This is a genomic window from Pseudomonas sp. G(2018), assembly GCF_005502415.1.
Taxonomy (GTDB): Bacteria; Pseudomonadota; Gammaproteobacteria; order Pseudomonadales; family Pseudomonadaceae; genus Aquipseudomonas.
The window spans coordinates 55,908-100,820 of the sequence record NZ_SCOO01000022.1 but is presented as its reverse complement, the minus strand read 5'-3'; the positions used below and the strand labels follow the sequence as shown (position 1 = coordinate 100,820).

The following is a 44,913-nucleotide window of genomic DNA, read 5'->3' as shown; positions in this document are numbered from 1 at the left end:
GCCCTTGAGCGTGCAGATTCCCCGATGCTGACCCGCGATTCCCGAGACCCCGCCACCCGCCCCCGCCTGCTGCTCAGCTTGCTGGCGATTGCCTTGTTGTGGCCCGGCATCCGCTTCAGCGAACTGGATCTGGGGGTGCTGCTGGCGACCGACAGCCAGAGCGAAATGGGCCGTTTCGTCTCGACCTTCTGGCCACCGGCCTATGGCGAAGAATTCCTCCAGCTGTTGTGGCAAGCCACCTTGCAAACCCTGGCCATCGCCACGGCCGGCATGACCCTGGCATTGCTGCTGGCGGTGCCCGCGAGCCTGCTGGCCAGTCGTGCCCTGTCGCTGTCGGCGGCCTCCCGCGCCGGCCGCCCAAGTTACCTGGGCCGTCTGCTGCGCTGGCCGGTGCGCGGCTTGCTGATTTTCCTGCGCAGCGTGCCGGAAATCGTCTGGGCCTTGCTGTTCGTGCGCGCCGTCGGCCTGGGTCCGACCGCCGGGGTCCTGGCCATCGCCATCACCTACAGCGGCATGCTGGGCAAGGTCTACGCGGAGATTTTCGAGTCGGTGGACCAGCGTCCGGCCCACGCGTTGCTGCAAGCGGGCAGCGGTCGGCTCGCCTCGTTTTGCTACGGCATCCTGCCCAATGTCGCGGCGGAGCTGCTGTCGTACACGGTGTACCGCTGGGAATGCGCCATCCGCGCCTCGGTGGTGATGGGCTTCGTCGGAGCCGGCGGCCTGGGCCAGCAAATGGACCTGTCGCTGCGCATGTTCGCCGGCGGTGAAGTGGCCAGTCTGTTGCTGACCTTCCTGGTGCTGGTGCTGCTGGCCGATCAACTCAGCCGCCTGTTGCGCTGGAGACTGGAATGAATCGCCTGATCAATCTGACCTTGCTGCTGTGCATCGGCGTCGCGGTGGTTGCCTCATTCAGCTATCTGGGCATCGACCTCGGTGCGCTGGGTGGCAGTGACAACATCAAGCAGATGGGCGCCTATGCGCAGCGCTTTCTCAACCCGGACCTGAGCCCGGCCCACCTGCAGGCCATCGGTCATGGCGCGCTGGAAACCCTCGCCATGTCCGCCCTCGGCACGTTGCTCGCGGCGGTGTTCGGGCTGATCCTGGCGCTGCCGGCGGCGGGTCGGTTCGGCTGGCCGTTCAAGAGCGTATCGCGCCTGGTACTCAACGCCCTGCGGGCGATTCCGGAACTGGTCTGGGCCGCGCTGATGGTGTTGGCCGCCGGCCTGGGCCCGAACGCCGGCACCCTGGCGCTGGCCCTGCACACCACCGGTGTACTTGGCCGCTTGTTTGCCGAAGCGCTGGAGAACACCCCGCCGCAACCCGCCGAAGCAATCCGTCTGCAAGGCAGCAATGCCGTGTGGGCATTCTGTTACGGCACCCTGCCCAACCTGTTGCCCCAGCTGCTGGCCTACATCCTTTACCGCTGGGAAAACAATATCCGCATGGCCAGCGTGCTCGGCTTCGTCGGTGCCGGCGGCCTGGGGCAGATGTTGTATGTCAGCCTCAGTCTGTTCCAGGAGGCCCAGGCCAGCACCGTGATTCTGGCCATGCTGTTGCTGGTACTCGCCGTCGACTCGCTGAGCAGCTGGAGTCGCCAGCGCTGGGTCAAGGCCTGACCTTCAGGCTTCACTGATCTGGTTGACGCTGGTGATCTGCCGGTTCCAGATCATCTCGTAATGGGCGCTCTGGACAATCGACAGAACCGCCCTTGGGGTCATCAATGCCCAGCAATGGCTGCCTGCCCTGCGAACGGAGTGATAACGCAGCCCCGGACACCCGGCCTTCCGGATGGCTTTTCCGAAGTGATGGGAGTTGGTGTAATCGTCAGGGTCGTAGATCGGATCGATTATCGAAATGACCGTCGCATCTTTCATCGCCTTGTCCACGAAAGCACAGGACAGCCCCCGAAAAACAAAGCGCTCATAGTTGAGGCTGCGCACGTTGGACCAGTACCGCGTTTGATGATGCTGCACCTCGGCCAGCGCCGTTTCCAGGGTGTCGGCCAGGTACAACACGCCAAAGCTGCCATCGCTGAATCGCGACCCCGCCGGGTTGACGTGGGTAAAGGGCGCGGTGGCATACGAGCAGCCGGGAATACCGAATGGAATCTCACTGCGGGCGATCAGTTCAAGTTGCCCGACCTCGTTTTTCAACCGCGGATTGGTCAGCGCCTGAATCTCATACAACACGTCGAATTCGTCGGCATCGGCCACGTCATCAAACATCGCAATCGGCGGAAACTTCGAATTGACCAGCCGATAGGCTTGCAACGACTCACCGGCAAACACCGGCAGCCGGTTGAGCCTCACCATTGCGCGCCCCGCAGCGCGTCGATCCGCCGAAACGTCTCGTACAGCGAAATCATGTCCCCTTGGGCCATGATCTCCAGCGGGGTCCGTCCGTTGAAAAACTCGTTGTCGTTGGCCATCGACGCAAACCCGTAGACGTTTTCCGGGTTATCAAAAATCAGGCGCAAGGTGGCGTGGATGTTCAGCACAAAACTGATGCGTTGCATCTGGTCCGCGTCCAGGGCCACGGCCCAGTCGGGATCGCGCTGCCTGGCGCGGGTGTAGGTACTGCGGGAAATGCGCAGGATGCGGCAGGCCTGCTCGCTGGAGGCCGCCCATTTTTCGAGGATGCTGACAGCGGCGCGCAGCCCGGTCACACATTGGTTCTTGGTAAACCCCTGCTGCGCCTGAAGGGCAACTGGCATGTCCAACATCTCCTTACTAATCCATAGACTCAAACATAGTTATTTTGAATCTATAGATCAACCACGCTTCGACCAGTGGTACAGGCCTTATTTCGCCCCCATGCCATGCTGACTACCAAGGATCGCTTCGCGCCCCTCGGCTGAGGTAATGAAGATGAAACACAAATTCGCGGCTGCCCTCGCCCTTTGCGTTTGCGCCCTCTTCAACGTGGCTTCAGCCGATGACAGCGTCCGCCCTTTCAAGATCGCCATTGAAGAAAAGGTCCTGGTCGACCTGCGCCAGCGCATCGCGGCCACCCGCTGGCCGGACAAGGAAACCGTCGGCGATGCATCCCAGGGTGCGCCACTGGCACAGTTGCAACCCCTGATGCGCTATTGGGGCACTGATTACGACTGGCGCAAGGCCGAAGCGCAACTCAACGCCCTGCCGCAATTCGTCACGACCATTGATGGCGTCGACATCCATTTCATCTGGGTGCGCTCGCCGACGCCCAATGCGCTGCCGATGATCATGACCCACGGCTGGCCGGGCTCGGTGTTCGAATTCATCCAGGTCATCGGTCCACTCTCCAACCCGCTCGCCCACGGCGGCAAGGCGAGTGATGCCTTCGACCTGGTGATTCCCTCCATTCCCGGCTACGGCTTTTCCGGCAAACCCGGCGGCACCGGCTGGGACCCGGATCGCATTGCGCAGGTCTGGGCGCAGCTGATGCAGCGCCTCGGTTACCCGCAGTACGTCGCTCAAGGCGGCGACTGGGGCGGGCCCATCACCGGTGCCATGGCGCGCCAGGCGCCAGCGGGGTTGCGTGGCATTCATTTGAATTTGCCGGCGACGATACCGCCTGAAGCGGGTGCGGCGCTGGCGGTGGCGGCTCCGGCACCGGCGAGTTTTGATCCGCAGGAACGCGCGACCTACGAGGCCGTGGCCACCCTGATCAAACAGGGCAACCTGGCGTACAGCGCGATGATGGCTGCCCGACCGCAGACAATTGGCTACGGCGTGGCGGACTCCCCGGTCGCCCTCGCCGCGTTTCTGCTGGTGCATCCGGGTTTCTCGCAATGGACCTATGGCACTGACGCGCAACAATTGCCATCCCGGGATCAGGTGCTGGACGACATCAGCCTCTACTGGCTGACCAACAGCGGCGCTTCGTCCGCCCGGTTGTACTGGGAAAACAAAGGCCGCAGCCCACTGTCCTCCAGCGCCCAGAAAACCAGCGAAATCTCATTGCCGGTGGCGATCACGGTGTTTCCGGGCGACGTCTACTGCCCACCGGAAAGCTGGGCCCGACGCGCCTACAAAAACCTGATCTACTTTCGCCAGGCAGAAAAGGGAGGCCATTTCGCAGCCTGGGAACAACCGCAACTGTTCACCGAGGAATTGCGCACGGCGTTTCGGTCGTTGCGTTGAGCGAATTCACATCCTGTAGGAGGAAATGGCTGTCTACTCGGACACCACCACCTGATTACGCCCCCGGGCCTTGGCCCGATACAGCGCCTTGTCGGCGTTGCTCATCAAACTGTGCAGGTCCTTTTCACTGGAATCCATGGACGCCACCCCGACGCTGGCCGTGATGCAGTGCACCGGCCCGGTCATCAGCCCGGCAATGGAATGCACCAGTTTCTCGGCGATGTTCTGCGCGGCTTCAAGGGACGTGTCCGGCAGCAACACGGCAAACTCCTCCCCGCCCAACCGGCCATAAACATCGGTTTCGCGAAATGACCGGCAGATGACCACGCCCATCTGCCGCAGCACTTGATCGCCGACCTGATGCCCATAGGTGTCGTTGATGTGTTTGAAATGGTCCATGTCGAGCATCACCGCACACAGCGGCAACTGGTAGTTCTGGCAATGGTTATAGAGCCGCTGGGCATGCTCGAAAAACGCCCGGCGATTTTTCAGGCCCGTCAGTTCATCGGTCTGTGCGGCGCGGGTGGAAATGCTGTGCGCCAGCTCCATTTCACGGGTTAACCGGAAAGCCGTTTCCAGGGCATCGGAGAGCTTGCGCGTCGCGCTGCACACAAAGGAGGCGAACACCAGAACGGCCAGGCCCATGCCGACCTGAAGGGTCGTCGACTGCAACAACAGCCAAAAGGTACAGGGCAACAACACCAGCGCGATGGACACCACCGTCATGTAGCGATAGGCCGAATAACAGGAGACCGCACTGACCGACATGCCGACGGTAAACAACATCACCAGCGCCTGGGCCAACAGGTCGTCGGCCGGCATGACGGCCAGCGCGCCACCGCCCCAGATACTGGCGGACAGCACCAAGGTGAGCAGATAGATGCGCTCCCAGCGTTGCGGCGTGCGCGCCGCTTCCGGGCTCTGGAAATACACCACGAACATCGTGATGCGCACTAGCGTCGAGGCCGTCAGCAGGGCAACCCACCAGGCAACGACGACATGATCAAAACGCTCCCAGCACAGCCAGCAAAGCATGACCATTGCCAGGAAACTACCGAAAACTGCTGAAACCGATTGCCGAAACAGCTGTTGCAATCGGTCTGTACGCACCTGCTGGGCGATGAAGCGTTCCTGCTCTTGCCGAAATCCAAGGCCATCCATTGTGTTCGCCTGATAATGCTGCGGTGACGTTAACCATTGTGGCACATCGCTCAGGGGCGACGGCAAATTGTGGGAGCGAGCCGGCTCCCACAGGAGTGCGTTTGATGACCGGTTATATCCCCTTACATAAACCCCAGGCAATAAGCGTCTACCTGCCAGGGGCTTGCAGTTATCGGATAGCGCAGCGTGACGCCACTGAGCATCATCGCCGCGTCAAAATCAAACGGTAACTTGCAGATGCGCGCCAACCTCCTGATTCCTCTAGTGTTTCTTACTGTCTTGACTGGCTGCACAACAATGCCCGCTCCCGAGACACGACACACCGGATTCCTCGAAGACTACAGCCACCTTTCGAAAGATCCGAAATGGCCCGATAGCGAATACTGGGTCAAACCGACACTGGATATAAAAAAGGACTACCAAAAGCGCATCTACCTTGAACCGCCGCGCTTTTACTACGTGGGCAAAGACATTGAACTGGTCACGGAACAGCCCACCGATACCGCCACGATGTTGAAGTATCTGCACCAGGCCATCCTCCTTGAATTGCTGACCAGCGGCTACGATGTCATCGCCCGCCCCGAACCCAATACCCTTCGATTGCGCACGGCGATCACCGGCACCGAGCGCACCCCAAGGGATCTGTCCATACCGGAATACCTGCCGGTGGGATTCATTGTTGGCGGCGTCATGCAACTGACCGGCACACGGGATGAGAGCTTGCGGATCTTTTTTGAAAGTGAACTCAGAGATGGCAAGACCGGAGAGTTGTTAGCGCAATCCGTCAGTGCCACGACGGGAAATGAAATTTCGCCTTCCGATAAAACCAAAATCGAAGACGCCTTCCCGGCCCTTGATGCCTGGGCCAGGCAATTGCGCGAACGCGCGGACCAGGCATTTGCCGCCAACTGAGACCTTGGCGCCACTTCAAGACGATGGACTGTCTTGAGTCGCCGATTGAACAAGACCCGATCCGTGGCCCATCAAAATCGTTCCTATACTCTGCGCGAGCCCCTTTAACAGAGGATGTCCATGAACTACGCCTTCAAGTTGAAAAATGGTGCGACGGCTGTGTTCGATCCGCAGAGCGCAACGTTGTCCATTACGACACCCCATGGCGATGTTCAGAACTCCCCGCTGGCGCGAGCCGAGGCGCGATTGCTGGAATTGCTCCTGATGGAGCCCGGTGTCACCAAAACCCGTGACGAGATCATTGAATACACCTGGAATGATCGCATCGTCGCCTCAGGTAGCCTGAATCAAGCGGTTTTTTCCCTTAGAAACATACTCAATGACAGTCGGGACCATGAGATCCTGATGACCATTCCTCGACGAGGCTATTGCTTCAATCGCAACTATGTCATCAGTGAAACAGCCGACTCGCATTTGCCCTTGGATCAACCAGAGTCGCCAGTTGTACCCTCCCCCGAAGAACATGATCCAACGCATCGGGCTGAGCATCCCTTACCTGGGACAAAACCGAACACGTTGAGCAACGCTACAAAAATCTTGCTGGCGGGTTATGCCCTGACCTTCTTGATGTGCGCGTTCACCCTCTCCCGCTTCGACTTCGCCTTCGACACGCCGACGATCGAGGTCTCCAGCACCCGGCAGAACCAGATAACCCTGCATGCACTGGGCGACAGTGTTGCTGACGCCCAATCGCTCAGGGACAGTTCCGCCAGGCAAGCTCAAACATTGCCACCACACCTCAGTGGAGAAGTCTGGATCAATCACGTCAAATCCAGTTATTCCATCTCCTGCATTCGCTCCGACCTGAGTACGGCCAACCTGCAGTCAGACAGTGAACAAAAAGAACTCGCACCGTTGATTCGGCAATGCCTGGAAGCGGCCCTATGACGTTGCCGAAGCCATCAATCATCCAGTGGATAGCACTTTGCATCATCAACCTGCTCTGTCTGGTTGCACTGGCCTGGTCGCCGTCGCCCTATAAAGAAAATGCCAGTTACCACACCACAACCCGATTGTGGCTCGCCGACCATAGCCAGCTCAACACAGAGGAATACCTCACCCTCGGGCACGGCCGATTTACCCACTCGGTACTGGAAAGCATGAACGGAAAAATTCGCAATGCCACCCTTTCAGCAGAAACTACACGGGCGAGCAAAAACCGCATTCAAGTGAAAATCATCCACGTCAAACTCAGCCAGGATGACGAGTTATTTGCGATCGACAAAACCCCTGACCTGTTCTTCAAACGCCAGTATGTTTTTCAAGAAGGCGCGATTCTCAACTATCAGTTTCTTCCCTCTGCCAATGACCAATCGTTGTGTTTTTACATTCATGAACTCAAGCGTTTGCGCTGCTTGAATCATTAAAGACAAGCGACAAATAACAATCATTGACTTGTATTAAAACGCCCCCCTCCAGAATCCTTGAGGCCATTTATTTCTGGAGACGGACGTGTTTTACCTTCCGCTGAACAAGCTACCCCTCAAGCATAAAATCGCGCTCGCCATACTTGCTTACACCAGTGGTCTGTCCTTGGGATGGATATTGGACTGCTGATCCCGCTTACAACCATTTTTCGATAAACAAAAGGAACAGTCATTCATGGCCAACCCATGGTTGCGCATCTTGCTGGTCGATGAGGATCATTCCACGCGGATGAATATCGAAAAGAATCTCGCCAGTCTCGGCTATCACCGGGTCGCGCCACTAAGCTCGCTGCGTGAACTGTTAATGATCATCGACAGCGCGCTCTGCACATTTGATCTTTTGATCATCAACGAAGCGATATTAAAGCGCGCAGGCCCGATACTGGATCAGGGTATCCGCGGCTACCCAGACATCCGGCATTCACTTATTTATCAGCGCGCGAGCCTGCACTTCTCGCCCTTCGTGGATTATTCGACATCAGCGATGAACTTTACCTTGTCCGGTCCTCCGGACAGGGACGCCATCAGCCAGATCATGGCCTTCATTGATAAGCCGGCCAACATCAGTACCGCGCTCAAGACCCCCGCGTGACCTTGGAAATACCAATTTTTGACTGTGATTAATGCCACGGCCCTTGAAAACTTCACACGCTGACCATTTGGAAAACCTGCTTAAGGAAGCACCTCCATGCTGCTCAAAAACATTGCAATCATTTCGTTCGCCTCTTTGCTTTCTTTCAAGGCAATGGCGGACGACAAAGGACTCTATGTGGGTGCCGGCGTCTCCAGCATCGAGACCGATAAAAAGACCCTGAGCGATGAAGAGACGGGATACAAGGTTTATACGGGTTATCGCATGAATGATTTCTTTGCCTTCGAAGGTGCAGTCGTCGACTTGGGAAACTTCAAAAACGAGAATATTAAGTTCGAAGGCAAGTCGGCGCAGATCGCGACCCATATCGGCTTCCCCATTGGACAACGCGTTCGTTTGTTTGGCAGCGTCGGCGCTCATGCCTGGGATGCTGACGGGAACGCCACAGATGATGATACCGGGGTTGATCTGACTTATGGGGCCGGGGTCGAGCTGGATGTATTCCGTAATGTCGGACTGCGCGCCGAATACGAGGTATTGGAAGTTGGGAAAATCGAATTGAACCAGACAACCGCGTCGGCTTACTTTCGCTGGTAAATCACCTGCCGGGAGCGGTCCGATTGATCGCTCCTTAAATTCCAGGCAATCTTTCAATCGCTTTAATGTTGAATTTCATGACCCCTGTAAAACCGGTTAAACCCCTTGACGCCTGCCCTATTCCAGAAAGACAGAAGATCGCGATTAAAGCCATCGAATACATTCATGAAAACCTGAACGTTTCACTCAACATGAACACATTGGTAGAACAACTTGAAACTACCAATCGCACCTTGCACCTGGGTTTTTTCGAGGCATTCGGCATTTCGCCGATTGCCTACGCCAAGAACCTGAGACTGGCGAATGCCCGACGGGATCTGATCAAGAAAACCTGGCCAACCGTCACCGAAATCGCCATGCACTGGAATTTCCAGCACCTGGGTCGATTCTCCAGGGATTATCAGCAAGCCTACGGGGAGCCGCCGTCGGAGACGATCCGGCGCAATGTTGAGAAGCGGTAAGCATCATTCAACGACGGCACCATTCCCCTCGCAGACCGCTAAGAGATTGCGCCTATCATCGACCAATACTCGCGCTATTAGCTGACTTGCCTTTACGGGTCTACCTTTATTTAGCGTCGGCGTAGTCTGGCCGGCACAGACCTGATGTGAAGATAAGAATGAGTCGGAAACTGACCAGGCGTAGTGAGGGTCGTCACCACAACGATCAACGGATCGAAATGCGGGTCCGGCAACCTGAGTCATTGATTTCGCTCGATTCTATTCCATGGCCCGCACCGGGCCGGATAGTGAATGAACTCGACCGAGGGTAGCTCACACATGGCAAATGAATCGAAATGCCCGTTCAACCACGCCGCCGGTGGTGGCACAAGGAACCGCGATTGGTGGCCGAACCAACTCAACCTGAACATCCTGCACCAGCACTCGCCCCTGTCCGACCCCATGGGCAAGGACTTCAACTATGCCGAAGCCTATAAAAAGCTGGATTTTGCGGCCGTCAAAAGAGACCTGACCGCACTGATGACCGACTCGCAGGAATGGTGGCCCGCCGACTTCGGCCACTACGGTCCGCTGTTCATCCGCATGGCCTGGCACGCCGCCGGCACCTACCGCACCGGTGACGGCCGCGGTGGCGCAGGCTCCGGCCAGCAACGCTTCGCCCCCCTCAACAGCTGGCCGGACAACGTCAGCCTCGACAAAGCCCGCCGGTTGCTGTGGCCGATAAAGCAGAAGTACGGCCGCAACATTTCCTGGGCCGACCTGATCGTGCTCACCGGCAACGTCGCGCTGGAATCCATGGGCTTCAAGACCTTTGGCTTCTCCGGTGGCCGTCCGGACGTCTGGGAACCGGACGAGGACGTGTACTGGGGCTCGGAAGACAAATGGCTGGGCGGCGACGTCCGTTACGACAAAGCACAAAAACCCGTGCAGGCACCCGGCGATGTTCCACTGGTTGCCGAACCCGGGCGAAACGAGGACAGCCGTACCGATCAGGGACGTCATCTGGAAACCCCGTTGGCCGCCGTGCAGATGGGCCTGATCTATGTGAACCCGGAAGGTCCGGAGGGTAATCCCGATCCGGTCGCCGCCGGTCTGGACATCCGCGAAACCTTCGGCCGCATGGCGATGAATGACGAAGAAACCGTGGCGCTGATCGCCGGCGGTCACGCCTTCGGTAAAACCCATGGCGCCGGTCCTGCCGATAACGTCGGGGCCGAACCGGAAGCCGCCGGCCTGGAGCAACAAGGCCTGGGCTGGAAAAGCAGCTTTGGCAGCGGTAAGGGTCCCGACACCATCACCAGCGGGTTGGAGGTGACCTGGACCACAACGCCCACAAAATGGAGCAACAACTTTCTGGAGAACGTTTTCGGCTTCGACTGGGAACTGTCGAAAAGCCCGGCCGGTGCCCATCAGTGGGTACCGAAAAACGGTGCGGGTGCCGGCATTATTCCGGACGCCTTCGATCCGTCCAAACGCCGTAACCCAACCATGCTGACCACCGACCTGGCCCTGCGCTTCGACCCGATCTACGAGCCGATCGCCCGGCGCTTCCTGCAAAACCCGGATCAACTGGCCGACGCCTTTGCCCGCGCCTGGTACAAACTGATCCACCGTGACATGGGGCCACTCTCGCGCTATCTCGGCCCGGAAATGCCCAACGAAGAACTGCTGTGGCAAGACCCGATTCCCGCGGTTGATCACCCGCTGGTCAACGACAGCGACGTCGCCGCACTCAAGAGCAAGATCCTTGCCTCGGGCCTGAGCGTTTCGCAGCTTGTGTCGACAGCCTGGGCGGCGGCTTCCAGCTTCCGTGGCTCCGACAAACGCGGTGGTGCCAACGGTGGGCGCTTGCGCCTGGAGCCACAAAAATCCTGGCCAGCCAACCAGCCTGATCAACTGGCCAAGGTGCTGGCAAAACTCGAAGCCATCCAGAAGGAGTTCAACGCCGGCGGCAAGAAAATCTCGCTGGCGGACCTGATCGTGCTGGCCGGGTGTGCCGGCGTCGAGCAAGCCGCGAAAAATGCCGGGCAAACCGTCACGGTGCCATTCACGCCAGGGCGGACGGACGCGAGCCAGGAACAGACGGATGTCGAGTCTTTCGGCTTCCTCGAACCCATCGCCGACGGCTTCCGCAACTACCTGAAAACCCGTTACAAAGTATCGGCAGAACACTTGTTGATCGACAAGGCGCAATTACTGACGCTGACTGCGCCAGAAATGACCGCGCTCATCGGCGGCTTGCGCGTACTCGACACCAACGTCGGCCAAACCGCCCACGGTGTCTTCACCACCCGGAAGGGAACGTTGACCAACGACTTCTTCACCAACCTGCTGGACATGGGCGTGGAATGGAAACCCACCTCGGATAGCAATGAAGAATTCGAAGGCCGCGACCGCAAGACCGGCCAACCGAAATGGACTGCAACCCGTGTAGACCTGGTGTTCGGCGCCAACGCGCAACTGCGGGCCCTGGCGGAGTTCTATGCCAGCGCCGACAACAAGGAGAAGTTCGTGAAGGACTTTGTGGCGGCGTGGACCAAGGTGATGAATCTTGATCGCTTTGATTTGAAGTGACGTAACAGGCAAGACCCTTGGCCACCTCGGTATTCAATGCCGGGGTGGCCGTTTTATTTGCTGGTTTCTACAGAGGATCAATCTGATCCAGCACCCGATTGGCCGTGATCTCCGCCAACATGATGCTGTTGGAAATGCGATCCTGAGTGTATGCGGTTCCTGCACACGTCTGGCGACCTGCATTGCCAGGCTATCTGTCGGCACCAAATCCCAGCCGACACCGGGCAGTAACATGCCCCCGCCCCGGTGGCCTGGGCGCCAGGTTGCTCCGCCTGCCGATAGACATTGATCTGCGCCGTGATATCCAGGTAGTCGACCCCGGCCTTGATACACGCCTGCATCAACGCGGCCGCCGTCTGGGCGAACGGCCCAGCGAAGTTCAGCAGCACCGCGATGCCCTCCAGCGCATTCGCTGCCGGTCATCAGGGTTGAACACGCGATAAGGAACGTCCAGCTGCGCGGCGAGCGATTGCAGTTTTTTGGTATTGCGCCCGAGGCGCCGTTGTCGACAGCACCACTTTGCAGCGCCGCCGCATAAGCCGCGTAGATTTCGGCCTTACTGCTCGCCACAAAGCCGACATACACCGCCCGCCCCTCCACCACGCCTTCGCGCAACCAGAAAAACATGCGTCCATGGGCACCGAAACCTTTCAGATCAGGATGCCCCGGCGGTCCGTCCTTGCCGTCGTAATCGAGCCGTGCGGTGATGCCCAGCGGGGTCGGTGCAGCGGCGACCTACTTCGTCATGTCCATCGACCTGCCAGCAGTCGGCCAGGTTCACCCCTGCGCAAGTGGCGAACCTTACCTGGCGGTGAGCCTGACACTTGATCCGGTTGTCCTGACGACGCTACTCGCCGACTTGCCCAAACCGCTCGGACAGCATGGACAGAAAACCGGTTTTTCGGTGACCGCTGTCACGCCCGAACTGATGGATGCCTGGGTGCGCCTGCTGCGCTTGATGAACAAGCCCGAAGAAATCGCGGCCCTCGCGCCGGTCTACGAGCGAGAAATTCTGTACCGCGTCCTGCAAGCCCCCCACGGCTGGATGCCGACATCAAGAGCGGTAAGAAATTTGCCAACCACGGCCTACAGCGCTGCCGGAGTGCCGGTGCAATACGACGAGGCGGCCGACTTCCAGACCTTCCGCATCGGTCTGTTCGGACTCGAAAAGCTGCACAATATCGAGCGCACGGTCAGCACCCTCGAACAGGCACTGGATGAGGTGATGGTTAACCAGGTTCTGTACGAAAAGTCGGTGCGGGTAGAATCGCCGCCATGATTGGCTGGAGCCCCGCATGGCAAGGCGCTACGAACTCCCGATGCGGCATGGGAGTTGATCAAGGATCTGGTTTCCCCGGAACAGAAGATGGGGCGAGCGCGCAGTGATGATCGACTGGTACTCAATGGCATCTTCTGGATCCTGTGCTCCGGGGCGGCCTGGCGTGACTTGCCGGAACGACTCGGCCTGTGGTCGACGGTGTACAGCGTTTTCGCGACTGGCGAGACGACGGCACGTTCGAGCAAGTGCTTGAGCGTCTGCATGTTCGGCTGAGTCAGGAAGGACTGATAGATCTGGACACCTGGATGATCGACTCCACCGTGGTACTTGCAACCCGAACCTCCTCAGGCGCCGGAAGCACGACACTTCGAGCATCTCGGCGCACCGCCTGGGGGGGCACACCATAACCTCGCATAAAAGCTTCGCGCATGTGTCGACGATCGCGAAACCCGGTTTCCCTCGCGATCATTTCTAGAGAGTGGCGGCCTTGCTCGATCATTAACCGCGCAGCCTCCAGCCGCAGACCTTCGATGGCCTTCGCTGGCGATTGCCCGGTTTCCGCGGTGAACACTCGGGTGAATTGGCGCGGGCTCAAGTGTGCGGTCTCTGCCAACTCCTCTACGCTGAGCGGCCGCGTCAGGTTTTGACGCACATAGTTCAGCACGTTCTGGATGCGATCCGACTTAGGGGCCAAGTCAAGCATCTCTGAATGTTGCGATTGCCCACCCGAACGGCGCTGGTGCATCACTAAATTGTGCGCAACCGAACGCGCTACGTCTGCCCCAATGTCCTTTTCTACCATACCCAAGGCGAGGTCGAGTCCCGCGGTCATGCCGGCAGAGGTCCAGATTGGTCCATCGATAATGTAGATGCGGTCATCGTCGACATCGATGTTCGGATAACGCTTTTGCATTTCTTGGGCGAAAAACCAGTGGGTCGTGGCGCGGCGCCCGGCGAGCAGACCTGCCTCGGCCAAAACGAAGCTACCGGTGCAAACGCCAGCGGTGCGCCGTGCCTGACTACCGGCCTGTCGCACGAAGTCCAACACGGCCTCCACAGGCTCCACGGTCAGTGGATCGCTGACCCCGACGATGATCCACGTGTCAGCCAGTCTGGGCGCCTCCATTGGGCGCGTATCAACTGCGAGCCCCAGCGACGAGCGCACCAGGCCACCAGCCGGCGAGAAAATCTCTATCGAGTAGAAAGGGCTCTTCACAACGAAATTAGCGTATTCGAACACCGTCTGCGTCGCCAATGAAAGCATCTGGAACCCATCCGTCAGCAGATAGCCGATGCGATGCATACACTTTTCCTCCGATGTCCTAAAAGACGACCATAAACGTCATTTAGGTCGCCGTCAAATCGATGCAATATCAACTTCAGGTTCACTCTCCTTCGGAGATCCAACATGGCTCACGCACATCCCGGCACCGCACTCATCACCGGAGCATCATTCGGTATCGGTGCGACCTACGCAGGCCGTCTGGCACGTCGCGGCTACGACTTGTTCCTCATGGCCCGCAATCGCGAACGTCTTAATGCCCTGGCTGGCGTTGAAACCAAGCTGATAGAAGACGTGAACAAATCTCTACTTGTCAAAACTAGCTTAGGCGTATTCGCAAACAAATCTAAAGTGTTTTAGGGCTTTGAATTCGTGTGGAAGATTTGACTCAGAGTTTCCACGGATTCAAATGTAGGGGCACGCCTGCATCTGCAAGTTAACTATTTAGCTATATCGGGTTTACGCCATTGCCCGATTACACTCGCAAATAAATGGCACACATCCAATTGATATGGTATTCCAATGATCAATCAAATCGAAAACGTACTTTACACCGGAAAAACTCACACCACCGGAGGGCGTGCTGGCGAGTCGCACAGTGACGATGGTCGTTTGAACATAAAATTGTCGACTCCAGGATCCTCCGGCGCTGGCACCAACCCCGAGCAGTTGCTAGCTGCTGGTTGGTCATCGTGCTTCATCGAGGCCATTGGAAAAGCCGCTGTCACGCTGAAAGTACCGCGCCCCACGAATGTGACCGTTGATACCGAAGTGGATCTCGGCATCAACGGCAACGCATATTTCCTACAAGCACGCCTCAATGTCAGCATCCCCGGCGTAGATCCCGAAGTTGCACGCTCGCTGGTCGATACCGCGCACTCTACCTGCCCCTATTCGAAGGCGACTCGCGGCAATATTGATGTTGAAATCAACTTGGTCTAACTCCGGCTTATAACTCAGTTTACCGTCTGAATTGTTGCGCCGGAGCCGTGGCATCACTGAATATTCTTTCGATAGAAGTGGTGCGCTCAACCCAGCATGTGACGATCCCAATGTGCGGGGAACTTTGAATCTCTAATGAAGTTCTCTTGCCTACAAATAGAGGTGCTTACTGATGAAAACTTTTCTGGTTACAGGCGCTACCGGCGCAACAGGTTCTCCGACTGTCAAATTCCTGTTGGAGAAAGGTCATCGAGTAAATGCGTTTGTTCACAGCGAAGATGCGCGCACCCAAAAGCTTCGAGATCAGGGTGCTAATGTCTTTGTAGGAGATCTGCTAAACCTCAAGCACGTTCGCACGGCAATGGAAGGCGTTGATGGGGCATACTTTTGCTATCCATTAACCGGGGGATTAGTTGAAGCGGCAGTGATATTTTCCCAAGCGGCAAGAGAACAAGGGGTAAAGCACATTGTAAATTTGTCCCAAAAGCAATCACGTCCCGATGCGCGCAGTCCGGCCACCCTAAATCACTGGATGTCCGAGCAAGTGTTTATTTGGACTGGGATCCCCACCACTCATCTGCGTATTACCTTCTTTGCCGAGTGGATGCTCTACATTGCGCCGCTGATTCGGTTTGGCCGGTATGTCACGCCATTCGACCCTGACAGCCGATTTGCTCCCTTGGCTGCAAGTGATATCGGACGCATCGTTACAGGTATCCTGACCAATCCTGAAGGGCATGGCCATCAAACTTATGAACTGCATGGGCCAGAAGAATACAGCCACCAGGAACTAGCCGGCCTCCTGAGTACTGTACTAGGCAAGGAGGTGCGCTTTGAACAGATCCCGGTTGAGGACTTCGTCCGCCTGCTGGGTCTGGACCACGATCGCTCCTATCTTTCGCATTTCAGTGCAGTAAAGATTGACCAACGTGAAAGGCGCTTGGAAGGTTTAGACAGCATCGGTACCGCTATCATCGGCCAGCCCCTGCTGACCCCTGCGCAGTTTATCGAACTGCAGCGTAATCTGCTGACTTAAACCCATCTCAGCATGGAGCATGATAACTGACGGCTCCATGCCGACCATTTTCAACTATGACAAGGTATTGGTGAGTTGGCATCCAGATACCCAGAATGTTCTGAATTTGCGCAGCTTTACTAGGTTTTGTACGAAAGTAATACCGTAGGCATCGAACCGTGAAGACCAGCGTGACCATCGCGGCAAAGCTTTTGGCCAACTTGTCGTAGCGGGGCCGATTCGCCGGGCATCACCAAGACGCCCATGCACAACAAGGAATACTACGAAATACTGGGCACCCTCCATCCGCTGGGGCGTATGGGTGAAGCGAGCGAAGTCGCCAGCGCCATCGCGTTCCTGGATTCGGCAGAGTTCATCACAGGAGAGATCCTGCACGTCGACGGTGGCCAGAGCGCCGGTCGGTAACGGGCGCTGACGGAGTCCTTTGCAGCTATCGCGAAGGACTCTGAATGACACACCACTCCAAAGGAGGGGCGCGCAACAGGTCGGATGCAGGCATAACGGGGGGCTTCAGAAAGCACGCGTTATCGTTGACGTCCATCGCGGGCAAGCCTTGCTTCTACAGTGGGGCGCGTTCAACAAATAGGTCGAGTTCTTCGCGGTATGGGCACCCTCCTCGCTACCGGGGAAACTCATCTCGATAACACACCGGCGAACTGGAGCCCTGGAAGCGATCAAGCTCATCTTCCAGCCATTGGGCAAGTACGACGGCATGGTTTTGCAGTGGATCATCCGCCGTGAACACCAGCGTCAAACACTCTGATTGACCGTACTGCAAAAGCGCCCACCAATGCGTCGGCTGGGCGGCCAGCTCCCCGCGATAGGCGGAAGTGAACCCGGCAAAATTCAGCTGCCCGGACATGAACGCCTGGTGTAAATCCGCCGAGGGCGCGACGTTGGGGAGCCAGGCATCGAACGGCATAGGCTCCTTGGGGCAATCTTTCGGCCATTGACGGTCCACCAGAATCCGCCGCCCGTCTTCAGGCACGGCAGGGTCGCAGGTACGTTTGCACTGAATCATGATCAATCACCCCCTCCACTCTCGCGGACTGACCCCGGTTTTACGGCGAAATGCCCGGGCCAATGCCGACGGGCTTTCGTAGCCGACTTCTTCGGCAATCAACGCAATCGGCTTGCCTTCGCGCAAGCGCTTTTGCGCCAGGCTGATGCGCCAGCTCACCAGGTAGTCCACCGGTGCCTGGCCGACCACACGCTTGAAGTGTTCGGCGAAGCTGGCCCGGGACATGTTGGCCAGCACCGACAGCTCAGCCACGCTCCAGGCCTTGCCCGGCGCTTCGTGCATCTGGCTCAAGGGCCGCGCCAGACGCGGGTCAGCCAGCCCGGCCATCATGCCCGGCTGTTGATTGCGCGTGCTGAGGATGTAGCGCAGCAACTGAATCACCACTAGTTCGAACAAACGGTCCATTACCGCTTCACGACCACAGGTGCCATCGAACGCCTCGTTGAACAGCCATTCCAGCGTGGCGGCCAGGGTCGGGATTTCATCGAGCTTGAGTACCAGGTACTCCGGCAACGCCGCCGCCAGGGCATTGCCCGAGCCGCCATCAAAATTCAGCGACGCGCACACCAACTGCGTGCCGGAGGCTTCGGTGGCGAACAAGCGATGACGGTAGGGTCGCGGGAAAAAGATCAGTGTCGGTTCGGTGAGGCGCAGCTCGCGCTCATCGGCCAGTTTCAACACGACTTCGCCGGCCTGCAGCAAATGCACATGACCGCATGCCTGGCTGCCGTCGAAGGCCGTCGTGCCGCAAAACGTACCGCTGTGAAAGGTGCCGGCGTTGACGCCGAAATGCGCGAGCAAGGTGGACAAGCGATCCATGGGCGGGCTCCCGAGGGCAGTTCTGGACGATCTGTCGCATATCGTCGACGATTCGCATCCAATAAACCAGCACCAATCACTAGCATGGACTCCGTACCCAGCGCCTGTCGCGCTTCACATCACGGAGATTCAACATGACCCGCATTGCCCCCGTCAGCCTTGAACACACCGCCGACGCCACCCGCCCCTTGCTGGAAGGCGTGCAAAAGAAAATCGGTTTCCTGCCCAACGTATTCCGGGTACTGGCCCATGCCCCCGCGGTGCTGGCCTCGTACCTGCAAAACTCGGCGGCACTGGGCAAGACGTCCCTGAGCGCCACCGAGAAAGAGGCGATCTTCCTCGCCACCTCGCAGGTCAACGGCTGCGATTACTGCCTGGCGGCGCACACGCTGTTTGCTGGCAAGGCCGGGCTGTCCAGCCAGGAAATCCGCAGCGCCCGTGAAGGCCGACTCGACGCCTATGCCCTGCTCGCCCGGCAGATCACTGAAAGCCGTGGCCACCTGAGCAGCGAACAGATTACCGTCGCCCGCGCCGCCGGAATCAATGACGCGAAGATCATCGAAGTGATTGCCCACGTGGCTTCGCAGACGCTGACCAACTACCTGAACAACGTCGCCCTGACCGATATTGACTTTCCGGCCATCGACGCCTGATCAACCCCTGTTGCAGAGGATCAATCCATGAACACCGCAACCCTGTACACCACCGACACCTGCCCGTATTGCCGCAGCGCCAAATCCCTGCTGGCCAGCAAAGGCATCGCGATGCAAGAGATCAACATTCAACGCGAGCCCGGCAAACTCGAAGAAATGCTCGAGCGCAGCGGACGACGCACCGTGCCGCAGATTTTCTTCGGCGACACGCACATCGGCGGCTTCGACGACCTGGCCAAGCTGGATCGCCAGGGTGGGTTGATGTCGATGTTGGCCTGAACCGAATGCGCCTCCCACAGGGGCTTTTTATGGAACACAAAATGGGGGATCAACCTCGAACACCTGTGGGAGCGCGCGGTGTTAGTCATCCTCATGCAACTTGATCCCCCGCGCATGCAGCAGGTGCGGCACTATCAGTACCAGCAACGTCAGGGCCAGGAAAAACGCCGAGATCGGCTGCGTGAGAAAGATCATCCAGTCGCCCTCGCTGATGGACAGGGCATTACGCAATTGCTTCTCGGCCATCGGCCCCAGCAGCATGCCCACGATCACCGGCGCGACCGGAAAGTCAAAACGCCGCATCAACACGCCGGCCCAGCCAATCCCCAGCATCAACAGCAAGTCAAAGGAAGAATGGCGCATGCCATACACGCCGATGGTGGCGAACACCAGAATCCCGGCGTTCAGGTATGGCCGGGGGATTTGCAGCAGCTTGACCCACAGCCCCACCAGCGGCAGGTTCAGCACCAGCAGGATGAGGTTGCCGATGTACAGCGAGGCGACCAACGTCCAGACCAGCTCGGCGGAGGTTTCAAACAGCAGCGGCCCCGGTTGCAGGTTGTAGTTCTGGAACGCCGCCAACAGAATCGCCGCCGTGGCGGACGTCGGTATGCCCAGGGTCAGCAGCGGCACCAACGACCCGGTCGCACTCGCATTGTTGGCCGCTTCCGGCCCGGCAACACCTTCGATGGCGCCTTCGCCTTTATTGGCGGAAAACTCTTTCGGAAATTTGCTGAGCTTGCGTTCGGTGGAATAGGACAAAAACGTCGGGATTTCCGCACCACCGGCCGGGATCGAACCGAACGGAAAGCCGATCAGCGTGCCGCGCAACCAGGCGGGCACCGAGCGCTTCCAGTCGGCGCGGGTCATCCATAACGAGGTCAGGCGATGCCGGCCCTCCGCTTGCTCCTGCTGATACAACAAGCTGTACAGCGCCTCCCCTACTGCAAACAAACCGACCGCCACCAGCACCACTTCGATGCCATCCACCAGTTCGGGAACGCCCAGGGTGTAGCGGGCAATGCCCGACGTCGAGTCCAGGCCGATCATGCCGATGGTCAGCCCAATCCCCAATGACGCGAAACCCCGCAACATGGAAGCGCCGAGTACCGCCGATACCGTGGTGAAAGACAGTACGAGGATCGCGAAGTATTCCGCCGGCCCGAAGTTGAGCGCCAGCCGGGCCACGACCGGGGCGAACAAGGTCAGCAAAATCGTCGCGATGGTCCCGGCCACGAAAGAGCCAATGGCAGCCGTGGCCAACGCCGGCCCTGCCCGGCCATTGCGCGCCATGCGGTTGCCTTCCAGGGCCGTGACCATGGAAGACGATTCGCCGGGCGTGTTAAGCAGAATCGAGGTGGTGGAACCGCCGAACTGTGCGCCGTAATAGATACCGGCAAACATGATCAACGCCCCGGTGGGATCGACCTTGGCGGTAATCGGAAGCAGCAAGGCCACTGTCAGTGCCGGTCCGATGCCGGGCAAAACACCGATGGCGGTGCCCAGCAGGCAGCCGATAAATCCCCACATCAGATTGATCGGCGTCAGCGCCGCGCTAAAACCCATCAACAAACTTGAAAGAATGTCCACGCAGTCGATCTCCTTGGCGCTGGATCAAATCCAGGCATTGACCAGCGGCGGCAGGGAAACCCCCAGCCCAGCGTTGAACAGCCAGTAGATCGGCAGGGTCAGGGCAATGCCAATGGCCAGGTCCCGCAGCGGATGACGACTGCCAAACCCCCGGGCCGAACAGGCAAACAGCAAGGCGGCGGCCAGCACAAAGCCGATCAGGTTGATCAGCAACGCCACGCCCAGCAACCCGACCGTCACCCAGGCCGCGCCGGTTTTACCGCCGGGAATCACGCCGTTACGGCTGTCCAGCTCGCGAAAACCGCCGGTGAGCGCCTGATAACTCAGCAACAGCCCCACCACGGCGAGAAACCCGGCGACGAGGTAGGGATAGACGTAGGCCGGCAGAATCACGAAACCCATCTCGGGCGGAAAGCGGTAGGCCCCCACCGCCAACACGGCGCTGAGGGCAATCAGGCCAAGGCCTATCGCCAGTTGCGTCGGCACGATTGCGCGCAGCCCGGTCATTCTTTAAGCAGTCCGACCTGGACCAGCATCGCGTGCAACCGCACGTGCTCTTCATCGATGAATTTGCCGAACTCATCACCGGTCACAACGTTTGCCGTCCATGCGTTGGTCTGAATGTTCTCTTGCCAGACTTTGCTTTTGCTGGCGGCCAGGACCGCATCTGTCACTTCCTTGCGCTGCTCGGGTGTGAGGTTGGCGGCGCCGTAGACACCGCGCCAGTTGCCGATGACCACGTCGTAGCCGCTTTCCTTGAGGGTTGGAGCATCGATCCCGGGAACACGCTCGGGCGCACCGATGGCAAGGACGCGGATCTGCCCGTTCTTGATGTATTGACCCAGTTCGGCGTAGCCCCCGGTGAGCACCTTGATCTGCCCGCCCAGGGTCTGGGCCACAATTTCACCCCCGCCGCCGGTGGCGATGTAATTGACCTTGTTGACCGGAACATCCAGCTTGCCAGCCAGCTCGGCGATACCGATATGGTCGATCGACCCCTTGGAACCACCGCCCCAGGTGACACTGGTTGGCTTGCTCTTGAAATCCTTGATCAGGTCGTCGAGGGTCTTGTAGGGCGAATCCTTGCGCACGGCAATCACGTTGTATTCCGTGAATAGCCGGGCAATCGGCGTCACGTCCTTCAGGGTGATTTGCGGTTTGTTCTGTTCGATGCCCGCGACCATGATCGCGCCGACCACCAGCAGCGCATTGGGATCGCCCTTGGTGCTGTTGGCGAACTGCGCCAACCCCAGGGTTCCGCCTGCACCACCCTTGTTTTCAAAGGTGGTGGATTTGGCCGCGTTGGCCTCGATCAGTGCCTTGCCCAGCACCCGCGCGGTCTGGTCATAACCGCCACCCACGGAACCGGGGGCCATGAACTTGACGGTGTCCAGCGCAAGCGCGGGGGCGGTGAGTGCGGCAGCGGTCATGCCGACTGCCAGGTAACGACTGAAACGGCGCAACAATGCGGACATGGTGTATCTCCCTGGATTGTTTTTATAGGTGCCGTCAGCCCGTCGATCAGGGGGTCAGTCCCGTTCAATGAACATTGGCCTGCGCATAAGCGTAGGACATGGTTGCGTTTATTGAAGTTCTTTCAAACGAAGGCCCGTCGGCCCCCGCGAGGCCTGCGTCACAGGTGGAAACATTCCTTTGGTCCGGGTGTTTCAGGCTGTGAAATGCGCCGACTATCCTGAAAAACATCGGCGAACAAGCTGTCGGGCATCCATCAACGACTTGAACAGGAGAACGTGTCATGAACGTCATGCTCAAGGGCTTTGGCGCGACATTGCTGCTGGTTGCCACAGCGGCATTCGCCCATCACGGCTGGAGCGAGTACGACTCCAGCAATCCGTTGAATCTGACGGGCACCATCGAAGCATCCGGATACTCCCATCCCCACGGTTTCGTGAACCTGAAAACGGCGGACAAGACCTGGAACGTGGTACTCGCACCCCCATCACGCATGGAAAACCGTGGTCTGTCCAAGGAGATGCTGGCGGTCGGCACCCAAGCGACCGTGGTCGGTTACGCCAACCGCAACAAACCTGATGAGATGCGCGCGGAACGCATCACGATCGGCGGCAAAACCACCGAGTTACGCTGATGCAAGCCTCGCAGAACTGGATGGACTGGCTGAACGACTCACCGCTGGGCGAAGCCATGCGCGGCGATCTGTGGCTATACCCGCTGGTTGAGGTGATGCACATCGTTGGCTTTACGATACTGGTCGGTGCGGTGGTGATGTTCGACCTGCGGGTGCTGGGGCTGTCGCGCGGCATTCAGGTCACCGCCCTGGCCCGTCACCTGCTGAGCTGGGCCATCGCGGCGCTGCTGTTGATCGTACCGGCCGGGCTGATGATGTTCACCGCCCACCCTCACGATTTCGCCTCCAATGACATTTTCATCCTCAAGCTCTGCCTGATCGCCACGGCGGGCCTCAATGCCTTGCTGTTCCATGTTGGCGTGTACCGTTCCGTCCCGGCGTGGAACACCGGTGCGCCGGCGCCCGGGGTGGCCAAATTGCAGGCGTTTTTTTCGATTGTGATATGGGTCAGTGTGATTCTGTGTGGGCGGTTGTTGGCTTATACCTGAGGGGACGGGACGGTTTTAGCCAGGCGGCCTGAGGGCTGACGTGGCTTTCGCGGTTGTACCCGCTCCCACAGGTCCGCGTATCTCTACAATTTTTGGTCACTGCCGAACTGCTTTTGTTCTGGCTTTTGTTCTGGCTTTTGATCTGACCTAGTGAGGCGACACCCCAACCAACCGCGCCGCCAACGCCTTGGCCTGACTCGCCACATCAGTAACAGCCGTACTCTCCCACCAAACCCCACGCAAGGGCGGCCCCATGGCAAACAGCCGACTCGCCGCCCGCCCATCTTCATCCAGCACCGCGCCATCCACCTCTGCCGCAATCCCCAACGCCAACGGCCCCGGTTTGATCAAACCGCGCGCCAGCAACTGCTGTGGCAGCGGCCGCGCAACCCGTCGCCAGTCGTATTCGATGCCGCTGGAATTGATCAGCGCCGCGCCACTGACCACAACGGTTTCAGCTTCACCCCGACGTCGGATGCGAATGCTCACTTCACCGCCAGAAGCAGGCTCAAGCCCTTTGAATGACGCTGCGTGAATCCGCAACCGCCCTTCCCCGTGCAGGCGCGCCACCAATTCGGCGCTCAAGGGTGGCGAGCGATGGTGATGACTCTCCCACCACGGTCGCACATGCCGCACGAATTGCCGGCGCTGCACGTCGGTGGCCTGATTCCACAAGCGGCCGATATGCGCCCGCACCGTGTCCAGCGGCGCCTGCCAGTCGATGCCCTGGGCGATGGCGTCGCGGCAATGCCGGCGCAGTTCGCGCACCAGTTGTCGCGGCGTGCGTATGCCGTGATCCTCCGCAAGGAAGTCCATCCACGCCGGTGGTTGCCGCCGCACATGGGGCAGCAAGCCATGCCGGGAAAACACCTTGATCGGCCCGCGATGCCCGGCCTGTTCCAGCGACACCACGGCATCGACCATGGTCAGCCCCGAGCCGATGATCAACACCGTCGACTGCGGATCCAGCTGCTGCATCGCCGTCACATCCCACGGATCGAGCGCCGCCGCATTCAAGCCGCTGGACTCGGTTTGCGGCGTGCGCGCGGCGGGAAACATGCCGGTGGCGAGCACGGCAAACGCACCCTGCAAGCGTTGACCGTCGCTCAAGGTCAACCGCACCGACTCCGCGTCGGTTAGCAGGTCCACCACCTCGGCCCGCACATGTTCGACCGTCGAACCGTTCAACACCCCCACTTCTTGCGCTTCAGCCAGACGCTGCTGCACGTACACACCGAAAATCCCTCGTGGCGCAAACAGCTCACTGACCGGCACATGTTGCTCATCCGATTCCGGCCAGCCACCGGCGGCGATGTAGTCGGTCAGCCATTGCGTCAGGTCGTCGGCGTTGTCCGGGTCGACGCTCATGCGTGCCGCATTGCCGTTGAGCGTATGGCCCAACTCCACGGCGCTGTAGGCCTCGCCACGGCCGAGTTCGGCGCGGGGTTCGATCACTAGCACCGAGCGCTTGCCGGGCAGACGCAACAATTGCGCCGCCAGCATCGTGCCACTGAGGCCACCGCCAACGATCAGGACGTCTGCGTGACGGATGGCGTCGGTCGCCTGCCCGTTCTGGATTTCACTCATGCCGTTCTCACCGATCCTAGATAGAAGTCATGCAGATCGCCCCGGGCCAGCAATGCCTCGCTGCTGCCCGACAACACCACCCGCCCGGTGTCGAGGACAAAGGCGCGGGATGCGTACTTGAGCGCCACATTAATGTTTTGCTCGGCAATCAGGAAGCTGACCTGCGCCTCGCGATTGAGCTGGGCGATGATCTCGAAAATCTCCTGGACGATAATAGGCGCCAAACCCATGGAAGGTTCATCGAGCAATACCAAAGTAGGACGTGTCATCAGCGCCCGGCCGATGGCGACCATCTGTTGCTCGCCACCGGAAGTCAGGCCGGCCTGGGTCTTGCGCTTGGTTTTCAGCCGCGGGAACCAGGCGTAGATCCGTTCCAGGTCCCGGGCCATGTCCTGCCGGCTCAGACCCCGGACAAACCCGCCACTGCGCAGGTTGTCCTCCACCATCAATTGCGTGAAGACGTGTCTTCCTTCGAGCACATGCGCCATCCCCTGACGTACCCGCATGCTCGGATCGCCCCGTCGTAGATCACCTCGATGTCGTTGACATGCAACAGGTCATTGGCGGCAATGTTGCTGGCGGCTATGTCATTTGCAGCTTTGCTCATGACTTATTCATCCCCGGTGCAGGTGCGTGGCGTCAGGCCTTTTTCCTTGGCGAAGGCCGCGGATTTTTCATCGATCAACGGCCGCAACAGCGCACGGTCGGCGGCGATCCAGTCGCTGATCAGCGTCCAGTTGGCGCCGTCCCACTGCTGAACCCGCGCCGAACCGCCGCCCTCGTGGTCCTTGCAGGACAACTTGAGGTTCTGCATCAAACCGAAGTAGCCCATGCCCTTGAGCCGCGCATCGTCGACGTTCAAGTGCTCCAGACCCCAGCGCCCTTCCTCACCGTTGAGCGGACGCTTGCCGAACTTGCCCTGGGCGGTGCGGATCGCTTCCACCGCCACAGCAGCGTTTACCAGTCCGGAGTTGTAATAGACGCTGCCGAAATTCTTCAGGTCCTTGAGGTCGCTTTTGCCCTTGTCGAGGATGTATTGCTTGAGGCGTTTGTGGATCTCGAAGTCAGTGCCGACCGGGTACGGGGTCAGCGCCAGATAGCCCTTGGCAGCGGCGCCCGCGGGCAACACGTCCTCGCTGGAACTGGCCCAGATGTCGCCGACAATGTGATCCACCGGGAAACCGAAACGCGCCGCAGTCTTGACCGCCACCGGCGTCGACACGCCCCAGGTGCGCAGGAACACCCAGTCCGGGTTGAGCTGACGGATCTGTCGCCATTGCGCCGACTGTTCGTTGCCTGGATCGGCCACCGGGATCTGGATGTTCTCGAAACCGTATTTCTCCGCCAGCAGCTTCAGCGGGCCGAGGGTTTCGCGACCGTAGGCCGAGTCGTGGTAGACCGTGGCGATTTTCTTGCCTTTGAGTTTGTCGAAACCGCCTTCGCGCTGGGCGATGTAGCTGATCAGGCTCGACGCCTCGCTGTAGAAGGTCAGCATCACCGGGAAGTTGTACGGGAACACGGTGCCGTCGGTGGCTTCGGTGCGGCCGTAGCCGAGGGTGATCAACGGGATCTTGTCCACCTCCGCCCGTTCGCTCAAGGCATAGGCCGCCGGTGCGCCGTTGGGTTGATAGACCGCCATTCCAGATCGCCGATGGCGGCGATGCTGAACGGGTCCTGCCAACCGTGATCCTGCTGACTGTCGATCCATGGCCGCGCTTCACGGGCGTAGCGCTTGGTTTCTTCCAGGGCACCGACGGCAATGCCGGTGTCCACGGCGGCCTGGATGATTTGCGAGATCTGGCCGAGGGACGAGTCGGCGGCGGAAATGATCTTGATCACTTCGGCGACGGTCACATACGACACTCCGGCGCCGCCGTAAGCCTTCGCAATGGTGATGCCCCAGAGGCCGCTGGCGGAGAACTCGTCAAGCTCGTCGACCGGCAATCGGCGCTCGCGATCTCGCAAGCTGGCTTCGACGGCGAAGCGCGCCGCCAGCTTGTGGGCGACGGCAATCGCCTCTGCGTCCGAGCGGATCACATGGGCAGTGCGGGTGGATTGGGCTGAGGCTGTCATGGGCCGACTCCGGGTTCCGGGTGAATGCACCAGCGCTTTTGCAGGAGTCGTGCCTGAATAGTAATTCGTTATTTATCAAATAGTTAACGAATTATCCAAGAAAACCTTACAGCTTTAGAACAGCAAAGTGTTTATCCAGTGTTGATCGACCAACACTTCAAATCACCACGTTGCGCACAAAGCGCACCGCCACCGGCCCATCGTTGCGATAGGAGTGCGGCTGGTTGCTGGCAAACATGAAGAACTCGCCGGCGCTGATGCGGTGCGGCACGTCGCCAACCATCAGGGTCAGGCAGCCTTCGAAGACATAAAACTGTTCGCTCCAGCCATCGGCATCCGGCTCCGAGGGGTAGTGCTCGCCAGGTTCGAGGCGCCATTCCCAGAGTTCGACTTCCCGGGTCGCGTTGGCCTTGGCCAGCAATACCGCCTTGCTGCCGGGGATCGTGCCGGCCCAGGCCAGTTCGTTGATGCGGCTGTGGTCGCGCACTTCAGGGGCCTGGATCAGGTCGCTGAAGGCTACGTCCAACGCCTCGGCCACGCGATCGAGGGTGGTCAGGCTGACGTTCTTTTCGCCGGCCTCGATGGCTACCAGCATGCGGCGGCTGACACCGGACTTTTCCGCCAGGGCGGTCTGGCTCATGTCGGCGGCATGGCGCAAACGGCGAACGTTCTGGCTGACGTGCTGAAGGACCGAAGCCCGTTGCGTGGAATCTTTGTGCACTATATTGCTCACTTGGCGGTGTTGCGCAGTATACTGCCCAACTTCGGGCGCATTGTGCGTCCCCCTCAAATAGTGTGCAAGATCATGACGTCGGTGAACTCCCCCCAGGCCTCTTCCCGTTTCCTGCGGCTCAGCAAGGCTGAGTGCGTGCTGGTGTTGATCACCATGGTCTGGGGCGGGACCTTTCTGCTGGTCCAGCATGCGATGACCGTCAGCGGCCCGATGTTTTTCGTCGGCCTGCGCTTTGCCGCTGCCGCGAGCATCGTCGCCCTGTTTTCCTGGCGCAGCCTGCGGGAACTGACCTTGTTCGAACTCAAGGCCGGGGCCTTTATCGGCGTGGCGATCATGCTCGGCTACGGTTTGCAGACCGTCGGCCTGCAAAGCATTCCCAGCAGCCAGTCGGCGTTCATCACCGCGTTGTACGTGCCTTTTGTGCCGTTGCTGCAATGGCTGGTGCTGGGGCGTCGACCGGGCTTGATGCCGAGCATCGGGATCATGCTGGCGTTTACCGGGTTGATGCTGCTGTCGGGGCCTTCCGGCGCGGCGTTGAATTTCAGCCCCGGTGAAATCGCCACACTGATCAGTGCCATCGCGATTGCCGCGGAGATCATTCTGATCAGCAACTTTGCCGGTCAGGTCGATGTGAAACGGGTGACGGTGGTGCAACTGGCGGTCACGTCGCTGCTGTCGTTCCTGATGGTGGTGCCGACCCAGGAGCACATTCCTGACTTCTCCTGGTTGCTGTTGTGCAGTGCGTTGGGGTTGGGCGCGGCCAGTGCGGCGATCCAGGTGGCGATGAACTGGGCGCAGAAAAGCGTCTCGCCAACCCGCGCGACCCTGATCTATGCCGGCGAACCGGTGTGGGCCGGGATTGTCGGGCGCATCGCCGGGGAGCGGTTGCCGGCGATTGCGTTGGTGGGGGCGGGATTGATCGTGGCGGCGGTGATTGTCAGTGAGTTGAAGACCAAGGGTAAGGTTGCCGCGACGGAGGAAGAATTGGAGCGCGAAGTAGAAGGTTAAGGTTTGGTATCTGCAGTGTTTGAAAAATTGCTATCGCGGGCACAGGCAAAATCACTCTTTCTGAAACAATGTTAAACAAGGATTTTCCGTCTACCTTGTAGGATTCTGCGACAGCTTGGCGTTTGGTGATCCGGGAGCTGGCACGTATGATGCTTCACAAACTTCCGCAGATTAGAAGCCTATGTCCCTGATAGTTCTACTGCTTCTGCCTTTTTTAGGCAGCTGTCTGGCAGCGGTGCTGCCACACAACGCGCGTAATACCGAATCCCTCCTGGCTGGCCTGGTTGCCCTGATCGGCACCGTCCAGGTCGCCCTTCTGTACCCGCAAATCGCCGATGGCGGCGTGATCCGCGAAGAGTTCCTCTGGTTGCCGAGCCTGGGTCTGAACTTCGTCCTGCGCATGGACGGCTTTGCCTGGCTGTTCTCGATGCTGGTGCTGGGCATCGGCACGCTGGTGTCGCTGTACGCCCGCTACTACATGTCGCCGGACGATCCGGTGCCGCGCTTCTTCGCGTTCTTCCTGGCGTTCATGGGCGCCATGCTCGGGCTGGTGATCTCCGGCAACCTGATCCAGATCGTGTTTTTCTGGGAGCTGACCAGCCTCTTCTCGTTCCTGTTGATCGGCTACTGGCACCACCGCGCCGATGCCCGGCGCGGCGCCTATATGGCGCTGATGGTCACCGGGGCCGGCGGGTTGTGCCTGCTGGCGGGGGTCATGCTGCTTGGCCATGTGGTGGGCAGCTATGACCTGGACAAGGTCCTGGCCGCCGGCGACCTGATTCGCGCACACGCCCTCTACCCCATCCTGCTGCCCCTGATCCTGATCGGCGCGCTGAGCAAAAGCGCACAATTCCCCTTCCATTTCTGGCTGCCCCACGCCATGGCCGCGCCGACACCGGTCTCGGCCTATCTGCACTCGGCGACCATGGTAAAAGCCGGGGTATTCCTGCTGGCGCGGCTGTGGCCGTCGCTGTCGGGCAGCGAAGAATGGTTCTACATCGTCAGCGGCGCCGGGGCTTGCACCCTGTTGCTGGGCGCCTATTGCGCGATGTTCCAGAACGACCTCAAGGGCCTGCTGGCCTACTCGACCATCAGTCACCTGGGCCTGATCACCCTGCTGCTGGGCCTCAACAGTCCGCTGGCAGCGGTGGCCGCGGTGTTCCACATTCTCAACCACGCCACGTTCAAGGCCTCGCTGTTCATGGCTGCCGGGATCATCGACCACGAAAGCGGCACCCGCGACATTCGCCGCCTCAATGGCCTGTTCAAGCTGATTCCGTTCACCGCCACTTTGGCCATGGTCGCCAGCGCTTCGATGGCTGGCGTGCCGTTGCTCAACGGCTTTCTGTCCAAAGAGATGTTCTTCGCCGAAACCGTGTTCATCAACGCCACGGCCTGGATCGAAGCGACCTTGCCGATCGTTGCGACCATCGCCGGCACCTTCAGTGTCGCCTACTCCCTGCGTTTCACCGTGGATGTGTTCTTCGGCCCCACTGCCACCGACCTGCCCCACACCCCGCACGAGCCGCCGCGCTGGATGCGCGCGCCGGTCGAATTGTTGGTGTTCGCGTGCCTGGTGGTGGGGATTTTCCCGGCGCAAGTGGTCGGCCCCTTGCTCGCCGCTGCTGCGTTGCCGGTGGTGGGCGGCACGTTGCCGGAGTACAGCCTGGCAATCTGGCACGGTTTGAACGCGCCGATGATCATGAGCCTGATCGCCATGTCCGGCGGCATCGTGCTGTACCTGTTGCTGCGTAAACAACTCAAGCGCGGGCGCTTCCACTACCCGCCGCTGATTGGCCGCTTCAACGGCAAGCGCCTGTTCGAGCGCAGCCTGGTGATCAAGATGCACCTGGCCCGACGCCTGGAGCGGCGGATCAGCACCCGGCGCCTGCAAACCCAACTGTTCCTGATGGTACTCGCCGCCGTTTTGGCCGGGCTGATCCCGATGCTGCACAGCCATTTGAGCTGGGGCGACCGGCCGAAGATTCCGGGCTCGATCGTGTTTGTCATCCTGTGGCTGCTGGCGATTGCCTGCGCCCTGGGCGCCGCCTGGCAGGCCAAATACCACCGTCTCGCCGCCCTGACCATGGTCAGCGTCTGCGGCCTCATGACCTGCGTGACCTTCGTCTGGTTCTCGGCGCCGGACCTGGCCCTGACGCAACTGGCGGTCGAAGTGGTGACCACGATCCTGATCCTGCTGGGTTTGCGCTGGCTGCCGCGACGGATCGAAGAGGTCTCGCCATTGCCGAGCAGCCTGCGCAAGGCACGTATCCGGCGGATCCGCGACTTGCTGCTGTCGACCGTGGTCGGCGGCGGCATGGCGCTGCTGTCCTACGCGATGCTGACGCGCCAGACGCCGAACGACATTTCCTCCTTTTACTTGAGCCGTGCCCTGCCCGAAGGCGGCGGCAGCAACGTGGTCAACGTGATGCTGGTGGACTTCCGCGGCTTCGACACCCTTGGCGAAATCACTGTGCTGGCGGCGGTGGCGCTTACCGTATTCGCCCTGTTGCGCCGTTTCCGCCCGCCGAAAGAAAGCCTGCAGTTGCCGGCCCAGCAGCGCTTGCTGGCGCCTGACGTGGTCACCGACCTGGTCAACCCGCGTCACGCCAGCGATACCGCGCTGGGTTTCATGATGGTCCCGGCGGTGCTGGTGCGCCTGCTGTTGCCGATTGCCCTGGTGGTGTCGTTCTACCTGTTCATGCGCGGCCATAACCAACCAGGCGGCGGTTTTGTCGCGGGGCTGGTGATGTCGGTGGCGTTCATCCTGCAATACATGGTGGCCGGCACCCAGTGGGTCGAGGCGCAGATGAGCCTGCGACCGTTGCGCTGGATGAGTACCGGCCTGCTGTTCGCCACGGCCACCGGCGTCGGAGCGATGGTGGTCGGCTATCCGTTCCTGACCACCCACACCTGGCACTTCCACCTGCCGCTGCTGGGCGACATTCACCTGGCCAGCGCGCTGTTCTTCGACGTCGGCGTGTATGCGGTGGTGGTCGGTTCGACGCTGCTGATCCTCACCGCCCTCGCCCACCAATCGGTCCGGGGTCACAAGACCGCCGCCCAGCCCAAACCCGTCGCCATCAAGGAGGCCGTCTGATGGAAGAAGTCATCGCAATCGCCATCGGCGCCCTGGCCGCGTCCGGCGTCTGGCTTATCCTGCGGCCACGGACGTTCCAGGTGGTCATGGGCCTGTGCCTGCTGTCCTATGGCGTCAACCTGTTCATCTTCAGCATGGGTAGCCTGTTCATTGGCAAGGAGCCGATCATCAAGGACGGCGTGCCGCAGGACCTGCTGCATTACACCGACCCGCTGCCGCAGGCGCTGGTGCTGACCGCGATCGTCATCAGCTTCGCCATGACCGCGCTGTTTCTGGTGGTCTTGCTGGCCTCCCGGGGCCTGACCGGCACCGACCATGTGGATGGCCGGGAGCCTAAAGAATGAATGCGATGACGCACCTGATCGCGGCACCCATCCTGCTGCCGCTGTTGACCGCCGCCATCATGCTGATGCTCGGCGAGAAACACCGGCCGCTCAAAGCCAAGATCAACCTGTTCTCCAGCCTGCTGGGGCTCGGTATCTCCGTCTTACTGCTGCAATGGACGCAAACCACCGGCGTGCCCGGTTCCATCGGCGTGTACCTGCCGGGCAACTGGCCAGTGCCCTTCGGCCTGGTGCTGGTGGTCGATCGCCTGTCGGCGCTGATGCTGGTGCTGACCGGGATCATCGGCGTCAGCGCCCTGCTGTTCGCCATGGCGCGCTGGGACAGTGCCGGTTCGAGCTTCCACGCGTTGTTCCAGATTCAGTTGATGGGCCTGTATGGCGCCTTCCTGACCGCAGACCTGTTCAACCTCTTCGTGTTCTTCGAAGTGCTGCTGGCCGCGTCCTATGGATTGATGCTGCACGGTTCGGGTCGGGCGCGGGTGTCGTCGGGGCTGCATTACATCTCGATCAACCTGCTGGCCTCGACCCTGTTCCTGATCGGTGCGGCGTTGATCTACGGTGTCACCGGCACCCTGAACATGGCCGACCTGGCGCAGAAGATCCCCTTGGTATCGGAGGCCGATCGCGGTCTGCTGCACGCCGGTGCGGGCATTCTGGCAGTGGCGTTCCTGGCCAAGGCCGGGATGTGGCCGCTGAACTTCTGGCTAGTGCCGGCGTATTCCTCGGCGAGCGCGCCGGTGGCGGCCATGTTCGCGATCATGACGAAGGTCGGCGTCTATACCTTTTTGCGCCTGTGGACCCTGCTGTTTTCCGGCCAGGCCGGGGCGTCGGCGTACTTCGGCGGTGACTGGCTGATCTACGGCGGCATGGCAACCATCATCTGCGCGGCCGTGGCGATCCTCGCCGCGCAACGCCTGGAACGCATGGCCAGCCTAAGCATTCTGGTGTCGGCGGGGATTCTGCTGTCGGCCATCGGCTTCGCCCAGCCCAACCTGATCGGCGCGGCGCTGTTCTATCTGGTCAGCTCGACCCTGGCCTTGAGTGCGCTGTTCCTGCTGGCCGAGTTGATCGAACGTTCGCGTTCGGCCAACGAAATCCCGCTGGAGGATGAAAACGAGATGCTGCCAAGGCCGTTGGAATCGTTGCATCCGGCCAAGGGCGTCAACCTCGACGATGATCAGAAAGCCGTGGTCGGCCAGGTGATTCCCTGGACCATGGCGTTCCTCGGCTTGAGCTTCATTGCCTGCGCACTGCTGATCGTCGGCATGCCGCCACTCTCCGGCTTCATCGGCAAACTCGGGCTGCTCAGCGCCCTGCTCAATCCACTGGGCCTGGGCAATGGCAGTGGCGCGCCGATCGCCAATGCAGCGTGGGGCTTGCTGGTGTTGCTGATCCTCTCCGGCCTGGCCTCGCTGGTGGCTTTTTCGCGGCTGGGCATCCAGCGTTTCTGGACGCCGACAGAACGGCCGTCGCCGGTGCTGCGTCGCCTGGAATGCGTGCCGATCTTCGCTCTGCTGGGTCTGTGCATTGCACTGACTTTCAAGGCTGAACCGCTGCTGCGCTACACCCAGGCCGCCGCCGATGCCTTGAACAACCCGCAACAGTACGTGGCGGCCGTACTCGGCACCCGGGTCGTTCCAAACCCGCAGGCCAGGGCTGCGCTGCTGGAGGTGCAACCATGAAGCGTCTGTTTCCCGCGCCGTGGCTGTCGCTGGCCCTGTGGTTATTGTGGTTGGTGCTGAACCTGTCGATGAGTCCGGGCAACTTGCTGTTGGGCGCCGTGCTGGGTTTCTGCGCGCCCTTGATGATGCGCAAATTGCGCCCGCTGCCGATCCGCATTCGCCGCCCGGGGGTGATCCTGCGCCTGTTCCTGGTGGTGGGTCGCGATGTTGTGGTGTCCAACCTGGCCGTGGCCTGGGGCGTACTCAACGCCAGCCGCCGTCCACCGCGCTCGCGGTTTATCAAGGTGCCGCTGGACCTGCGCGACGCCAACGGGCTGGCGACGCTGTCGATGATCTGCACCGTGGTGCCGGGCACGGTCTGGTCGGAGCTGGCGCTGGACCGCAGCATTCTGTTGCTGCACGTCTTCGATCTGGACGACGAAGCGCCGTTCATCGAGCACTTCAAGGCGACGTACGAGCGCCCGTTGATGGAGATATTCGAATGAGCGCCCTGCTGTCGAATGCGATCATGCTGAGCCTGTCCCTGTTTTCCGTGGCGATGATCCTGACCCTGGTGCGCCTGTTCAAGGGTCCGTCCGCCCAGGACCGGGTTCTGGCGCTGGATTACCTGTACATCATCGCCATGCTGATGATGCTGACCCTGGGCATCCGCTATGCCAGTGACACGTACTTCGAAGCGGCGTTGCTGATCGCGCTGTTCGGCTTCGTCGGCTCGTTTGCCCTGGCGAAATTCCTGCTGCGCGGCGAGGTGATCGAATGACGTCTGAACTGTCGTTGTGGGTGGAAATCCCGGTGGCGATCCTGCTGGTACTTGGCAGCCTGTTCGCGCTGATCGGCGCCATCGGCCTGGTGCGGATGAAGGACTATTTCCAGCGCATGCACCCACCCGCCCTGGCCTCGACCCTGGGCGCCTGGTGCGTGGCGCTGGCCTCGATCATCTACTTTTCGGCCCTCAAGTCCGGGCCGGTGCTGCACGCCTGGCTGATTCCGATCTTGCTGGCGATTACCGTGCCGGTGACCACGCTGCTGCTGGCACGGGCGGCGTTGTTCCGCAAGCGCATGGCCGGGGATGATGTGCCGGCTGAGGTGAGTAGTCGGCGTACCGAAAGCGGGAGTTAAGTTCAGGGGTTTGGGTTGTTTTGGCCGGCCTGCTCGCGAAAGCGTCAGCCTGGGCAACTCAAACCCAGGCAACGGCCAACAACCCCGCCCCCAACACCACACACAACGGCGAATAAACCCAGGTATCCCAGCGGGCAAACCTGGACCCTTTGACCTCCTTGAAAAACCCCACCAGCTCCGAATCGCCAATCGCCCGGGCGAACAACAGGATCGCAATCGCACTGATCACCCATTGCAACGCCCGATGTTGCACCTGCGGCAGCCACCAGCCGACCCGCAAGCACACCAACAGGGCAATCACCAGCAAAGCGGCCGCTACCAGCAGGGTGATCCAGCCTTGCGGCTCAAAAGCCGGATGCAACTGCACTCCGCCCTCCACCGGCACCTGGGGCACTGCTGCCACCGTCGCCCACTCACCACCCAACGCCCAATACACGTGTACCAAACTGATCGCTGCAAATATCGTCACCAGCCATTGAGCCAACGCAAAGGTCATGGTTGAAGATCCTTGAAAGAGATTTGGACAGAATCATCCTAGTCGGCATTTTTTGAAGTGCACGACCGGTCGGCGGTGAAGTAAAGTGCCGCCCCATGAAATTCTCTCGAACCGATCGCTCACTGTTGGCCTGGACGCTCTACTGCTGCGTTCTGCTCAACGTGTTCTCCTGCAGCATCGGTCACGGGCAAATGGTCGGGATGCAGCTCAACGGTATCGGCGGCCAGTTCTGTACGGTCGATCCGGCCACCCAGGCACCGGTCTCGACCAATTCCTCCCAGGACCAATTGCCGACGCTGTCCAAGGCCTTCGGCTGTCCGTTGTGCTCCACCGGAGGCATGGGACCGGCGTTCAATTCCAGCCTGACCCTGGCGATCCTTCCCGAGCAACACAGCCCGCCATTGGCGCCGATCGCCAGTGCCGACCTCCCTGCCCGCTTCATCTGGCCCTCGGCCAATCCGCGCGCGCCGCCGCTCGCCTGAATCTCTTCGCCTCTACCGACCAGCCCACTTCGCCAACGCGAGGCGTTTGCGTGTGCGCTGCTTGCTAACCGAGCATTCAGGATTCATCGATGACACGTTTTTCTTTCGTTACCAGCCCTTTGCTGGCGAGCCTGTTCGGCTGCCTGTCCGTTAATGCCTGGGCGCAATCCACGGTCGATCTCGCACCCATCACCATTGATGGCGATCAAACCGCCGCGTCCAGCCTCAACATTGACCAGTCCAGTGGCATGGCCTCGCGCCTGGGTTTGAGCGTGCGGGAAACCCCGGCCTCGGTGGCCATCGCCAACCGCAACGACATCGAGCGCCACGGCGCACAGAACTTCCAGGACGCCGCCAACACCCTGCCCGGCGTGAATGCCAGCGCACCGCCGGGCTTCGGCGGCTTCGTCTCGTACCGGGGCTTCACCAGCAGTCAGATCACCCAGATGTTCAACGGCGTCAATGTATCCGGCGGTCTCGCCCGGCCGGTGGATGCGTGGATTTATGACCGGGTGGAGCTGGTTGGCGGTCCGTCATCGCTGATCAATGGTGCCGGCTCCGTGGGCGGTTCGCTGAACTACGTGACCAGACTGGCGACCCGTGAAGAGCAGGCGTTGGAAGGCCGGGTCAGCTACGGCACCTACGACGCCACAGAAACCGCCTTCGGCCTGAATCACGCACTCAGCGAGGCCGGCGCGGACGTGCAGCACTACGCCCGCCTCGACGTCAGTCACAACACCGGCAACGGCTATATCGACCGCCAGGAGCGCGATGCCTGGAGCGTAGCGTTCTCGCTGCTCAGCGACCTGACGCCGAACCTGTCACACACCCTGGCCCTGGAATACCAGGACGAGCACGAAGACAGTCCCTACTGGGGCACTCCCGTACTCAACCCAAAGGCCGGTGAGCTGAAAATCGACAAACACAACCGCTTCAACAACTACAACGTCGAGGACGGCCGCTACGAGCAACGGACGATCTGGGTGCGCTCGATCATCGACTACCGGATCAACGACAGCACCACCCTGCGTAACATGCTTTACCACCTCGACAGCCAGCGCGATTACCGCAACCTGGAAACCTACCAATACAACGCCGACAACAGCGCGGTGAACCGCTCCACGGCGTATCAGGTGCGGCATCAGGGCGAGCAGAACGGCAACCAGTTCGAACTGCGTCACGACAACTCGCTGCTGGGGCTGGCCACCACCTGGTCCGGCGGTTTCGAATACAAGGTCAACCAGACCACCAACTCACCCCTGAACGTCAAAGGCGCCAGCACTGTCGATCCGGATAACGATGAGCCAGGTCACTTCTACGACATTCCCGGCACTCAACAGGGTTTCATCAGCGACAAGACCAACGAGGTCACCACCAAAGCCTTGTTTGTCGAGAATCGCCTGGCGCTCACCGACAAACTGTCGTTGCTCACCGGCCTGCGCTATGACGACATCAACCTGGACGTGACCAACCATCGCGTCGTGACCGCGAGCAATCCACGGCACCTCAAACGCAGCTGGGAGCCGGTGACCGGGCGGGTCGGCCTGACTTACCAGATCCTGCCTTCGACGAATGTCTACGCGCAGTACAGCACCGCCGCCGAACAGCCCAATGGCACGCAAGACTTTGACGTGTCCACGGGCAAGCAGTGGGAGATCGGCAGCAAGTTCGATTATCTGGACGGTCGCGGTGCAGCGACGGTGGCGGCCTATACGATCGAGCGCAAGGACTTCGCAGTGACCGACCCGCTGGACCCGACCTTGAGCATTCCGGTAGGCCAGCAAACCTCCAAAGGCATCGAAGTGGCCAGCTCACTGCGGGTCACCGACAAGCTGTTGGTCGAAGGCAACTTCGCCTGGGTCGATGCCCGGTACGACGAATTCACTGAAAAGAATGCGGCCGGTGTGGTGGTTTCACGCAAGGGCAACACGCCGGCCAACGTGCCGGACCGGGTGGGCAATCTGTGGCTGACCTATGACTTCGCGCCGCAATGGCAAGGGGGTGTCGATGCACGCTACGTGGCGTCGGTGTTTGCCAACAGCGCCAACACCATGACCGTGCCGTCGTACACGCTGTTCGGTTCATTTCTGAGCTACAAGGTTGATCGACACACCACCGTTACTGGCCGGGTGCGCAACCTGACCAACGAGGTGTATGCCAAGTTTGCCCATGTATCGCCGGCGTACTATTTGGGTACGCCGCGGACTTTTGAGCTGGCGGTGCAGACGCGGTTTTAAAAGCAAAAGCTTCGCGAGCAGGCTCGCTCCCACAATAGATATGTGGCGTTCACAGATTACCTGTGGGAGCGAGCCCGCTCGCGAAAGCGGCTCGAAATTCACCCCATCACTTCAACTCAGCAGCCACCTTGTCCGCCACATTCTTGGGCACCCAGGCCTTCCACACATCCGGATGCTTCTTCATGAATTCCTCCGCTGCCTGACGCGGCGGGGTGTGTTTTTCGCTCATATCCGCCAGGGCCTTGTTCAAGGGATCGATGGGAAAGTCGACCTTGGCGAAGAACTCGGCTATCTGCGGATACTGCTTCTGGAACGGCGTGGACACACCGATGGACAGTTTCGAGGGCAGCGAACGGGTGGGCTTCGGGTTCGGGTTGTCGGCGTCGGTCAGGGTTTTCCAGGCTTCGGCGTCGAATGGTGGCTCTTCCAGCTGAATCAGTTTGAAGCGGCCGAGCAACGGCGTTGGCGACCAGTAATAGAACAACACCGGTTTGCCCCGGCGGATCGACGAACTGATCTCGGCATCCAGCGCCGCCCCCGAACCGCTGCGGAAGTTCACGTAGCTGTCATCCAGACCGTACGCCTTGAGCTTCTGCTTGTTGACCACTTCCGAGGTCCAGCCAATGGGGCTGTTGAGGAAGCGCCCCTTGTTCGGCGCTTCAGGGTCCTTGAACACGTCCTTGTATTTGGGCAGATCGCTGACACTGCGTAGCTCCGGCGCCATCGGCTTGATGCCCTTGGCCGGGTCGCCCTTGATCACGTATTCCGGTACCCACCAACCTTCGGTGGCGCCCTTGACCGTATCGCCGAGCGCGACCACCTTGCCTTCGGCCTCGGCCTTGACCCACACCGGACTGCGCCCGGCCCACTCTTCGCCAATGACCTGAATGTCATTGTTGGCCAGGGCGGTTTCCAGGGTGATGGTGGTGCCTGGCAACGTGTCGGTCGGCAGGCCGTAGCCCTTTTCCACAATGATCCGCAGGATATCGGTGATCAGGCTGCCGCTTTCCCAATTAAGGTCGGCGAAATGGATCGGCGCCTGGGCGGCCAGCACCGGAACGGGTGACGCCAACAATCCGCAAGTGGCCAGGACAGCAGCCAGCAACCGTCGAAAACCTTTCATGCTTTTGCACCTCGTGCTGATCACAGCAATAGCAGGATGGCCAGGCAGAAGACCGCAAAGCCTCTGAAACTTCAGTCAATTGACTGTAGTAGAGGTTCCTGCTTTCGAGGGACTCGGATTAATGTTCGGAAACGTCCTGCAATCGCACCAGTTCTCGTCTGACCATGCTGGCGTACTCCGCCGGACGCAATGCATAGAGCTGTGAGGCCACCCAATTCAGCCAGGCTCCCTGCAGAACAGGTTTGTGCTCGAACAGCCTCAGGGCTTCGGCTTGGGCACTGGCCTGATTCTGCTGGTGGAAGTCGGCGCGGGTCAGGCTCATCACTCGCTGGCCTTGAACGTCACCAGTTCGCCTTTGCGCCACTTGGCGGCCTTGGCGGTCACAGCCTTGAGCGTCTTGGTCAGGCCTTCCTGCAATTGCTGGTGGGCGGCGAACACCGTCACCACGCTGTGACCTTCCTTGAATATCACCGCTTGGCCATCGGCAGTGGTCACAAAGGCGTAGTCGCCCAGGCCGTAGACCGTCAGTTTGATTTCGCGGAATTTGATTTCCAGCTTGCCACCTTCGCGACTCGGCAGGACCGAGGCGCTGAAATGGTCGCCGACCTTGAGTTTGAGCCCCGGCTTGTCGTCCACCACCAGCGCCGAGTCGGTGTCGATTTCGGCGACGTAGATGCCTTCGGCGTTCTGTTCGGTGATGTAAACGAAACGTGACTGAAACTGTTTAACCAGCTTTGCGCGCAAATCACCCAGCACGAACAAAGCATGCATATCGAGATTACTTACTGCCAAGGAACCATCCCCACATCTGTAAATGATGCCGCGCGCTTGAAATGCGCACAGCCGAAAAAAGCGGCAATGCCGAGGGTGAAGCCAGATAAACCCGGATCGAGATCCTGAATGAGCAGAGGGCCCATCCATCCAGAGGCTTGAGCAGATTACTGGACGCCGCTCGCCTCGTCCTGCCAGGCATTCGTCAAAGGTTGAAGGAAAACGCCCTTTGTACGGCCGGAGAAATACGGACTATCAACTTCAGGGAAAAAACTCTCAAAAAAAAGCACTTTTCCGACATATCGCCAAGCAAAAATTGCTTTAGATAAACACAGATCACCCACCAGTGAGGGTGATTCTAGAGCAGCCATGCTCGCCGAGACTACCCATAACGACGTACATACGTCGGTAAAACAACGAAAAGGACTTCCTATGTGCACCTTGACTCACTTCGACCATCCCTTGGCAGATCCATCGATTTCCCGTTCGCAAGGGTTACCAGACGCTGAACCTCAAACCCGATGCCCCGTCTTTCCGAGGTTTCAAGTGATATTGGCTGGCAATGCCTTCTTCCATATCAAAGAAATTTCCACGGGGCATGTAAGAGGTTTCCGTGCCAATCATAACGAAGCCTGTGCCCTCGCCCGCTCGCTCGAGTCACGTATTTGACACGACGCGCCTCGCTCATTCATAGAGTCGTTTCGTCATGCCGGCGACTTAACTCAGCCGCCCGCCCGCAACTGCTGCCATACTGCCCGACCAATCAATGGCGCCCCGTCACCACGGGGCGTCGTTGAACACAACAATATATTTCCAAGGGAAGGCCGCAAAGTGACGGAATTTGATATCGGCGAGTTTTTTATCCGGGGCGAAGCCAGAGAAGTCGACGGCGAGTTCCAGGCCGTGATTGTCATGCGCGCCAAGCCACCGCTGAAAACCGTGAGCTATCACCAGGTCGAAAAAGACCGCTGGTTCAAGTCCACGGAGATCGCTGCCCTCGCCGCCCAGGAGTCCGCCAAGGAGCTCAAGGCGGCTGTCGATGCCGGCGCATTGAAAGCCTGATACCCGGTTTTGCGGTCTATGCTCTCTCCTGCGTTTGAATACAGTTTTCGAACTCCTGAAGCGTGGCTCCCTCAGAAGTAATGGAGCCGTTGCTCAGACCTCGAACCCTCTTCACCCTGCAAGGAGATGAAAATGGAATCACCGAACCACGACTTGAAAGGTTTGTTCGACCAACTCGGCCTGGATTCCACCCAGACAGCCATCGACGATTTCATTGCCAGCCACTCGCCGATGCCCGATGACAAGAAACTCATCGATGCCGAGTTCTGGACCCCGCAACAGGCAGGTTTCCTGAAAGAACAATTGCGTGAAGATGCCGACTGGGCGCGGGTGGTCGACGACCTGAACCTGCGTATGCACCAGGTGCACTGACCTCCCGGTTCAATGCAGGCTGTCCGGAATTTCGGCGTTCAATTGCGCCAACCAGGCAGCCTTGCACTCCTCCGCTTCATCGCGACTGGAGAACGCCGTGCCCCGGCGCTCTCCGTTCAACAACACCACCCAGCACACGCTCTGGCCCAAGGCTCGCAAACTGGCGGGCACACCGCTGCCAATCATCACCGCGACATCCACTCTGCTTTGCATGTTGCGCTTCGAACTCCGTTAGCGACCTAACTATGTAGGTAGGGTAATGAGTTCGGTGACGGGGAAACAGCACGACTTTGTAGAGCTCCGTTGTCGAAGTCGTAACAATCTGTGGGGTCTGGGTTGGATTGGGTGAATATCCGTTTCTGCGGTAACGGCCACTTAGGGTTCCGCTTTTACAGCGGGTCACTTTTGGAAGAGCCGGAATGCCGGCCCAGCCAAAAGTAACCAAAAGGCTCTTGCCCCACCACTCGGTGCCTCGCCCAGGCTCGGCACCGAACGAAAAGGGGGCGAAAGCGTTTGGTTACTTGGCGCTTTTCCAAGTAACTCGCCGTAAGGGCGAAACCATTAGTCGCCGTTACCGCAGTAACGGATATGTACACCGACCCAATGCAGCCACTACCGAACCGTCTGCGGCTTATACCCCAACCGCAACCCACCCCAATGCCGCCCCCTGACCACAATCGGCACCGACAAATCATGCATCAGCTCCCCCGTGTCCCGGGTGTAAGTCTGCAACAATACCGCCTGCTGATGACTGCCACAGCGAATCCCGGTGCGGTCGGCGAATTTTCGTTTGGTGCGGTTTTGCAGCGTATCGACCTGCACATCGCCGGTCAGGGGCTGGCTGAAGACGTTGTTGTGAGTCGGCACATAACCCTGCTGGGTGCAGGCAATCGCGAACACCAGACCTTCATGACGCGGCAGCAGTGGTTCCTGGATCGCCGGCAAGACCTGATCGGTGTAGCGGTCGAAACGTGTCTGGTATTTAGCCGGACTGGTGTCGGGGATCGCCTGGTAGTTGCGGTCGAACAAATCGTCGAGGCTGACACGGCCTGCGTCGATGTCCGCTTCGAAACGCGCTGCAATCTGACTCGCGCCTTCGCGCGCCAGGTCGTAGATCCGCTGGTGATAATCGTCCAGCCCGACTTCGGCCAGTCGTTCGCTGATGGTTTCCGCCTGCCCTTCCATTTGCACCGCGGCCTCGGCCAGGCGTCGGGTTTGTTGATCGCTGATGGACAGGTCACTGCGCATCTGTTCGATGGAGTGAAACAGGCTATCGAGTTGTTCGCGATTGGTTTCGGCACCGCGGGCGATTTCCCCGACCTGGGTTTCAACGCTGGCCGCCAGGCGGGCGATGTTTTCCAGATGCTGACCGGTGTGTTCGACCTGCTCGACACCGGTGTCGAGGTCGCTGGACAGCTGGCGGATCTGCTCCACCACCTGCGCGGTGCGTTGCTGGATATCGGCCACCATCTCACCGACTTCCCCGGTCGCGGTCGCCGTGCGCGCGGCGAGTCCGCGAACCTCGTCGGCCACCACCGCAAAACCGCGCCCGTGTTCCCCGGCCCGCGCCGCTTCGATCGCCGCGTTCAGGGCCAACAGGTTGGTCTGGCTGGCGATGGACTGGATGACCAGGGTCACACGCTGGATATCGTCGCTGCGCAGGCTCAGGGCTTCGATCAGTTCACGGCTGCTATTGGCCCGTTCGCTGAGTCGGTGCATCCGCGAAATCGACTCGATCAACTCGCTTCGCCCGGCCGCGCCGCTGCGATGCGCCTCACTCGCAGCGCTCAGCGCCTCGCGACTGAGGGTCGAGGTGGCCTGTTCGGTGGCAATCATCACTTCGGCGTTGCCGACGATTTGCGCTGCTGCACCCAGTTGCGATTGCAGCTTGTCCGCCAGTTGCTTGACCGAAAAGGCCACGCCGGCGGCGGACAGCGCGTTATGACTGGTGGTGTAGGAAAGATCGCGGGTCAACGCGGCGATGGCGCCGGACGTATCGGCAGGAACGGATTCGGGAGTTGCGCGTGAGCGCAGGCGAGGCAGCCAGATAATCAACACGGCCACTGGCAAGCCAAGGTAAAGCGACCAGCCGCCAAGTGTCATGCCACACAGCAACAGCATCAGCGCGATGCTTTGCAACGTCGGTGTCAGCCAGCGGTTTTTCGGCAAAAGTACAGGCGCAGGCACTGCCGCCACCAGAGAACCTTCTCTCGTCATCGTAGTCACCCCAAAAAAATCTTCTAATTGTTGTCTTCGCATTAAGCGCCACTAAAAAGCCATTATCCATAAGCCTTTAGTCGCGGGTATTGCAGCAAATCAATAGAAGATTTCTTGGACGACAAAAAGCATCGCGGGCAAGCCAGCTCCCACAGGGTTCACGATCATCCTGTGGGAGCTGGCTTGCCCGCGATGGGGGCACTGACGAATCAGGCCTGACGCTGGTGCTTGTCGATCTGCTCGTGACGCTCTTGAGCTTCGATGCAGTACTTGGTGGTCGGGCTGATCAGCAGGCGCTTGAGGCCAATCGGCTCGCCGCTGTCGTCGCACCAGCCGAAGCTGTCTTCTTTGATACGTTCCAGGGCTTGTTCCAACTGAGGCAGCATGCGCTGGTCGCGATCGATAGCGTTTACCAGCCAGGTACGCTCTTCTTCCACGGAAGCCGCGTCAGCCGGATCGGCCGGGGTGTCCAGGCTTTCGATGGCGATGCGGTTCTGTTCGATGCGCTCATGGGTTTCGACTTTCATGTTCTGCAACAGCTCGGAGAAAAAAGCATGTTGCTCGGCATTCATGTAGTCATCCGCCGGCATGGCCAGCAACTTGTCCTTTGTCATTGATATCTCTATAAAAAAACGTGCATTAAGGCGAATAAGGGAGCGTTCCGGCGGACCTGGGCAGGCCATCGGAAAGGCGCCGTTTGTTCCAAGCGCCACCCGGCACTCAATTTACGAGGGGCGGCAGTCTAAGGCCGACTTGAGGCCTCAGCAACTGAAAAGACAGCGAATTTGTCCGACAAGGCCTCGAAAATGCGCTATGGCAGGCATCCAGGCGGATATCGGAGTGCGTTTATAGCAAGAAATTCAATCCAGCGGAGGTATATAGAAGACAAACGGACTAGCAACATGGCCCCCTTTTGCAGGTTGCGCAGGCTCGGCTAAGGTTGTACCTCCCGAAATGGCAAACCCAAGGAGCGGTTAAATGAAGTTGATCGGCATGCTGGATTCGCCCTATGTGCGACGCGTCGCCATTTCTGCCAAACGCCTGGGCATTGCCCTGGAGCACGAATCGGTGTCGGTGTTCAGGACGTTCGAACAGTTCCGGCA

At 59.8% G+C, this 44,913-nt stretch carries 47 protein-coding genes and 11 pseudogenes (1 of these 58 cut by a window edge); 34 read left to right on the top strand and 24 right to left on the bottom strand.

Annotated elements, in window-relative coordinates; translation table 11 throughout:
- Positions 1 to 24: 24 nt before the first annotated feature.
- Together FFS64_RS20300 and phnE are read left to right on the top strand one after the other, a co-directional pair.
- A complete protein-coding gene (locus FFS64_RS20300; protein WP_137806890.1) occupies positions 25 to 852 on the top strand; it encodes an ABC transporter permease in 828 nt (275 codons plus the stop codon).
- On the top strand, positions 849 to 1,616 hold the full coding sequence (gene phnE, locus FFS64_RS20295) for a phosphonate ABC transporter, permease protein PhnE (protein ID WP_137806889.1): 768 nt from the start codon (positions 849 to 851) through the stop codon (positions 1,614 to 1,616). Before FFS64_RS20300 ends, phnE begins: the two co-directional genes overlap by 4 nt.
- 3 nt (positions 1,617 to 1,619) lie before the next feature.
- On the opposite strand, the gene FFS64_RS20290 is transcribed toward phnE, so the two are convergent.
- Both FFS64_RS20290 and FFS64_RS20285 read right to left on the bottom strand, forming a co-directional pair.
- Complete coding sequence (locus FFS64_RS20290) at positions 1,620 to 2,312, bottom strand: RES family NAD+ phosphorylase (RefSeq protein ID WP_137806888.1); 693 nt, start codon at positions 2,310 to 2,312, stop codon at positions 1,620 to 1,622.
- Positions 2,306 to 2,713: an antitoxin Xre-like helix-turn-helix domain-containing protein gene (locus tag FFS64_RS20285; protein ID WP_137806887.1), complete on the bottom strand. Its 408-nt coding sequence runs from the start codon at positions 2,711 to 2,713 to the stop codon at positions 2,306 to 2,308. The genes FFS64_RS20290 and FFS64_RS20285 overlap by 7 nt, the downstream gene beginning before the upstream one ends.
- Positions 2,714 to 2,867: 154 nt before the next feature.
- Here FFS64_RS20285 and FFS64_RS20280 point away from each other — a divergent pair, with 154 nt between their 5' ends.
- Positions 2,868 to 4,124, top strand: a complete 1,257-nt coding sequence (locus tag FFS64_RS20280) for an epoxide hydrolase family protein (RefSeq protein WP_137806886.1) — start codon at positions 2,868 to 2,870, stop codon at positions 4,122 to 4,124.
- Between the two features lie 33 nt (positions 4,125 to 4,157).
- Here the strand turns inward: FFS64_RS20280 and FFS64_RS20275 are convergent, their stop codons facing one another.
- The gene (locus FFS64_RS20275) at positions 4,158 to 5,285 is read right to left on the bottom strand and encodes a diguanylate cyclase (RefSeq protein WP_137806885.1); all 1,128 of its coding nucleotides are present in this window, start codon (positions 5,283 to 5,285) and stop codon (positions 4,158 to 4,160) included.
- 186 nt (positions 5,286 to 5,471) lie between these two features.
- Between FFS64_RS20275 and FFS64_RS20270 the strand changes: the two genes are divergently transcribed.
- From FFS64_RS20270 to katG, 7 genes and pseudogenes are all read left to right on the top strand, one after another.
- On the top strand, positions 5,472 to 6,197 hold the full coding sequence (locus FFS64_RS20270; protein WP_137806884.1) for a DUF3313 domain-containing protein: 726 nt from the start codon (positions 5,472 to 5,474) through the stop codon (positions 6,195 to 6,197).
- A 120-nt stretch (positions 6,198 to 6,317) separates the two neighbouring features.
- Positions 6,318 to 7,145: a winged helix-turn-helix domain-containing protein gene (locus FFS64_RS20265; RefSeq protein ID WP_137806883.1), complete on the top strand. Its 828-nt coding sequence runs from the start codon at positions 6,318 to 6,320 to the stop codon at positions 7,143 to 7,145.
- Positions 7,142 to 7,624 carry a hypothetical protein gene (locus tag FFS64_RS20260; protein ID WP_137806882.1) on the top strand — a complete coding sequence of 161 codons (483 nt, stop codon included), beginning with the start codon at positions 7,142 to 7,144 and terminating at the stop codon, positions 7,622 to 7,624. The genes FFS64_RS20265 and FFS64_RS20260 overlap by 4 nt, the downstream gene beginning before the upstream one ends.
- A 235-nt stretch (positions 7,625 to 7,859) precedes the next feature.
- Positions 7,860 to 8,276, top strand: a complete 417-nt coding sequence (locus FFS64_RS20255) for a response regulator (protein WP_137806881.1) — start codon at positions 7,860 to 7,862, stop codon at positions 8,274 to 8,276.
- Positions 8,277 to 8,372: 96 nt separating this feature from the next.
- A complete protein-coding gene (locus tag FFS64_RS20250; protein ID WP_137806880.1) occupies positions 8,373 to 8,873 on the top strand; it encodes an outer membrane beta-barrel protein in 501 nt (166 codons plus the stop codon).
- 119 nt (positions 8,874 to 8,992) lie between these two features.
- A pseudogene (locus FFS64_RS20245) lies at positions 8,993 to 9,334 on the top strand (helix-turn-helix domain-containing protein); the annotation flags it as partial.
- Between the two features lie 318 nt (positions 9,335 to 9,652).
- Entirely contained in the window at positions 9,653 to 11,908 is a 2,256-nt protein-coding gene (gene katG, locus FFS64_RS20240; protein ID WP_137806878.1) for a catalase/peroxidase HPI, read from the top strand.
- A 135-nt stretch (positions 11,909 to 12,043) separates the two neighbouring features.
- On the opposite strand, the pseudogene FFS64_RS31770 reads toward katG, so the two are convergent.
- Positions 12,044 to 12,401: pseudogene (locus tag FFS64_RS31770) on the bottom strand (saccharopine dehydrogenase NADP-binding domain-containing protein); the annotation flags it as partial.
- Positions 12,395 to 12,637, bottom strand: a pseudogene (locus FFS64_RS31765) (VOC family protein); the annotation flags it as partial. The pseudogenes FFS64_RS31765 and FFS64_RS31770, both read right to left, overlap by 7 nt.
- Position 12,638: 1 nt before the next feature.
- Between FFS64_RS31765 and FFS64_RS20225 the strand changes: the two are divergent.
- The 3 pseudogenes from FFS64_RS20225 to FFS64_RS20220 all read left to right on the top strand — a co-directional run.
- A pseudogene (locus FFS64_RS20225) lies at positions 12,639 to 12,963 on the top strand (AraC family transcriptional regulator); the annotation flags it as partial.
- Positions 12,953 to 13,187 (top strand): annotated as a pseudogene (locus tag FFS64_RS31450) (hypothetical protein); the annotation flags it as partial. The pseudogenes FFS64_RS20225 and FFS64_RS31450, both read left to right, overlap by 11 nt.
- 16 nt (positions 13,188 to 13,203) lie before the next feature.
- Positions 13,204 to 13,543: pseudogene (locus FFS64_RS20220) on the top strand (IS5 family transposase); the annotation flags it as partial.
- Here the strand turns inward: FFS64_RS20220 and FFS64_RS20215 are convergent.
- A complete protein-coding gene (locus FFS64_RS20215) occupies positions 13,462 to 14,490 on the bottom strand; it encodes a GlxA family transcriptional regulator (protein WP_137806877.1) in 1,029 nt (342 codons plus the stop codon). The pseudogene FFS64_RS20220 and the gene FFS64_RS20215 sit on opposite strands and share 82 nt — an antisense overlap.
- A 105-nt stretch (positions 14,491 to 14,595) precedes the next feature.
- On the opposite strand from FFS64_RS20215, the pseudogene FFS64_RS20210 reads away from it, so the two are divergent.
- The 3 genes and pseudogenes from FFS64_RS20210 to FFS64_RS20200 form a co-directional block, all read left to right on the top strand.
- Positions 14,596 to 14,793, top strand: a pseudogene (locus tag FFS64_RS20210) (SDR family NAD(P)-dependent oxidoreductase); the annotation flags it as partial.
- Positions 14,794 to 14,991: 198 nt separating this feature from the next.
- On the top strand, positions 14,992 to 15,411 hold the full coding sequence (locus FFS64_RS20205) for an organic hydroperoxide resistance protein (RefSeq protein ID WP_137806876.1): 420 nt from the start codon (positions 14,992 to 14,994) through the stop codon (positions 15,409 to 15,411).
- Between the two features lie 172 nt (positions 15,412 to 15,583).
- Positions 15,584 to 16,447: an NmrA family NAD(P)-binding protein gene (locus FFS64_RS20200; protein ID WP_171017108.1), complete on the top strand. Its 864-nt coding sequence runs from the start codon at positions 15,584 to 15,586 to the stop codon at positions 16,445 to 16,447.
- 133 nt (positions 16,448 to 16,580) lie between these two features.
- Here FFS64_RS20200 and FFS64_RS31760 read toward each other — a convergent pair.
- Positions 16,581 to 16,690 (bottom strand): annotated as a pseudogene (locus tag FFS64_RS31760) (IS5/IS1182 family transposase); the annotation flags it as partial.
- Here FFS64_RS31760 and FFS64_RS20195 point away from each other — a divergent pair.
- Positions 16,691 to 16,852 carry an SDR family oxidoreductase gene (locus FFS64_RS20195; protein ID WP_372242178.1) on the top strand — a complete coding sequence of 54 codons (162 nt, stop codon included), beginning with the start codon at positions 16,691 to 16,693 and terminating at the stop codon, positions 16,850 to 16,852.
- A 214-nt stretch (positions 16,853 to 17,066) separates the two neighbouring features.
- On the opposite strand, the gene FFS64_RS20190 is transcribed toward FFS64_RS20195, so the two are convergent.
- Both FFS64_RS20190 and FFS64_RS20185 read right to left on the bottom strand, forming a co-directional pair.
- A complete protein-coding gene (locus FFS64_RS20190) occupies positions 17,067 to 17,468 on the bottom strand; it encodes a DUF488 domain-containing protein (protein ID WP_137806874.1) in 402 nt (133 codons plus the stop codon).
- Between the two features lie 6 nt (positions 17,469 to 17,474).
- A complete protein-coding gene (locus FFS64_RS20185; protein WP_137806873.1) occupies positions 17,475 to 18,287 on the bottom strand; it encodes an AraC family transcriptional regulator in 813 nt (270 codons plus the stop codon).
- A 134-nt stretch (positions 18,288 to 18,421) separates the two neighbouring features.
- Here FFS64_RS20185 and FFS64_RS20180 point away from each other — a divergent pair, with 134 nt between their 5' ends.
- A complete protein-coding gene (locus tag FFS64_RS20180; protein ID WP_137806872.1) occupies positions 18,422 to 18,940 on the top strand; it encodes a carboxymuconolactone decarboxylase family protein in 519 nt (172 codons plus the stop codon).
- A gap of 27 nt (positions 18,941 to 18,967) precedes the next feature.
- Positions 18,968 to 19,219 (top strand): glutaredoxin 3, encoded by a 252-nt coding sequence (gene grxC / locus FFS64_RS20175; protein WP_137806871.1) that lies wholly within the window; start codon positions 18,968 to 18,970, stop codon positions 19,217 to 19,219.
- A gap of 81 nt (positions 19,220 to 19,300) precedes the next feature.
- On the opposite strand, the gene FFS64_RS20170 is transcribed toward grxC, so the two are convergent.
- From FFS64_RS20170 to FFS64_RS20160, 3 genes are read right to left on the bottom strand one after another with little or no spacing between them, the layout of a single operon-like run.
- Complete coding sequence (locus FFS64_RS20170) at positions 19,301 to 20,809, bottom strand: tripartite tricarboxylate transporter permease (RefSeq protein ID WP_137806870.1); 1,509 nt, start codon at positions 20,807 to 20,809, stop codon at positions 19,301 to 19,303.
- A gap of 24 nt (positions 20,810 to 20,833) precedes the next feature.
- Positions 20,834 to 21,316, bottom strand: coding sequence for a tripartite tricarboxylate transporter TctB family protein (locus FFS64_RS20165; protein WP_137806869.1), 483 nt, complete (start codon positions 21,314 to 21,316; stop codon positions 20,834 to 20,836).
- Complete coding sequence (locus FFS64_RS20160; protein WP_137806868.1) at positions 21,313 to 22,284, bottom strand: tripartite tricarboxylate transporter substrate binding protein; 972 nt, start codon at positions 22,282 to 22,284, stop codon at positions 21,313 to 21,315. The genes FFS64_RS20165 and FFS64_RS20160 overlap by 4 nt, the downstream gene beginning before the upstream one ends.
- A 281-nt stretch (positions 22,285 to 22,565) precedes the next feature.
- On the opposite strand from FFS64_RS20160, the gene FFS64_RS20155 reads away from it, so the two are divergent.
- Both FFS64_RS20155 and FFS64_RS20150 read left to right on the top strand, forming a co-directional pair.
- Complete coding sequence (locus tag FFS64_RS20155; RefSeq protein WP_095196046.1) at positions 22,566 to 22,916, top strand: DUF6152 family protein; 351 nt, start codon at positions 22,566 to 22,568, stop codon at positions 22,914 to 22,916.
- Positions 22,916 to 23,404: a DUF6644 family protein gene (locus FFS64_RS20150; RefSeq protein ID WP_137806867.1), complete on the top strand. Its 489-nt coding sequence runs from the start codon at positions 22,916 to 22,918 to the stop codon at positions 23,402 to 23,404. The genes FFS64_RS20155 and FFS64_RS20150 overlap by 1 nt, the downstream gene beginning before the upstream one ends.
- A gap of 147 nt (positions 23,405 to 23,551) precedes the next feature.
- Here the strand turns inward: FFS64_RS20150 and FFS64_RS20145 are convergent, their stop codons facing one another.
- The 5 genes and pseudogenes from FFS64_RS20145 to FFS64_RS20125 form a co-directional block, all read right to left on the bottom strand.
- Entirely contained in the window at positions 23,552 to 24,991 is a 1,440-nt protein-coding gene (locus FFS64_RS20145) for an FAD/NAD(P)-binding protein (RefSeq protein ID WP_137806866.1), read from the bottom strand.
- Positions 24,988 to 25,506, bottom strand: a pseudogene (locus FFS64_RS20140) (ABC transporter ATP-binding protein); the annotation flags it as partial. The pseudogene FFS64_RS20140 and the gene FFS64_RS20145, both read right to left, overlap by 4 nt.
- A 95-nt stretch (positions 25,507 to 25,601) precedes the next feature.
- Positions 25,602 to 26,630, bottom strand: a pseudogene (locus tag FFS64_RS20135) (ABC transporter substrate-binding protein); the annotation flags it as partial.
- A pseudogene (locus FFS64_RS20130) lies at positions 26,624 to 27,064 on the bottom strand (acyl-CoA dehydrogenase family protein); the annotation flags it as partial. The pseudogenes FFS64_RS20130 and FFS64_RS20135, both read right to left, overlap by 7 nt.
- 157 nt (positions 27,065 to 27,221) lie before the next feature.
- The gene (locus FFS64_RS20125) at positions 27,222 to 27,785 is read right to left on the bottom strand and encodes a helix-turn-helix domain-containing protein (protein ID WP_095196033.1); all 564 of its coding nucleotides are present in this window, start codon (positions 27,783 to 27,785) and stop codon (positions 27,222 to 27,224) included.
- On the opposite strand from FFS64_RS20125, the gene FFS64_RS20120 reads away from it, so the two are divergent.
- From FFS64_RS20120 to FFS64_RS20090, 7 genes are all read left to right on the top strand, one after another.
- A complete protein-coding gene (locus FFS64_RS20120) occupies positions 27,780 to 28,805 on the top strand; it encodes a DMT family transporter (protein ID WP_137806865.1) in 1,026 nt (341 codons plus the stop codon). The genes FFS64_RS20125 and FFS64_RS20120 overlap by 6 nt on opposite strands.
- A 181-nt stretch (positions 28,806 to 28,986) precedes the next feature.
- Complete coding sequence (locus FFS64_RS20115) at positions 28,987 to 31,905, top strand: monovalent cation/H+ antiporter subunit A (RefSeq protein WP_137806864.1); 2,919 nt, start codon at positions 28,987 to 28,989, stop codon at positions 31,903 to 31,905.
- On the top strand, positions 31,905 to 32,249 hold the full coding sequence (locus FFS64_RS20110) for a Na+/H+ antiporter subunit C (protein WP_095196030.1): 345 nt from the start codon (positions 31,905 to 31,907) through the stop codon (positions 32,247 to 32,249). Before FFS64_RS20115 ends, FFS64_RS20110 begins: the two co-directional genes overlap by 1 nt.
- Positions 32,246 to 33,931: a monovalent cation/H+ antiporter subunit D gene (locus FFS64_RS20105; protein ID WP_137806863.1), complete on the top strand. Its 1,686-nt coding sequence runs from the start codon at positions 32,246 to 32,248 to the stop codon at positions 33,929 to 33,931. Before FFS64_RS20110 ends, FFS64_RS20105 begins: the two co-directional genes overlap by 4 nt.
- A complete protein-coding gene (locus FFS64_RS20100) occupies positions 33,928 to 34,416 on the top strand; it encodes a Na+/H+ antiporter subunit E (protein ID WP_137806862.1) in 489 nt (162 codons plus the stop codon). The genes FFS64_RS20105 and FFS64_RS20100 overlap by 4 nt, the downstream gene beginning before the upstream one ends.
- Complete coding sequence (locus tag FFS64_RS20095; RefSeq protein WP_137806861.1) at positions 34,413 to 34,691, top strand: K+/H+ antiporter subunit F; 279 nt, start codon at positions 34,413 to 34,415, stop codon at positions 34,689 to 34,691. The genes FFS64_RS20100 and FFS64_RS20095 overlap by 4 nt, the downstream gene beginning before the upstream one ends.
- Positions 34,688 to 35,050: a Na+/H+ antiporter subunit G gene (locus tag FFS64_RS20090; protein ID WP_137806860.1), complete on the top strand. Its 363-nt coding sequence runs from the start codon at positions 34,688 to 34,690 to the stop codon at positions 35,048 to 35,050. Before FFS64_RS20095 ends, FFS64_RS20090 begins: the two co-directional genes overlap by 4 nt.
- Positions 35,051 to 35,108: 58 nt before the next feature.
- On the opposite strand, the gene FFS64_RS20085 is transcribed toward FFS64_RS20090, so the two are convergent.
- Entirely contained in the window at positions 35,109 to 35,546 is a 438-nt protein-coding gene (locus tag FFS64_RS20085; RefSeq protein WP_137806859.1) for a DUF3995 domain-containing protein, read from the bottom strand.
- A gap of 95 nt (positions 35,547 to 35,641) precedes the next feature.
- Between FFS64_RS20085 and FFS64_RS20080 the strand changes: the two genes are divergently transcribed.
- Both FFS64_RS20080 and FFS64_RS20075 read left to right on the top strand, forming a co-directional pair.
- A complete protein-coding gene (locus FFS64_RS20080; protein WP_137806858.1) occupies positions 35,642 to 36,028 on the top strand; it encodes a DUF2946 domain-containing protein in 387 nt (128 codons plus the stop codon).
- Positions 36,029 to 36,117: 89 nt separating this feature from the next.
- Complete coding sequence (locus FFS64_RS20075; protein WP_137806857.1) at positions 36,118 to 38,265, top strand: TonB-dependent siderophore receptor; 2,148 nt, start codon at positions 36,118 to 36,120, stop codon at positions 38,263 to 38,265.
- A gap of 106 nt (positions 38,266 to 38,371) precedes the next feature.
- Here FFS64_RS20075 and FFS64_RS20070 read toward each other — a convergent pair whose 3' ends face one another.
- The 3 genes from FFS64_RS20070 to FFS64_RS20060 all read right to left on the bottom strand — a co-directional run bounded on the left by FFS64_RS20070 (position 38,372) and on the right by FFS64_RS20060 (position 40,159).
- Positions 38,372 to 39,388, bottom strand: coding sequence for an ABC transporter substrate-binding protein (locus FFS64_RS20070; protein WP_137806856.1), 1,017 nt, complete (start codon positions 39,386 to 39,388; stop codon positions 38,372 to 38,374).
- A 118-nt stretch (positions 39,389 to 39,506) separates the two neighbouring features.
- Positions 39,507 to 39,710 carry a hypothetical protein gene (locus tag FFS64_RS20065; RefSeq protein WP_137806855.1) on the bottom strand — a complete coding sequence of 68 codons (204 nt, stop codon included), beginning with the start codon at positions 39,708 to 39,710 and terminating at the stop codon, positions 39,507 to 39,509.
- Positions 39,710 to 40,159, bottom strand: coding sequence for a hypothetical protein (locus tag FFS64_RS20060; protein ID WP_171017109.1), 450 nt, complete (start codon positions 40,157 to 40,159; stop codon positions 39,710 to 39,712). Before FFS64_RS20060 ends, FFS64_RS20065 begins: the two co-directional genes overlap by 1 nt.
- Positions 40,160 to 40,591: 432 nt before the next feature.
- On the opposite strand from FFS64_RS20060, the gene FFS64_RS31755 reads away from it, so the two are divergent.
- The 3 genes from FFS64_RS31755 (at position 40,592) to FFS64_RS20045 (ending at position 41,593) form a co-directional block, all read left to right on the top strand.
- Entirely contained in the window at positions 40,592 to 40,828 is a 237-nt protein-coding gene (locus FFS64_RS31755; protein WP_137806893.1) for a hypothetical protein, read from the top strand.
- Between the two features lie 162 nt (positions 40,829 to 40,990).
- Positions 40,991 to 41,221: a hypothetical protein gene (locus FFS64_RS20050; protein ID WP_095196018.1), complete on the top strand. Its 231-nt coding sequence runs from the start codon at positions 40,991 to 40,993 to the stop codon at positions 41,219 to 41,221.
- Positions 41,222 to 41,353: 132 nt separating this feature from the next.
- Positions 41,354 to 41,593: a DUF2789 domain-containing protein gene (locus FFS64_RS20045; protein WP_137806853.1), complete on the top strand. Its 240-nt coding sequence runs from the start codon at positions 41,354 to 41,356 to the stop codon at positions 41,591 to 41,593.
- Between the two features lie 9 nt (positions 41,594 to 41,602).
- Here FFS64_RS20045 and FFS64_RS20040 read toward each other — a convergent pair whose 3' ends face one another.
- The 3 genes from FFS64_RS20040 to FFS64_RS20030 form a co-directional block, all read right to left on the bottom strand.
- Positions 41,603 to 41,806, bottom strand: coding sequence for a hypothetical protein (locus tag FFS64_RS20040; protein WP_095196016.1), 204 nt, complete (start codon positions 41,804 to 41,806; stop codon positions 41,603 to 41,605).
- A 399-nt stretch (positions 41,807 to 42,205) separates the two neighbouring features.
- A complete protein-coding gene (locus FFS64_RS20035) occupies positions 42,206 to 43,429 on the bottom strand; it encodes a methyl-accepting chemotaxis protein (RefSeq protein WP_372242179.1) in 1,224 nt (407 codons plus the stop codon).
- A gap of 590 nt (positions 43,430 to 44,019) precedes the next feature.
- Positions 44,020 to 44,424 (bottom strand): TraR/DksA C4-type zinc finger protein, encoded by a 405-nt coding sequence (locus FFS64_RS20030; RefSeq protein ID WP_007935965.1) that lies wholly within the window; start codon positions 44,422 to 44,424, stop codon positions 44,020 to 44,022.
- A gap of 364 nt (positions 44,425 to 44,788) precedes the next feature.
- Here FFS64_RS20030 and FFS64_RS20025 point away from each other — a divergent pair, with 364 nt between their 5' ends.
- A protein-coding gene (locus tag FFS64_RS20025; protein ID WP_137806851.1) for a glutathione S-transferase crosses the window boundary here: on the top strand, positions 44,789 to 44,913 show its start. It continues 487 nt past the right edge of the window; 125 of the gene's 612 nt are visible here — the first part of the coding sequence; it begins with the start codon at positions 44,789 to 44,791; its stop codon lies beyond the right edge, outside the window.

Excerpts from the sequence above, each read along its gene's own strand:
- FFS64_RS20100 (WP_137806862.1), top strand. The coding sequence starts at position 33,928 with ATGAAGCGTCTGTTTCCCGCGCCGTGGCTGTCGCTGGCCCTGTGGTTA.
- FFS64_RS20300 (WP_137806890.1), top strand. The coding sequence starts at position 25 with ATGCTGACCCGCGATTCCCGAGACCCCGCCACCCGCCCCCGCCTGCTG.
- FFS64_RS20265 (WP_137806883.1), top strand. The coding sequence starts at position 6,318 with ATGAACTACGCCTTCAAGTTGAAAAATGGTGCGACGGCTGTGTTCGAT.
- FFS64_RS20260 (WP_137806882.1), top strand. The coding sequence starts at position 7,142 with ATGACGTTGCCGAAGCCATCAATCATCCAGTGGATAGCACTTTGCATC.
- FFS64_RS20155 (WP_095196046.1), top strand. The coding sequence starts at position 22,566 with ATGAACGTCATGCTCAAGGGCTTTGGCGCGACATTGCTGCTGGTTGCC.
- FFS64_RS20275 (WP_137806885.1), bottom strand. The coding sequence starts at position 5,285 with ATGGATGGCCTTGGATTTCGGCAAGAGCAGGAACGCTTCATCGCCCAG.
- FFS64_RS20255 (WP_137806881.1), top strand. The coding sequence starts at position 7,860 with ATGGCCAACCCATGGTTGCGCATCTTGCTGGTCGATGAGGATCATTCC.
- FFS64_RS20280 (WP_137806886.1), top strand. The coding sequence starts at position 2,868 with ATGAAACACAAATTCGCGGCTGCCCTCGCCCTTTGCGTTTGCGCCCTC.
- FFS64_RS20290 (WP_137806888.1), bottom strand. The coding sequence starts at position 2,312 with ATGGTGAGGCTCAACCGGCTGCCGGTGTTTGCCGGTGAGTCGTTGCAA.
- FFS64_RS20150 (WP_137806867.1), top strand. The coding sequence starts at position 22,916 with ATGCAAGCCTCGCAGAACTGGATGGACTGGCTGAACGACTCACCGCTG.
- FFS64_RS20160 (WP_137806868.1), bottom strand. The coding sequence starts at position 22,284 with ATGTCCGCATTGTTGCGCCGTTTCAGTCGTTACCTGGCAGTCGGCATG.
- FFS64_RS20085 (WP_137806859.1), bottom strand. The coding sequence starts at position 35,546 with ATGACCTTTGCGTTGGCTCAATGGCTGGTGACGATATTTGCAGCGATC.
- FFS64_RS20095 (WP_137806861.1), top strand. The coding sequence starts at position 34,413 with ATGAGCGCCCTGCTGTCGAATGCGATCATGCTGAGCCTGTCCCTGTTT.
- katG (WP_137806878.1), top strand. The coding sequence starts at position 9,653 with ATGGCAAATGAATCGAAATGCCCGTTCAACCACGCCGCCGGTGGTGGC.
- FFS64_RS20200 (WP_171017108.1), top strand. The coding sequence starts at position 15,584 with ATGAAAACTTTTCTGGTTACAGGCGCTACCGGCGCAACAGGTTCTCCG.
- FFS64_RS20065 (WP_137806855.1), bottom strand. The coding sequence starts at position 39,710 with ATGAGCCTGACCCGCGCCGACTTCCACCAGCAGAATCAGGCCAGTGCC.
- FFS64_RS20190 (WP_137806874.1), bottom strand. The coding sequence starts at position 17,468 with ATGATTCAGTGCAAACGTACCTGCGACCCTGCCGTGCCTGAAGACGGG.
- FFS64_RS20115 (WP_137806864.1), top strand. The coding sequence starts at position 28,987 with ATGTCCCTGATAGTTCTACTGCTTCTGCCTTTTTTAGGCAGCTGTCTG.
- FFS64_RS31755 (WP_137806893.1), top strand. The coding sequence starts at position 40,592 with ATGTGCACCTTGACTCACTTCGACCATCCCTTGGCAGATCCATCGATT.
- FFS64_RS20030 (WP_007935965.1), bottom strand. The coding sequence starts at position 44,424 with ATGACAAAGGACAAGTTGCTGGCCATGCCGGCGGATGACTACATGAAT.
- FFS64_RS20185 (WP_137806873.1), bottom strand. The coding sequence starts at position 18,287 with ATGGATCGCTTGTCCACCTTGCTCGCGCATTTCGGCGTCAACGCCGGC.
- FFS64_RS20165 (WP_137806869.1), bottom strand. The coding sequence starts at position 21,316 with ATGACCGGGCTGCGCGCAATCGTGCCGACGCAACTGGCGATAGGCCTT.
- phnE (WP_137806889.1), top strand. The coding sequence starts at position 849 with ATGAATCGCCTGATCAATCTGACCTTGCTGCTGTGCATCGGCGTCGCG.
- FFS64_RS20195 (WP_372242178.1), top strand. The coding sequence starts at position 16,691 with ATGCACAACAAGGAATACTACGAAATACTGGGCACCCTCCATCCGCTG.
- FFS64_RS20105 (WP_137806863.1), top strand. The coding sequence starts at position 32,246 with ATGAATGCGATGACGCACCTGATCGCGGCACCCATCCTGCTGCCGCTG.
- FFS64_RS20215 (WP_137806877.1), bottom strand. The coding sequence starts at position 14,490 with ATGCATCGCATCGGCTATCTGCTGACGGATGGGTTCCAGATGCTTTCA.
- FFS64_RS20090 (WP_137806860.1), top strand. The coding sequence starts at position 34,688 with ATGACGTCTGAACTGTCGTTGTGGGTGGAAATCCCGGTGGCGATCCTG.
- grxC (WP_137806871.1), top strand. The coding sequence starts at position 18,968 with ATGAACACCGCAACCCTGTACACCACCGACACCTGCCCGTATTGCCGC.
- FFS64_RS20075 (WP_137806857.1), top strand. The coding sequence starts at position 36,118 with ATGACACGTTTTTCTTTCGTTACCAGCCCTTTGCTGGCGAGCCTGTTC.
- FFS64_RS20205 (WP_137806876.1), top strand. The coding sequence starts at position 14,992 with ATGATCAATCAAATCGAAAACGTACTTTACACCGGAAAAACTCACACC.
- FFS64_RS20285 (WP_137806887.1), bottom strand. The coding sequence starts at position 2,713 with ATGCCAGTTGCCCTTCAGGCGCAGCAGGGGTTTACCAAGAACCAATGT.
- FFS64_RS20250 (WP_137806880.1), top strand. The coding sequence starts at position 8,373 with ATGCTGCTCAAAAACATTGCAATCATTTCGTTCGCCTCTTTGCTTTCT.
- FFS64_RS20145 (WP_137806866.1), bottom strand. The coding sequence starts at position 24,991 with ATGAGTGAAATCCAGAACGGGCAGGCGACCGACGCCATCCGTCACGCA.
- FFS64_RS20040 (WP_095196016.1), bottom strand. The coding sequence starts at position 41,806 with ATGCAAAGCAGAGTGGATGTCGCGGTGATGATTGGCAGCGGTGTGCCC.
- FFS64_RS20060 (WP_171017109.1), bottom strand. The coding sequence starts at position 40,159 with ATGCATGCTTTGTTCGTGCTGGGTGATTTGCGCGCAAAGCTGGTTAAA.
- FFS64_RS20035 (WP_372242179.1), bottom strand. The coding sequence starts at position 43,429 with ATGATTGCCACCGAACAGGCCACCTCGACCCTCAGTCGCGAGGCGCTG.
- FFS64_RS20110 (WP_095196030.1), top strand. The coding sequence starts at position 31,905 with ATGGAAGAAGTCATCGCAATCGCCATCGGCGCCCTGGCCGCGTCCGGC.
- FFS64_RS20080 (WP_137806858.1), top strand. The coding sequence starts at position 35,642 with ATGAAATTCTCTCGAACCGATCGCTCACTGTTGGCCTGGACGCTCTAC.
- FFS64_RS20045 (WP_137806853.1), top strand. The coding sequence starts at position 41,354 with ATGGAATCACCGAACCACGACTTGAAAGGTTTGTTCGACCAACTCGGC.
- FFS64_RS20180 (WP_137806872.1), top strand. The coding sequence starts at position 18,422 with ATGACCCGCATTGCCCCCGTCAGCCTTGAACACACCGCCGACGCCACC.
- FFS64_RS20070 (WP_137806856.1), bottom strand. The coding sequence starts at position 39,388 with ATGAAAGGTTTTCGACGGTTGCTGGCTGCTGTCCTGGCCACTTGCGGA.